This window comes from Micromonospora sp. NPDC050695 (assembly GCF_040654415.1).
GTDB lineage: Bacteria > Actinomycetota > Actinomycetes > Mycobacteriales > Micromonosporaceae > Micromonospora.
Genome location: NZ_JBFAHZ010000034.1, coordinates 1 through 55472 on the forward strand (window position 1 = coordinate 1; position 55472 = coordinate 55472).

Consider the following 55472-nt stretch of genomic DNA (forward strand, 5'->3'; position numbering starts at 1 on the left):
CTGAACGCCTTCCAGATCGCCTTCGAGGGCCGGCTCACCCCGGCCAACGACTGACCACCTCAACAACCAAGATCAGCCGTTAACTTGACACTCCCTTGCCCCGCGCCGGGTTGGTGCTCACCCGGCGAGGATGATGTTGTGGAGGTTGGCGATGCCGGAAGCGGCGTCGGCCAATGTGTGGGCGGCGCGGCGGTAGTCGCGCAGGATCTTGAAGCATTTCATCCTGGCCAGGGCGAGTTCGACCCCGGCGCGGACGGTGCGGTGCTCGACGTTGAGGGCTTGCTTCCAGGCGGGCAGTTCGCTGCCGTCAGACGGTTTGCGGTACGGCATGATCACCTCGGGGTTGCCGCGGTAGCCGCCGTCGGCCATCACCGGCCGCCCGTCCAGCGTCTCGGCGATGCCGGAGGTGCGGTAGACGATGGTGTCGTTGCGGTTGCCGGGCTGCGGGTCACCGACGGCGGTGACCAGGCGGGTGCTGGCGTCGATAGCGACCTGCAGGTTCGTCGAGTACCGGTAGTTCTTGCTCCGGGCGGCCAGGCGATGATCGCGGGTCGGGACCAGAGTCCCGTCAACGATCGCGATCTGCTCGACCGGCCGTTTGCGCACCGGCGCCAAGGCCAGCAGCGGCGCGAGGGTGTCGATGACCCGATGCGCCGCGGAGTGCGACACCCCGAACAACGGGCCGATCTGCCGCATCGTCAAGTTCGTACGCCAGTACGCGGCCACCAGCAACACCCGATCCGGCAGGTCGAGGGCCCACTGCCGGCCCGGCCGGCCGTCGGCGATGCCGTCACCGCCGCGCTCGGCGACCAGCCGGACCAGCTTGCGGAACTGGGCGGGCTGCAACCCGGTGAACGGGAAGATCCACTCCGGGCGGGCTGCGGTGATCACCTGCACACCGGGCATCCTGCCCGATCGTCCTCAACGGACAAACGCCAGGGTTACGAGACGTCCCTTAGTGACACGCCATGTCACCGGTCCAACCGGCGTTTGCCCAGCCCACAACCCAGATTCGCGGACTATATCGACGCGAAGCTGTGGAACGCAGGTTGGGAAACCACCGTGAAGAGTCCGGCCCGTTCGGGCCGGTACGGGACCGTTCCGGACACGCCGCGGAGGACGCCGAACAGAGCAGACGGGGCCGGAGCGTGTGCGCTCCGGCCCCGCCGTCGTACGTGCTGTCGTTACTGCTTGAGCATGTTGTCCAGCAGCAGGGCGCAGCGGATCAGCCCGAGGTGGCTGTACGCCTGCGGGTGGTTGCCCAACCCGCGCTCGGCGAGCGGGTCGTACTGCTCGGGGAGCAGCCCGGTCGGGCCGGCCGTGAGCACCATCTGCGCGAACAGCTCCTCGGCGTCGGTGCGGCGGCCGGTGCGCAGGTACGCCTCGATCAGCCACGCCGTGCAGATGTGGAAGCCGCCCTCGCGGCCGGGCAGGCCGTCGTCCCAGTGGTAGCGGTAGACGACCGGGCCGCTGCGCAGGTCCGCCTCGATCCTCAGAACGGTGGACAGGAAGCGCGGGTCGTCGCCGGCGAGCAGCCCGGAGAGGCCGATCCAGAGCGACGACGCGTCCATGTCCTCATCGCCGTACGCGACGCTGTACGCCTCGACCGCCTCGTGCCAGCCGTGCTCCAGCACGTTGGCGCCGATCCGGTCGCGCAGATCCTTCCACTCCGAGCGGTCCTCGCCGCCGTGCTGGCGCATCACGTGCAGCGCCCGGTCGACGGTCATCCAGCACATCACCTTGGAGAACACGTGGTGCCGTGGTGGCAGCCGGGCCTCCCAGATGCCGTGGTCGGGCTCGTGCCAGCGGCGGCGGACCGCCTCGACCATGTTCTCCAGCACCCGCCACTCGTCGTCGCGGACCGAGCCGCGGGCGTCGGCGACGGCCGCGATCAGGTCGGCGATCGGGCCGAAGACGTCCAGCTGAAGCTGGTGGTTCGCCAGGTTGCCGACCCGTACCGGCCGGGAGCCGGCGTACCCGGGCAGCGTGTCGATGACCGCCTCGGCGCCCAGCTCGTAGCCGTCGATGGTGTACAGCGGATGCAGCCGCTCCGGGTGGCCGCCGGTGCGCTCGATGCAGCCGTCCACCCAGCGCAGGAACGCCTCGGCCTCCTCGATGGAGCCGAGGTCGACCAGCGCGCGGGCGGTCAGCGCGGCGTCGCGCAGCCAGCAGTAGCGGTAGTCCCAGTTGCGGACGCCGCCCAGCTCCTCGGGGAGCGAGGTGGTGGCCGCCGCCAGGATCGAACCGGTGGCCTCGTGGCAGAGACCGCGCAGGGTGAGCGCGCTGCGGGCGACCAGCTCGCGGGAGGTGGAGGGCAGCCGCAGCGAGGCCACCCAGTCCTTCCACGGCTGCTCGGCCGCCGCCTGCCGCTCGTGGATCGGCACCCGGTGGTGCTCCAGGCTGTGCGTGCCGAAGCGCAGCTCCAGCACGACCTGCCCACCGGCGGCGGAGAGGTCGACGATGGCCTTGGCCGTCTCGTACCCGCCGTCGTTGTCGACCTGCCACTGCACGCCGGGGGAGTAGAGGGCCACCGGCTCGTTGGAGCCGAGCACCAGCAGGCCGTCGCCGAGCGGCTGCAGCTGCACGGCGACCTGGCCGAACTCGGGGCGGGGCGCGAACTCCACCCGGACCCGCCCGCTGCCGGTGAGCACCCGGACCAGTGTCGAGTCGCCGGTGATGACCGCCGGGCTGTCGTCCGGAGTGGTCTCGTGGGCCGGCTTGTCCAGCCAGTCGGTGACGGTGAGCCCGGACCACCGGGTCTCCACGGTCATCGTGCCCGAGCGGTAGCGCTGACCCAGCGGGATGCCACCGCGTTCCGGGGTGACGCTGAAGTGACCGGCCGGGCTCCCACCGACCAGGTCGGCGAAGATCGCCGCGGAGTCGGCCTTGGGGTGGCAGAGCCAGCTGACCTTGGCCTCGGGGGTGAGCAGAGCGACGGTACGGCCGTTGGCCAGCATGGAGTGCCGCTCGATGGGCACCGCCCGCTCGCCGAACAGCCAGTGTCGGCGGGTCTCCAGCAGCAGCCCGAGTGCGCGGGCCGCCTCGATCGGCTCGGCCACCCGGTAGCTGGCCTGGGTGTCGCCGGGGCCGATCTTGATGCCGAGGTCCGGGCCGTGCAGGTTGCCGAACGCGTTCTCGTCGGTGACGTCGTCACCGATGAAGAGCACCGCGCTGGCCGAGAGTTGGGTGCGCAGCTGGTCGACGGCGGTGCCCTTGTGGGTGGCCACCACGGAGAGTTCGATGACCTCTTTGCCCTGGGTGACCGTGACACCGTCGAAGGCGGCCGGGCCGTTGCGCACCGCCTCGATGGCGGCGGCGGCGACCTGCGGGTCGACGCCCCGGGTGTGCACGGCGACACTGGCCGGCTTACGTTCCAGCCGGATGCCGGGGTGTTCGGCGGCGATCTCGCGCAGCGCGTTGCGCACCTGGGTGCGCACCGCCACCAGTTCGGGGGAGAGCCGCTCGACGAAGCCGATGTCGAACTCGGAGCCGTGGCTGCCGACGAGGTGCACCTCGCTGGGCAGCCGGGAGAGCGCGGCCAGGTCGCGCAGCGCCCGGCCGGAGACGACCGCCACGCTGGTCTGCGGCAGCGCGGCGAGGGCGCGGATCGCGGCCACCGACTCGGGCAGTGGTACGGCTGTGCTCGGATCTTCCACGATCGGCGCCAGCGTGCCGTCGTAGTCGCAGGCGATCAGGAGCTGGGGGACCCGGGCGATCCGGCCGATGGCGGATCGCAGCTCGGGGTCCATCACCCCGGTGGCGGTCGCCGCTCCGTCGTTGACGGACGTGTTCACGCGGCCTCCGCCTCGGAGACTCCCAGTTCGGAGAGGAACGACTTGGCCCAGTGGCCCACGTCGTGGGTACGCAGGTGACGTTGCATTGTCCGCATCCGGCGGCGTGCCTCGGTTTTCTCCACGTGCACGGCCCGGAGCAGGGCGTCCTTGACCGCGTCCGGGTCGTGCGGGTTACACAGGAAAGCTTGACGCAGCTCGGTGGCGGCGCCAGCGAATTCACTGAGCACGAGCGCACCGCCCTGGTCGGCACGTGATGCTACGTACTCCTTGGCTACCAGGTTCATTCCGTCTCGCAGCGGGGTCACCATCATCACGTCGGCAGCAACGTACATCGCGGCCAGTTCACTGCGACTGTACGACTGATGCAGATAATGCACCGCCGGCACGCCGACCCTGCCGAATTCGCCATTGATCCGACCAACCTCGCGCTCCACCTTGACCCGTAGTGCCTGGTAGTGCTCGACGCGCTCGCGGCTCGGCGTGGCGACCTGCACCATAACCGCGTCCGGGACTGTCAACTTTCCGTCAGCGAGCAGTTCGCGGAAGGCCTTGAGCCGCAACTCGATGCCCTTGGTGTAATCCAGCCGGTCCACACCCAGGATGATCGTCTTCGGGTCGCCCAGCTCGGCGCGGATCTGCTTGGCGCGGGCCTGGACCGCCGAATCGGCAGCCATCCGCTCCATCTCCTGCGTGTCGATCGAGATGGGGAAGGCGCCCGCCTTCACCTGCCGCCCGTCGACCTGGATCATCTGCCCCTCGTAGCGCAGCCCGAGCAGGTGCCGGGCCAGCCGGACGAAGTTCTGCGCGGCCAGCCGCTGCTGGAAGCCGACCAGGTCGGCGCCGAGCAGGCCGCGCAGGATCTCGGTGCGGAACGGCATCTGCATGAACAGCTCGATCGGCGGGAACGGGATGTGCAGGAAGAAGCCGATGCGTAGGTCGGGTCGGAGCTCCCGCAGCATCGCCGGGACCAGCTGGAGCTGGTAGTCCTGCACCCAGACCGTCGCGCCTTCGGCCGCCACGTCCGCCGCGGCCTCCGCGAACCGCGCGTTGACCAGGCGGTACGCCTCCCGCCAGCGCCGCTTGTAGGCCGGCGTCTCCACGGCGTCGTGGTACAGCGGCCAGATCGTCGCGTTGGACTGGCCCTCGTAGTAGCGCTCCAGCTCTTCGGCGCTCAACGGGACCGGGTGCAGGCGGATCCCCTCCAGGTCGAACGGCTCGGGCGCGGCACCGGTGCCGCCAGCCCAGCCGACCCAGGTGCCCTGATGTTCGGCGAGCACGGGATGCAGCGCGGTGACCAGCCCTCCGGGGCTGCGTCGCCACTGTCGTCCCTCGGGTGTGCTCACCTCGTCGACCGGCAGACGGTTCGCCACTACGACAAAGGAGCTACGGACGGTCACGATCGGCCACCTCCGGGTACTGACGGGTCCACCGCGATGAGCGTACTGAGCGTAGCTGCGGCGTCTTGTGCCTCGTGCCGGAGTCTCCTACCCGCCCCGCACGTGCCGAAATCCGTCGGTGATCTTGTCGACAGCGCGTGGGTCAGAGGTCGATGATCGGCCATTCCTTCGGCAGTACCTCACCGAGCAGCTCCCGCCGGTCCGTCATGATCGGCACGACCGCTCGGGCTGCTGCTTCGATCGCAACCTGGGCGAGATCGATGCTGCCCAGTAGGCGGGACCAGCCGCCCAGGATGGGGCACATGTTGTGATCTACCGGCGTGACGAGTACAGCTTCGAGATCGGCGATGCTGTCCAGCAGTGGCCAGCCGTCGTTGGACACCCGGCGATACGCCGCTGTGAGGCACATGGCCGGAATGATCACCGACTCCCGGCGGTAGGCGACTTTGGCGATCTGGATGCCAACGGCCGGCACTCCTTCGGAGTAGGCCAGCAATGCGGTCGTGTCGAGCACGAGTCCTGCGTCAGTCACAGACCTGCATCCGTCCTCGGGACGCCTCGTTGAGCAGCGCTGCGGCCTTGGCGCGCAACTCGGGAGTTATCGCCTGGCGTGCCTGATCCAACGTGCGCCCGGCCTCCTCAAGGCCCTCGTCAGTGATCTTGAAGCCGAGCTGCTCCAGGGTCCGTCGTGTTCGTTCACCGACCATGCGTTGGCGGATGCTCTCCGTCACGAATGCGGACACGTTGGGCTCGGTGGCCAGCCGCTCCGCCACGTCATCCGGCACGCTGATAGCGATTTTCTTGGTCATACCAAGGACGCTAGTGGGTGATACCACGGCCGGCAACGCGGCGCGCCCGCGTACTCCTGGGGCGGGGTGATGTGGGCGAAGCGCGCCGTACCTGTCAGGATTGACGATGGCGTGCGCGCGGCCGGCTCCCGGCCGGCGGCAGCGGGCGGTCCTCGCAGCCCGCGCCCGCGCCCCGATCAGGCGACAGCAATCCGACGGAGGTAGCCCGCACCGTGGCCCAGTACATCTACGTCCTGGAAAAGGCGCGCAAGGCGCACGGCGACAAGGTCGTGCTCGACAACGTGACGCTGAGCTTCCTGCCGGGGGCCAAGATCGGTGTGGTCGGTCCGAACGGCGCCGGTAAGTCCAGCCTCCTCAAGATCATGGCAGGGCTGGACAAGCCGAGCAACGGCGAGGCCCGGCTGATGCCCGGCTACACCGTCGGCATGCTCGCCCAGGAGCCCCCGCTCAACGACGCCAAGACGGTGCTCGGCAACGTCGAGGAGGCGGTCGCCGAGACCAAGGCCAAGCTGGAGCGGTTCAACAAGATCGCCGAGCAGATGGCGACCGACTACTCCGACGAGCTGATGGAGGAGATGGGCAAGCTCCAGGAGGAGCTGGACCACGCCGACGCGTGGGACATCGACTCCAAGCTCGAGCTGGCCATGGACGCGCTGCGCTGCCCGCCGCCGGACGCCGACGTGACCCAGCTCTCCGGTGGTGAGCGCCGCCGCGTCGCGCTCTGCAAGCTGCTGCTGGAGGCGCCCGACCTGCTGCTGCTCGACGAGCCCACCAACCACCTGGACGCGGAGAGCGTCTCCTGGCTGGAGCAGCACCTGGCCAAGTACGCCGGCACCGTCATGGCGATCACCCACGACCGGTACTTCCTGGACAAGGTCGCCGGCTGGATCCTGGAGCTGGACCGCGGCCGGGCCATCGGCTACGAGGGCAACTACTCCACCTACCTGGAGAAGAAGGCCGCCCGGCTGGCCGTCGAGGGCCGCCGCGACGCGAAGATGAAGAAGCGCCTCACCGAGGAGCTGGAGTGGGTCCGCTCCAACGCCAAGGCCCGGCAGACCAAGTCCAAGGCCCGTCTGGACCGGTACGACGAGATGGCCACCGAGGCGGAGAAGACCCGCAAGCTGGACTTCGAGGAGATCCAGATCCCGCCGGGCCCGCGCCTGGGCAGCACCGTCATCGAGGCGAACGGTCTCAGCAAGGGCTTCGGTGACCGGTTGCTGATCGACAACCTGTCGTTCTCGCTGCCGCGTAACGGCATCGTCGGCATCATCGGCCCCAACGGCGTCGGCAAGACCACGCTGTTCAAGACCATCGTCGGGCTGGAGGAGCCGACCGGCGGCGAGGTCCGGGTCGGCCCGACGGTCTCGCTGTCGTACGTCGACCAGAACCGGCAGGGCCTCGACGGTGACAAGACCGTCTGGGAGGTCGTCTCCGACGGGCTGGACTACCTGATGGTGGGCAAGGTCGAGATGCCGTCGCGGGCGTACATCGCCGCGTTCGGCTTCAAGGGCCCGGACCAGCAGAAGCCGACCAAGGTGCTCTCCGGCGGCGAGCGCAACCGGCTCAACCTGGCGCTGACCCTGAAGATCGGCGGCAACGTCATCCTGCTCGACGAGCCGACGAACGACCTGGACGTGGAGACCCTCTCCAGCCTGGAGAACGCGCTGCTGGAGTTCCCCGGCTGCGCCGTGGTCATCTCCCACGACCGGATGTTCCTGGACCGGGTCGCCACGCACATCCTGGCCTGGGAGGGCGACGACCAGGACCCGGCCAGGTGGTTCTGGTTCGAGGGCAACTTCGAGGCGTACGAGAAGAACAAGATCGACCGCCTCGGCGCGGAGGCCGCCCGGCCGCACCGGGTGACCTACCGCAAGCTGACCCGCGACTGACCGGCCGACACGGTGTCTGACCGGTTCGTCTACCACTGCACACTGCGCTGGTCCGACCTGGACGCGTACGGCCACATCAACAACTCGCGCTTCCTCACCCTGTACGAGGAGGCGCGGGTGGCGTTGATGTTCGCCGGTGGCCGCGCCTGGGGGGTCGGCTCGTTCGCCGACGGGGTGGTGATCCGCCGGCACGAGGTCGACTATCTCCGGCCGGTGGACTACGCGCTGGGTCGGGCCACCGCCCAGGCCGCGCCCACGGTCCGGATCGAGCTGTGGGTGGAGGAGATCAGGGCCTCCCGGTTCACCGTCGCCTACGAGCTGTACGACGGTGACGTGCTCGCCAGTCGGGCCCGTTCGGTGCTGGTCCCGTTCGACCTGACCCGTCAGGTGCCCCGGCGGATCACCGCCGAGGAGCGGGAGTTCCTGCTGACCTACGCCCCGCAGGGCGGCGTGGCGTGACCCGGCCCGGTGCGACCGGAGCGGGTGGGGTGACAGCGTCGACGCACGACCTCGCCGGGTCGGCCGACGCGGGGGCGTTCCTGGCCCGCCTGGTCCGGCTGGAGCCGGGTGCGCCGGTCCGGCTGCGGCCGGCCGGCGCGCCCGGCCGCGTCGCTCTCTGGGCGCGGCTGCCGTGGCAGGTGCTGGTGGTGCGCACGGTGGCCGGTGGGCCGGTCGACGGCACCCCCGACGACGTCACGGTGGCCGCCGCGGAGCTGCTCGCCGAGCTGGAGCGTGGCGGCACGACGTTACCGACCCGTCGGGACGCGCAGTGGCGGTGGCCGCTGCCGCCGGCGCGCAGCCGACCGGTGGAGGTGCTGCCCGCCGCCGAGCTACGTCGGATCGCGGACGCCGCCGCCGGCACCCTCCGCACCGCGAGCCAGGAGGGTGTGGCCGGCCGGGCGGTCGGTCAGCGTGCCCTGCGGGACGCGCTGCTCGATCACGTGGCGGTGGTGGTCACGCCCGACGGATCGCCGGCAGCGCCGGTGGAGGTGCCGCAGCGGCTGGTGCAGGGGCTGGTTCGGATGGGTTTCCTCGGTGCCGCCGCCGGCCCGGTCGCCGGCGCGGACGAGCCGACCGTGCAGGTACGGGTGGCCGGCCGATGGGTTGGCCTGGTGGGACCATACGGAGCGGCCTGGTTGCAGAAGGCCACCGACCTCGCCTTAACACCCCTCGGGACTCATCCGAACGGATGACCCATGGTCATTCTTCTGGGCTGGGGCGGTCGTTGGGGGGATGCTTCAACCCGGCTGTCCGGGTACCGTCCATCCTCGGATCCAACGCACCGTAGGCGACTGGATCCGCTGGGGAGTGAGGTGCGCGAGCGATGCCGTGGTGGTCATGGCGCCCCGGTCCCGCCGACGGCGGCGATCCGGAAACCCGAAGCGGGATCACAGTGGAGAGCGCGGTCCGGGTCGGACCGCCCAGCCCCCGCCAGCCGGGGGACGACTGCCCGTCCAACGATCGACCCGTCCTGACGGAGATGCCCGCAACCGTCGAGCCGGTCAGTCTGCGCAGAGTCTGTGACGCGCTCGACCTGCTCGACGTGCGTTACCTGGCCGACGGCGACGGCAACCTGCTGGCCATGTGGGAGCGGCACGCCGTGCTGGTCGCCCTCGAAGGGCCGGAGGACGAGATTCTGGTGATGCGGGCACGCCCGCACGCCACCGTCCCGCCGGACTGGGCCGACCGGGCCTACCGGGTGGTCAACGAGTGGAACCACACCCGCCGGTTCTGCAAGGCGTACATCGGCGATCCGACGGAGCGCGGGCAGCTGCCGATCTACGCCGAGCTGCAGGTGCCGCTCGGCGCCGGCACGCACGACGCGCTGCTGGTCGAGATGCTCGACTGCGGCGCGGCGGTGGCCACCAGCTTCGTGGACTGGCTGCACGACGAGGGCGCGCTGCTCTGAGGCCGCCCCGGGTCGGGCGGGTCAGACGCCGTGGGCCGGATCTTCCTCGACGTTGACCATGAAGTACGCGGCACGCTCCAGGTAGTCCCAGAGCGTGCCGGCGATCTCCGGCTCGAGGTCGAGGCGGTCCACGGCGCGGCGCATGTTGCGCAGCCAGGCGTCCCGCTCGGCCGCGCCGATCCGGAAGGGCGCGTGCCGCATCCGCAGCCGTGGGTGCCCGCGCTGGGCGGAGTACGTGTTCGGCCCACCCCAGTACTGCATCAGGAACAGGGTCATCCGGTCCGCGGCCGGGCCCAGGTCCTCCTCCGGGTACATGGGCCGCAGCAGGGGATCGGTGGCGACGCCGGCGTAGAACTCGTCGACCAGCTTGCGGAAGGTGGGCTCGCCGCCGACCGCCTCGAAGAGGGTCGACGCGCCGGGACGGTCGGATTCACCTGCGGGGTTCACCGTTCCATCCTGCCAGGTGCGTCCCGAGCCGGCCCGACCCGTACACCGTGGGTCGGGTCACGCCCGAGCCGCGGACGGGACGTCGGGTCAGGTCACCGCGTGCCGGCGGTGGCCCTTGCCGGCCTGGGGTTCGTCCACCGGCTTGCCGCCGGTAAGTCGGCCACCCGGGGTGGCCGTCTGCGCCGCGCTGGCCGCCTGCGCGGCGTTGGCCGTGACGGCCGCCGCGATGGCGTTGTCCACCGTCTGCTGGTCCGGCCAGCGCAGCGCGGCCACCAGCATCAGCAGCACCCCGGCCGCGCTCCACACCCCCACCACCACCGGGATCGAGAACCGGTCGGCGAGCAGCCCGGTGGCCAGCACCGCCACCCCCTGGATGACCTGGACCCCGGTGGCCATCACACCGAACGCGCGGGCCCGGAACTCGGCGCGCAGGGCCTGGACGAACAGGCCGTTGGCCATCGGCAGCATGCCGGCGACCGCGAACCCGCAGAGCGCGGCGAGTAGCGCCACCACCGGTGGGGCGGGGTTGAACAGTGCCGGCACCAGCGCCAGCGGCGCGAGCACGGCCAGGGGCCGCATCAGGGCCAGTCGGCGGGACGGAGCGAACAGTCGGCTCACGAGCAGCCCGCCGAGGATGAATCCCAGCGGATTCGCCACCATGATCAACGCTTGCGCCAGGCCCGCGTCCATCCTGCCGCCGTCCCGGTTGGCCCAGCCCGCGGCCAGCCCCTCCGGGACGATCGAGAAGAGCATCGCGCTGAACACCAGCACCGCGATGGCCCGCAGCACCGGCGTCCGGAACACGATCTGGAAACCCTGGGTGGTCTCCCGGAGCAGGTGGCTGCGGTGGGCGCTGGTCATCACCGGGAGCCGATCCTGGACGCCGAAACGCACCAGTAGCGCCGAGACGGCGAACGTCGCCGCGTTGATCAGCAGCGCGGCGGCCGGGTTGATCGCGGCGACGGCGGTGCCGAGCAGGTAGCCGACGACCTGCGCGGCCTGCCCGACGCTGCTGTTCAACGACAGGCCGACCACCAGCCGGTCGCCGGCGAGGATCTGCGGCAGCAGGGCGGACTTCGCCGCCTGGCTCGGCGGGTTGGCCAGCGTGGCCGCGAAGATGAGCACCAGCACCGCCTGGACCGGCAGGTTCGGGATGGCGATGAGCAGCATCAGCGCCATCCGGATCACGTCACACGTGACCATCACCCGCCGGTACGGGTATCGCTCCGCCAGCGCGGCGAGCAGTGGGCCACCGAGCAGCCAGGGCAGGAAGCTGACGGCGAACGCGGCGGCGGAGAGCGCGACGGACCTGGTCTGCTGGTAGACGAGGAGGGTGACGGCGGCCTTCGCCAGGTAGTCACCGACCCACGAGAGGGCCCCGGCCGTGAAGACAGCACGGAACTCGCGCTGGGCGAACACTTCGCGAAAAGTGGCCGGGCCTTCCGCGGAAGGTCGCTCGTCGGGCACCGTCGCCTCCATCGGCTCCCGGGGCACCGCTCGTGGCAGCCCGGCCGGGAACACTCGTCAGATCTACGGATCAGCGAGGATGTGACCACGCTCCGGCGGGAACGCGTGCACCGGATTCTGCCCGATAGTCTGACAACTAGCTAGGGCGAACGGCTCGTTCGTCGCATCCCCGACTGAACGAACGGACGATACCTGAGGGGCCGGCCGGCCCGCGACCCCTGGATCGCCGGACAGGTTGCCCGGGTCAGGTGGCACCACCCTGACCGGTCTCCCCCTCGCGCAACGGGCGGCTCGACGCGCCCGGATAGATGCGGGCCGCGGCGATCTGGGCGGTGATCCCCGAGTTCTCCAGCGCCTCCGCGAGCCGTCGACGCAGCTCACGGCCCACCGCGAACTGCCCGTCGGCGGTCGTCTTCACCACCGTCCGGATCACCGCGCCGTCCACCGTCATCTGCTCGACGCCCAACACCTCCGGCGCCTCCACGATCTCCGGCGACAACTCCGGGTCCATCGCGATCGAGGCGGCCGCGGTCCGCAGGACGGCGGTCGCCTCCTCGGTGCTGCTGAACCCGATCGGCAGGTCGACCACCACCAGGGCCCAACCCTGGCTCTTGTTGCCCACCCGGATGATCTCGCCGTTGCGGATGTACCAGAGCACCCCGCGACCGTCACGCACGGTGGTGACCCGCAGGCCGACCGACTCCACCACGCCCGTCGCCTCGCCCAGGTCGACGTTGTCGCCCACCCCGTACTGGTCCTCGATGAGCATGAACAGGCCGGCGATCAGGTCCTTGACCAGACTCTGCGCACCGAAGCCCAGCGCGACGCCGGCGATACCGGCGCTGGCCAGCAGCGGCGCCAGATCGAAGCTGAACTCCCGCAGGATCATCAGCAGCGCGATTCCGAAGACGAACGCGGTGGTCAGGCTGCGCAGTACCGAACCGATCGCCTCGGCGCGCTGCCGTCGTCGTTCCGGCACGAACTCGGCCGGGTCGACCGCGGCGGTGGGCACCCGCTCGCGCAACGGCCGGAGCATCGTCGGCACCGCGCCGTCGGTGGTGGTCCGGACCAGCCGGTTGATCGTGCGGTGCAGCGCCCAGCGGGCCACCATCGCCAACGCCACGATCAGCAGCACCCGCAGCGGTTTGAGCAGGATCCAGTAGCTGCCCTCGGCGAACCAGGACGACCTGGTGATGTTGTAGATCCATTCGCAGGAGGTACTGCCCTGACAGTTCACCGACCCGGCGGTGGACAGGGCGAGGGGCGTCACGCTGGCGGCACTCACCCTGTCTTCGTACCGCAACGGGCCCGAGCGCCCGCCGCCGACCCACCGGCCGGGTGACCTGCTGCCGAGGGCGGGGCCGGAACGGGGCGAACCGGCCATCGTGACAGGTGCGGGAAAGAGCTTCCTGTCCGGCCCCGGATTAGTGCGTGCAATCTTGGATTGGCCGGTAGAGAACGCCCTGAACTGCAAGAACGCTCAGAAAAGATCATCCGGCACAACCAGGGCACAACCTAGTGTCGATCTTGGGCCGGTGGAACAGTTGCCCGACTGCTCCCGGTCGGGCGAAGGAGTTGCCCCACGAGGCCGCGCCGCCGGTCCTGCTTCGGCAGCCAATGCACGTAGGTGTCAAGCGTGATTCGCAGGCTGGCATGGCGTAAGGCCTTCTGCACCTCCTGCGGCTCGACGCCGTTGCTCATCAGCGTGGTGGCAAAGAAGTGACGCAGGGAGTGAAAGGTGCCACCTTTGGGCCAGCCCGCAGCAGCCCGCCAGTTGTCCCACAGCTCGGACCAGTAGAAATCAGTGATGAGCTTTCCGCGCGGAGTGGTGAATAGCAGAGCCGCCGAGCGAGTCACCCGCTTCCCGTCAGTGATGTCCGGAAGCTCGAATTCGACAGCGCCAACCTCTGCAGCGTGCGCCGCCAATTCCTCAGCAACTACGGCATCCAAATCGACCGTTCCCGCCGATCCACTTTTCGGCGGGGCGAGGTAGAAACCATCAAAGTGCTCAACGGAGCGCCGCAACTGCTGAACCACGTGCAACTCTGCGCGAGCAATGTCCAGACACTTTGAACCGTCCTCCATGCCCAGTACTTCCCCGATACGCAAACCCTCGCCAGCTCCCAGCCATATAGCCGCGCGAAAGCGTCGGGGAACAACCTCGATAAGCTTGAGCACCTGGTCCTCGGTTGGTACCCACTTCGGTGCCCTTGACACTCCGCGCAGGAGTTGCGAGAGGTTCACGTCGTTGCAGGGGTTTTCGGACAAAACTTTATCGATAACGGCAGCGTTGAGAATGGTCTTTAGAACCCCGAAGTACAGACCAATAGACGACTTGGCAACGCGCTCATCGAGCAGCTCGCCAATCCAGGCCATTACGTCAGTCAGGTTAATTGACCGAATGGTCTGGTCCCCGAATGTCGGTAGAAGACGCTTTCGAAGGTTCTGTGGGACACGCCGCCGCGTCTCGATGCTCCATCCCGACTCACGTGATTCCTTCCAACGCTGCGCGTATTCGGCGAAGGTGAGCCGGTCCATCTCGCGCTTGGCCTTCACTTCGACAGCGACGCCCGAACGACATTCAACGTCGAAGGCTTCCGCGTCGGTCTTGCGCTCGAATAGCTTTTCTCGGGACTCGCCGGCGGCATCGGCGTAGCGGACCCGCCAGCGTTTGCCCCTGCCGTGCCGTTTGGATGGGAGTCGTTTCTTGTCTGGTCCGCGTTTGGTGAGATACCAGAGGTCATCGATGGGCATGTCAGGCCGCCTTGTTGTTGAACCAGGCCCGCACATCGGCGGGGTCGTAGCGGAGGTGTCGGCCGACGCGGGAGGCGCGGGGGCCGGTTCGGCGGTGTCGCCATTGGTAGAGGGTGCCGACGGGAATGCCGAGGAACGCCGAGACGTCGGTGACGCTCCACAGGCGTTCGGTGGTTGAGGTGGTCATCGGAGTTCCTTTCTGGCTTGCTGTCGTGCGGTTCGGATGCGGTCTCCGATGGCGGTGGCGAGTTCGAGTTGTTCGGGGGTGTCGTAGCCGATGCCGAGGATCTGCCAGTCGTTGACGACCAGGACGTCGGTGTCTTCGGGGAGTCCGGCGTCGGTGAGCGCGGTGTGGATTTGGTGTGTTCGGCGTTCGGCGCGGAGGTTTTTGAAGGTGGTGGAGTAGATGCGGGATTTGGTGAGGAAGTGGCCTCGGAAGCCGAGCATGTGCGCCCAGTGGCGCAGTTTGAGGTCGGCGTATTGGTCGAGGCCGCCGAGGTCCCACGCGGTTTGGATCATCGCCCGGTGGTGCGCGGAGACCTGTAGCCGGTCGATGTGGGTCTGTGAGCGGATGCGCCGGTCTCCGGTCTCGGTGGCGCCGGTGCCTTTGGTGGCGTACTTGGCGATGTAGCCGGCGAGCCGGGTGTCGGCTACGGCCTGGTCGCCGTCGTCGTCCGCGTCGTTGATGTCGATGTCGGTGGTGGTGATGTCCTTGACGTCGACCTGCTCACCCCAGCCAAGGAGCAGCGCCGCTCCGTCCGGTCGGGTGGTGTCGAGCTCGACGGAGGAAGCCGCGGAACGCACCGCGTCGGCCAGGACGTCGGCGGTGAGCCACACCGGGGGCGACGAGTCCGGGCCGGTGGGGCCGTCGGCGCGGATGACCGCGTGGAAGTGGACCAGGCCGCGCCGCTGGTACTCGGCGACCTTGGCGTACGAGATGCGCAGGTGTGCGCCGGATGCGCGGACGGTGAGTCCGCCGGCGGCGGCGACGGCGCGGCGTAGCGCGATGGTGAACCGGTGCCAGAGTTGGCCGCTGTGTGCCTGCCACAGCACCGCCCCGGTGTAGTCGTAGGTTGCCGGGTCGAGCGGGCTCCCCAGCAGCGGATGGCCTTCGGGGTGCCAGCGTCCGCAGGAACACGGTCGTTTGCCGGGCCGGTTGTGCACCGGGCCGAACGAGGGGGCGGTGAGGGTGACGAACAGCCGCGTCGACCGGGCGACGGTGGTGGGGACGCCTTTGCCGCCGGCTATGCCCGCGTGGATGAGGTGCCAGGCGTCGGCGGCGTACCGGTCGGCGCAGGTGGGGCAGACGGCGGCGCGTCGGGTGCCGCAGGACGCCCAGACTTTGCCGTGTCGGGAGGCGATTAGGTCACCTGTGCCGGTGTGGCGGACCTCGAACTTGCCGACCAGCCGGACCGGTTGCAGGCAGCCCTTGACGCTCTCGACGCCGGCCCGCCATTCCTTGTAGGCGGGGGTGCGCATCCATTGCGTCAACGCCGCTTCGGCGTCGTAGGTTGAGCGTGGGGGTAGCGCCATCGGGTTTCTCCTTTCGGAGACGGACCTGCCGTGCTCTCAGCGCGAGAAGCACGGCAGATCGGGGCGAGAGGTGAATCAGTGCGCGTCGCGGGTGACCGCGCGTCGGGCCGGGAACTCGTCGAGAACCTGTTGCGTCTGTTCGGCGCTCATCTCGTGGCGTCGGGCGTACATGTCGAGAAGTCGGCGGGCCTCGTCGCGGTTGGTGACGCCGAGGTGTCGAAGCGCGTCGCTGGCCGTGGCGCTGGTGGTGTGGTCGGGGGGCATGGTCAGTCCGCCTGGTGGGTGAGTGCGAGCAGGAAAAACGGGGGCCTGCCGTGCGAGCAGGAGCACGGCAGGCCCGAGCCGGACGGTGAGTTAGTGGGCGTGGCCGTTGAGCGCGGGGGCGAACCGTTCGGCAACCCGTGTCGCGATCGGGAGAGGAAGCCGGGTAGCTCGCTGGATGTCAGCGGCCGTGACCGGCGCGTCCAGCTCCGCCACGAGCTGGTGAATCTGGGCTTGCATCCCGGTCGGGATTCCGAGCCCGTCCAGTGCCGCAGGTTGCAGTACCACGGCGGGAGCGGGTGCCACGGTGACCGGGTTCGCCACGGCCGGCACGCTCGCCGGAGCCGGAGCCGGAGCCGGAGCCGGAGCCGAGGCCGTTGCTGGGGTGAGAGTGACGGCCCGGCGTGCTTGGGTGCAGCGTGCTTGCACGATCGGCATGACTTCGGCGAGGAAGAACACGAGGATCGGGACCATGAAGTGCGCGGCGAGCATGCCGGCGCTGATGCCGCCTTCGCGGGGAAACACCGCCGGGATGACGTTCATGACGAGGGTGGAGCCGAGCAAGAACCGCTTGAGCCAGTCCACGGCCCGAGAATCGATGTCGATGCTCCGGGCGATCATCGCGGCTTCCCAACGCAGGATCGTGATGAGAATGCCGACAAGGCAGGGTTCGACGCCCCAGCAGCCCCACCAGACCGGATCGGCCGGGTTGAGGTGACCGGCGAGGAAGTCTTGAACGCCGGTTGTGGTGAACGCCGATCCGATGGCGAGGAACAGCCACAGGCAGCGGGTGACGCTCTGGCGTAGCCGTTCGATGTCCACGATGTCCAGCGCGGAATCCTTTTCCAGCTCGTGGAGCTGACGAGCGACGTCGAGGCGTTTGGTCAGCTTCCGAACCGGACGCGGAGCACGGCTGTTTTCGTTGCTGGGCAAGGGATTCACCCCGCCGCCGTGGTGCTCAGTTCGGTGTGGGGCCAGCCGGCGACCCGCACGAGCTCGGCGATGTCGGCGTCGTCGCAGTACGCCGCCCGCACCCGCATCGGGGTCCGAGAGCGCTGCTTCACGACGAACCCGATACCGGCCGACGCGGCCTCGTTGGGGATCTCGTCGGCCAGAGCGCCCCGGCGGCGCATGTCCTCACCGAGGACCATGTCGACGTGCCCGGCCGAGGTGGCCCGCAGGCACACCCGCAGGGAGAACAAGTCCCGTTGCGGGATCACGTCTTTGGTGGGTTCCTGAAGCGCGCCGATGACGCTGCCGCCCAGGGCGCGAGCCTGGGACAGGATCAGCGGGAACACCGCCTGGACGCCCTTGGTGAGTGACCGGTCGCCGTACCCGGTAACCGCGCCCAGTTCGTCAATGATCAGCAGGTCCAGGGGTGTTTCGCGGGACATCTCGAACGTGCGCCGTCCCTGCTCGGCCAGCACGCGCTTGCGGTCCTGCATCACCGTCCAGAACCCGGACACCACGTCCACGATGTCGGCGTCGGCTTCGGCGTACCGGTACGACACCGACCGCAGGGCGTTGAGCTCGGTGCCTTTGGGGTTGACCACGTGCAGCCGGACCAGGCCGTCACGGATCAGCGGCGCGCAGGCCCGCAACGCCATCCACGTCACCGAGTTCTTACCCGAACCCGTGGCCCCGGAGATCAGCCAGTGCTGACCGATCAGCGGCGCGTGCCAGTCGTTGCCGTACTCCGTCTCACCCAGATACACCCGCCCGAGGCTCGCCGCGTCCGCGTCTCCCGGCAGGTCCGGCGGAACGATCACCTGCCCGAACGGCTCCGAGCGCTGCACGATCAACGCGATCACCTGCGGACGGACCTTCTCGATACCGACCCGCTCTGCCTTGAGCGCCACCGCCAGGGCCTCTGCCGCCTCTTCCCACAGCTTCGGGGTCTGGCCCAGCAGCAGCCGCACGTACACCGTCTCCGTGGACGGCGAGTGCGACCGGATGCGAATGATGCGCGGAGTGCTGATCACGCCGGTGACCCGGTGCACCGTGACCAGGCCGCACGCCTCGGTCACCCGCCCCCACGCCGGACCCACGTACACCCGCGACAGCCACCGCCGCCGCCACGCCCGCAACCTCGGTGCCGCCACCCTCGCCCACGAGTCCGGGTGGCCCCGGTACCAGCCCACACCCGCCGCGAGCACACCCGCCGCCACACCACCAGTCGTGGTCGGCCCGAAGTGCGCGACGCCAGCGGTCACCGCCGCCGGAGCGGCCACGAAACCCGGATGCCGTGCGGCCCAACCCGCGACCCGCCATTCCCACCCCTGATTACGCTGCTTCCCCACTACCACACACCGCCTCAAAAATTCAGAAACTCATATCGAACCTGGACACGGAAAAGGCCCAGACCAGACAACCGATCCGGGCCTTTTCCGTCGAACAACTACCGGTCAGCGCACCGCCGCAAACAACTTCCTCGCCCGCGTAGTGGCCTGCTTCGCCTTGTCCGTCTCCTCCATCCACGGAGCCGCTTCCTCCAGGAGGATCAGCAGCACCGCCACCGCCCGACGCAGATCGTCGTAATGCTTCATGTACCGGTACCGCTCAGGCATTCCCTTCATCGACCCGCGAAGCAACCGCATCGCCTGATCAATACCGTCATAGGTGTCACTGACCCGGTAGGACATCAATTCACCTTCCACGGCTTCGCGATCAAATCCGCCTCGTACGTCTTCACCCGCGTCATGAACGCCCGCAGAACGTCAACGGTCTGCTTGTGCGCATCCTCCAAATCCTCAACCCGAGCCGCGAACTGGTACACCGCCCCCGCAGGCGGCTCACACGCCTTGATCAGGCTGCTCACCCCATCCAGCAGCAACGCCAAACCCTGCGCGTTGCCGACCAGCGCCTCATAGCGAGACCGGCCCGTCCACGACTTCACGATCTCCGGCACCACATCCACACGCCGCCCCTTTCCGATCGGGAACCCCACACATTCGGTGGGCACCACCCGCCCCCGAAAACGTGCTCCAAGGGCGGATAGAAACCACCGACCAGGCGACTACTCCCGACCGGACAGACGCCACACCCGACGCCAACGCCGCGTCTCACGACGAATCAAACCAACATTCACCAACACCGACACCAACAACAGGCCGATAAGGATCAACTCGAAATCAGACATCAAAACCTCCCTCCCGAAAAATCTATTCAAAGAATTGTTTAATGAACGATTTTAGGCAAGAATCTAGCCACTGTGGAATTCTCAAATAGCAAGCTCGTCCAGGATGCGACCCAGTCAGGGCCGTATTGCCTTGACAAGAAGTGCCCCGACCCGACTCGAACGGGTCACCCACCAGGAAAGGGGCGGGGCGAAAAGCTCTACTTGGCAGCCGGCTTGGTGACCGGCTTGAGGCCCTGCGCCTTCCACGACAGCCCCGAACGGCCCTCGTTCTCCCAGTGCGACACCGTCGGGCCGATCAGCTCCACCACCGCACCCTCATCGATCTGCCCCGGATCAGCCGCCAACGTCACCTTGAACTCATCACCCTTGCCCCGGTAGCCGTCCTCGGTAGCAAGCGGCTTGGCGAACACCCCCACCACGTACAGCGGATCAGTCGTGCCGTACGCCATCTTCACCTTCCCGTCCTGATCCACCTTGATCGACGGCTCCTCCACCACCCGCAACTTGAAGCCAGCCAGGTTCACCGGAATGTTTCGCATCTCTTTGTCTCCTTCGTCAGCCTGCTTGCCGCATCGTTCCGTTCGGCACGAGACCAATGTACCTGACCACCTGGTACCTGTCCACCCGGTGGTCGGGGGATTTCGGTTGACCCCCTACGTGGGTTACTCTCAGTGCATGGCGAAAAAACCGGAGTACGTCTCGATTGCCGAGACATTGAGAGATGAACTGCTGAAGGGCCTGTACGACGAGAAGGAGCTGCCTAGCAACTCCGCGCTTGCCGAACGGTTCGATGTGAACCTGAAGACGGCAGGGAGGGCTGTTCAGCAGCTTGTCGCCGAGGGCATCCTGATCGCGCGTCCCGGGATGCGAGCTGTCCCCGCGCCCCGGGACCTACGGACGAGCACGCAGTGGCCGATGACGGGCCGCTACGCGCGGGCGCGTGCCGCACAGGGTCTGGTCTTCGGGGGCGATGTGACGGGCAGTATCCGTAAAGAAACCGTGCTCCGAGAGTGGGTGGAGGCGTCGATCCAGGTCGCCCGGCTCTTGAAAGTTGCTGTCGGAACACGCGTTTTCCAGCGTCAGAGCCGCACGTACGTCGACTTCATGCCGGCGGAGGAGACCACGATGTACTTCCCTGCCGAGGTGGTCGCGGCGGCCCCATCTCTAGAGCAGGATGAGAACATCCGAGTAGTGCCGCTCATCGAGTCGGCAGGATTCGTGGTGACACGGACGGCCAATGAGATTCGCGCGCGCCTTGCCGACGTCACAGAGCAAGCAGTATTCGACGTGGGTGCTCAGGCCGTTGTCTTTGAACACGCCCACGGCACGTACGGCGCACAGGGTGAAGCTTTGGAGGCGGTGATTAACGTTCGGCCTGCTCGCAACACCGTTATCACCTTCGATACCTACGAGGGACCTATTCCAGAGAACGACTAGATGCGGAACGGTCGAATTGTCTGTTTCTGCCGATGCCCACCGGACAGCCCTGCCGGTGGGCATCTTTACGTCGTCGCAGCCGATGCCTATGGCCGAAGCATGGTGTGTGTTCAGACTTTCTTTACTTGGTCAAGGGCGGGCCTTCGGCCCGCCGCCGTGTCGCGCCGGGGCGCGCGTGCGGCCTAGCGGCCGGTCACGCCCCGGCGCACACGGCGCGGTGGTGGAGGGCTGTAGGCATGGCTACGCGGCAAGGCGGGCCGGCGGCGATGGCCGCCAGGAGCACGGCAGTTCTGGCGCTGGCCTCGACCGGATGCGCGCGGCAGTGGATACGACGGGTGCGTCGGGCTCCGAGCTGCCAGGGCGGTTGCGCGTTCCGGGGTCGTGCGGCTGGTCGGGTAGTGTCCGGGTGGGGTGTATAGCAGGGCTATTGCGTAGTCCGTTTGCGCAGGTCAGCTCCAGCGCGGCCCCCGTCGTGGCGGTCCCGGTCCATTGGCCTGCGGAGCTGCGGGCCTTCGGTCGCACCACTTCTGCTTCGGTGCCCAGCCGAGCCGACCACCTGCACCGGACGTTGACCGCGAGTTTACGCAGGTCAGTGGGCGCTCAGGCGACTATGCAGTAGCCCTGTGGTGTATCAGGGCAGGCGTGAGCTTCGTGATCCTTGTGGTGTCTTGCATGAACCGTTGCCCCCCCGAGTTGCGTTATACGGATGGGACGGCACGTAAGCGTGCCCGCAGATATCGTTAATCGCGGCAAGGAGCGAAAGATGCCACCCAAGGAACAACAGATGCCAGTCAACCCCAGATATCTAGTTCTTGGTAGATATGTCGCCAATGCGAATGATTTTGCCATGAGGCTCGAGGCCGAGCCACTCATGAGTCCGCAAGCCATGGAAAGGTGGGCGGAAAGCTATGGCTTTTCTGACGAGAATGACCTTCTGGGAATGATGGAGGCCGTTAGCGCTGGCGACGTGTATGGTGTACCACCGCGGACTGTGGATATCTTTGCCTGGCGCCTCAATGCAACCGCTCGCGCGAAGCTAGTTTCACAATTTTTCGCAGAGCGCGAGAGATCTCCTGGCCTGACCGAAGGCCAATTCGTTCAAGGCAGAAGTCAAAGGGTTCGTCACATTGCGGGCACGCAGCCAGACGCTTTTGGCGCACTGCTTCGCACTCCTGACATGAACGCGCAGCTCTTGCCAAGATATCGGGATGCGCATAGGAATTATCTGATTTCCCAAGCAGCCCTCTCGGCGAGCCTGAATGCCTCTCATCTTCAAAGCGCGGCTAGCTCATCGGCGGCTAATCAATATCAATATCAAGGACACGGGCGGGGGCAGGGAGCCGGGCGCGGATACGGACAGGGTCACTGAGGTAATCTCGGCAGCGCATAGCGGTTGATTGGGGCGACACGGACGAAGGCGGCGAGTCCGGCGGCGGTGGAGTCAGGCGTGGAGCCATCGCCTGCGTTCCGCAGCAACTGACCGGTCCTACGACACGAAAGCGGCCCCTGACCTGCGTGGACACGGTCTCATATGGGCGGCAGGGCGTGTCACTAGGCGGTTGCGTTTCCGCAGGTCAACACGGGTGGCCGTGTCACCAGGCCAGGGACTCAAAGCAGTCGAGATGTAGGGTACGAATCGACCCATCCGGCGTGTCGTTGTCTCGATGGTCGCTGGCCGGGTGGTAAGCGGGACAGGGTGTATAGCAGGGCAGGCACGAGCTTCGTGTTCATTGTGGTGTCTAAGCCTCGATGATCGTTAGGTGGCTCGTGTCTGCCGTTGCATCCTCTCCTGTCCCTGCGGTGTTGCTGGTGATACTGGGTCCGCTGGGCAGTGGCCGGATCGCTGGCCTGCGTCCCTGCACTCACGGAACTTGATCAGGCCCTGCCGGGCTGCTGGGCGGGTTTCCGGCTGCGTCTGTGGCTCAGCTTTCAAGACCGAGATGCGTGGTCACCCGGTTGCCGACTCGTGGTGACCGCTCACTCTGGCAGGGATGCCGCAGCGCCGTCGTGGTCGTCATTCGGCGGCTGGGCTATCGTGCGCCGGGTGATCTTGGGGAAGGAACCGCGACGCCGTCGGCCGTGTCGTTGGGTGATCTATCTGGCGATCGGGCTAGCTCTGTGTGTGGGCGGTCCGGCTGTTGCTGGTGTGAGCTGGTTCGCCGTGAAGACAGCGGAAGCCGACAGGGGGCAGATAGCACCAGATGCCGCCGCGAACGTCTTCATGCTGGCCCTGTCATCCGGGGGGGAACTCGGGCTACGGGCGGTGCTGGCACCGCAGCAGCGAGACGAGCTGCTCGATGAGTGGCGCGATCTCCGGCGCGACATCACTCGGACCGACCCGCAGCCGTCGAAGGTCAGCGCGGGCGTGTTCGACGTTGAGGGCCGGGGCGACGACCGCGCCCAGGTGGTAACTCCCGTTCAAGCGGTGTGGTGGGGCGATGACGGCCTGGCGATGACCGGCACCCCGCGTCCGTGGCAGTTCGAGACGCGCCGTGACGGTGGAGGGTGGCGGGTCTGGAGCGTCGACCCGTACCCGTGGTGTGGTGGCCACGTTCGCGCCGACGCCTGCCGATGAGCCGCGGAGTTATCCGAGTATTGACCCGACGCAGACTGAAGGGCCGGCCCCTGACCAGGGAATCCGGCCCTTCGACGTCAGAGCGTGCCTCCGGCGGGGGCCTCGGGCTCCGGGATGGTGAAGGGTGACCAGGAGTCGCGGTGAGGGAGTGGTTGAGGGGGCCATCCCGTCACCGTCGTCCCAGGCAGAGCCGAGCAGATCCGCCTTCCTGGACCAAGGTCGTTCAGTCGTGGAGTGCTCCACCTTGGTCCAGGAGGGCAGACCCGCTCCACGATGTGTGGGACGACGGTGACGGGATGGCAAAGCCAGTACAGGGGCGCTACGTCGTTCGCCCGGCGGGGTGCAGGCCGGCTAGCTGAACGAAGATCTCTCGCTTGTCGACGGCGTTGCCCCGGTCGTCAAGCTGGTAGCCCGTCAGCCACGCCCAGCCCCGATAGGTCGGCTTCGGGCACACCGAGATCACCCGGAACATGAACCGCTGCCCCACGAACTGCACCGAAGCTTCGCGGTCAATCCACAGCTCATCGCCAGGCTTGGGCGAGCGGGGCTGCGGCCTGGCCCACGTATGGACGTGCGACTCGACAGGCACGGGCATCCCTTCCTGCTCGAAGGTTGCCCCTGCCCGGCCGAGTCGAAGGAGCCCAGCCGGGCAGGGGTACCGCCGCACCAGGGCGAGTTCGGATCCTCTACGACCAGCACAGCGGGTAGTCGCACCGTACCAATCGTGGTCTGCGTACGTCTAGCTACGTAGAAGGTCGAAGTCGCAAGTCCGGAGACTTCTAGCGTCGGACGCATGGAGTTCGACCCGGACACGCACATCGATCACGGCGCACCGCTGCCGCCCTATCGCCAACTGGCCGGCATCCTCGCGGCCCGGGTCCAGCGCGGAGACTGGCAACCTAACCGGGCGATCCCGTCCGAGGCGCACCTCGTGCAGGAGTACGGCGTCGCTCGCGCAACCGTGCGACGCGCGATCGGCGTCCTGGTTGATCAGGGTGTGCTGTTCGTAGTCCCGCAACGAGGCACGTTCGTCAAGCCCGGCGGTCAATGATCTTCGATTCCCGTGCATGATCATCAGGCACAGATTCGGCACAACTGACACCGGCAAGGGCTGTCAGACACTGTCAAGCATCGGAAGCACCCGCCCAGGTCGGGGCGGCGATGTGCCCCAATAGGAGTGATCCCCTTACCAGAAGCAACATTAGTGCGTGCAATCCGGGGTCCGATCAGGGACTATTGGCGCAACGGACGTCGGTGATCGGCCCGGCGTCGACCGTGTGGGTCGTCATGCCCGGCCCCGGTCGACGGCGGTACGCAGCAGCCGCTGAACCGGGAGGGTGAGCGCGATGCCTGACATACGACCCACGGTGGGCTCCGGCGCGTTGGTCCTCAACGCCACCTACGAGCCGCTGTGTGTCGTGTCGGTGCGCCGAGCCGCGATCCTCGTCCTGTCCGCGAAGGCGGTCTGTGTCGCCGACGGCGACGGCATCCTGCACAGTGCCCGGGACGCGCTCCCGGTGCCGTCGGTGGTGCGGCTGACCCGCTTCGTGCGCGTGCCGTACCGCACGCACGTCGGGCTGTCCCGGCGGGCGATCTTCGCTCGGGACGGCTGGCGGTGCGCCTACTGCCGGGGCCCGGCCGAGACCATCGACCACGTGTTCCCCCGCAGCCGGGGTGGCCGGCACGCCTGGGAGAACGTGGTCGCCGCGTGCGCCCGCTGCAACCACACCAAGGGCGACAAGACGCCGGCCGAGCTGGGCTGGCGGCTGCACGCGCTGCCGGCCGCGCCGAAGGGCACGGCCTGGCGGGTCCTCGGGCACCGCGCGCCCGATCCCCGCTGGGCCGACTGGCTCGACCTGCGGGAGCCCGAAGCCGCCGCCTGACGCTCCGGCCGCTATCGGTCGCCGTAGTGGTACCGGCAGGCCACGATCTCGACGTCTTCCTTGGTGATCCGATACACGAGCCGGTGTTCGCGATCGATCCGGCGGGACCAGAAACCGGACAGCTCGCCCCGAAGATGCTCCGGCTTTCCGATGCCCTCGTACCCGTTGCGGATCACGTCGGCGATGAGATCGTTGATGCGCTTGACCAGCTTTCGGTCCGTGTGGCTGAGGTGCTGGCTCCACGCCGTGGCGGTGAAGACCAGCCTCATGCGACGTCTCGTACGGTGGCCGGGTCGATGAGATCCCGCTCGGCCGCGTCGCCCGCCTCCAGTTCCGCTATCGATCGACGCAGCGCGGCGGCGTTGCTCGGACTGCGCAGGAGGTATTCGGTCTCCTTCATCGACTCGTACTCCGCAAGCGGCACGATCACCACGGGCTCGTGGCCGGAACGGGTCACCACCACTTCCTCGGCGTCGTTGATGACGCTGTCGAGCTCGGCGGCCAGGTTCTGCCGTAGCTGGGTGAAGTTCACGGTCCGCATGACCACCTCCGAATAGGTACAGAAAACTGTACCTCGCGACCGGCGCGACTCAACGACCCGCACGGGCCTTCACCAGGGACGCGAAGACCACGACATTGTCCGAGTAGCCGGTCTCGCCGCCGACCCAGCGACCTCCGCAGGTGATCAGTCGCAGGCTCGGGCGGCTGAAGTCGCCGTACACCTCGTCGACCGGCAGCCGACCCTTGTCGAATCGTTCCACCGAGTCCACCTCGAAGACCGCCACGCTGTGGTCGGTGCGGGTCACCTCGATCTGGTCGCCGTTGCGCAACTCGCGGAGCTGGTGGAAGACCGCCGGACCGCTGGTGGTGTCGACGTGGCCGACGATCACCGCCGGGCCGTACTGGCCGGGTGTGGGGCCCTGGTCGTACCAGCCGGCCTCCTGGGCGCGGGTGGCGTCCGGCACGGCGATGGTGCCGTCCGCGGCGATGCCCACGTCATGCACCGGTGCCTGAAGGTCGATCTCACCGATGGCCAGGCTCGTCGGGCGGCTGGCCGGCAGCACCGGGAACTTCTTCGGCGGCGGCCGCAGGCCGGCGCTGAGCCGGTCGGGCAGGAGGCTGACCCCGGTCACCTGCTCGACGCCGAGCATCGCCACGATCAGCACCATCAGTGCGGCGATGGCCAGCACGGGCACTCCCGGCCCGGTGCCGAAGCGGCGGCGGGTCAGCGATCCGGCCGTCCCGCTCGACGGCAGCGGACGGGTGGCCGGATCGGTGGTGGCGACACCGGCCGACGCGGCCTGGCCGGCGACCACGCGCAACCGACCGGAGGCGCGGGCCACCAGCCGGCCGGAGGCGCGCAGTGCCGGCCCGGCGCGGAAGCGGGCGCGGCGATCCGGCCGCGCACGCGCGGATCTGCGGGTCATGGTTGGTCCGGCTCAGGAGCCGGCTCCGGTCCGGCGCCGTCCGCCCGCCATGCCGAGCGCGACCGCGGTCGCCACCAGGGCCACGCCGCCGAGCACCAGCAGGGAGCCGGTGCCCCGGCCCCCGGCGGTCCCGCCGCCCCCGGTCGCCGGTCCCTTGCTGGGCGAGGCCATGTTCAGCACGTTCAGCGTCGTCGACGCCGTCTGGCCGTTCTGGCAGCGCAGGTCGACCGCGTAGTCACCGGGTTCCTTGGTGCCCGGAACGGTGACCTCCCCCTTGAGGAAGCCGTTGTCCGGTCTGAGCGCCACGTGCCCGAACGCGTCGGAGTGCACGTTGGCCTGCCGATCGTTGTTGTTGTCGCAGCTCGCGCGGATCGTGACCCGGCTGCCGGCCGGGACGCTGTTCGGGGTCACCTCGACGAACGTGTTCTCGCCGGCACGGGCCGGCGAGACCGTCATCAGGACGAACGCCGCGACCAGCCCGACCAGTGTCAGTGCGGACGAGAGCGCGCGGTTGATCGTGCGGATTCCCTGCATGATTTCCCCCCAACCGGCGACGACCGCCGGAACCCTCCCCTGGGCACGCGCTGCTTTCCCCCTGACGCAGGGGCAAACCACGGGTCGGGGTGGGTCAGCGGTGGCGGAGGGTGTCGCCGGGTGGGACCGGGGTGATCGGCTGCCAGTCCAGCGGGGACGACAGGACCATCGTGCTCGACGGCTGGCCGTACGGGGCGAGTCGGTCGATGACGCCCTCGAACTCGCCGATCGAGCCGGCGGCCACCTTCAGCATGCTGCACGCGTCCCCGGTGATGCGGTGGATCTCCAGGATCTCCGGCCAGCCGGCCACCGCCGGGTCGTGCAGGATGCAGCGCGCCCCGTAGCAGGACATCCGGATCAACGCGACCACGGTGCGGCCGGCCCGGGTCAGATCGACGTGGGCGTGGTAGCCGGTGATCACACCGGCTTCCTCGAGCCGGCGGACCCGCTCCGCGACCGCTGGTGGGGACAGGTGCACGCGCCGGGACAGCTCACTGAAGGAGAGCCGCGCGTCGGCCTGCAACTCGCGCAGCAGCGCCCAGTCCATGTCATCCACGCTCAGACCTTACTTTCGTGAACCCGACTCGCCTAGCTGCCTTCGGTTTGCGAGCCACAGCCGAGAAGAGCCGTTGATCCGGCATTCCGTAGGCCGATCCGACCGCGGGATCATGACGTCGGCCAGTCCGGGGGAGGGAGTCCAATGGTGGATCAGACGGAGCGGCGGGTGCCGAACCGCCCCGCCACGGTGCGACCGGTGACCCCGCGGCAGCGGGCCGCCCGCGCCGCCCGCAACGGCGGTGAACCGACGCTGGAGTTCGCCGAGCGCGTGCCGTACGACGCGTACGTGCAGGCCAGCACCCTGCACCAGTTGCAGCAGCCGCTCAGTACCGACCCGGGCGAGATGTCGTTCCTCATGGTCAGTCAGATCATGGAGTTGTACTTCGGGCTGACCTGCCACGAGTTGCGCGAGACCCAGCGGCTGCTCCGCGCCGACCAGGTGTGGGACGCGCTCGCCCCGCTGCGCCGCGCGGCCCTGCACCTGGAGGGGCTCAACGCCGCCTGGCAGGGCCTGCGCTGGATGACCCCGGCCGATTTCAACCGGTTCCGCAACCTGCTCGGCGAGGGCTCCGGCTTCCAGTCGGCCATGTACCGGCACCTGGAATTCCGGCTCGGGCTGCGCGACCCGGCGCTGATCCGGCCGTTCCGCCGGCAGACCGAGGTGCACGCCGCGCTGAGCGCCGAGCTGGCCGCCCCCAGCCTGTGGGACGACGTGGTCGCGCTGCTCGCGCGGCGTGGCTTCGACCTCCCCGCCGACCTGCTCGCCCGGGACGTGGCCGTGGAGCACGACCCGCACCCGTCCGTCGAGGCGGCCTGGGTACGCGTCTACGCCGACGCCGGCCCCGACAACCACCTGCGGCTGCTCGGCGAGGCGCTCAGCGGCGTCGCCGAGGAGTTCGGCGACTGGCGGTGGAACCACGTCAAGGCGGTGCAGCGAACAATGGGCGCCAAGGTCGGCAGCGGCGGCTCCGCCGGGCTGGCGTGGTTGCAGCGCAGCATGTCCCGGGTCGTCTTCCCGGAGCTGTGGTCGGCCCGTACCGCGATGTGACCGGAGAGCGAGACATGCACACCCCAGAACGAGAGGCGCACCGCCTCGACGAGGCCGACCCGGGCCACCGGCACCTGTTCCTCGTGCCGCCGGCCGACGGCGGCGACCACCCCGAGTCGGCGTACCTGGCCGGCAACTCGCTCGGCCTGCAACCCCGGGCCACCCGCGACGAACTCCTCGCCGACCTGGACGCGTGGGGGCGGCTCGGCGTCGAGGGGCACCTGGAGGCGCAACGCCCCTGGCTGCCGTACCACGAGCTGTTGACGGCGCCGGCCGCCCGACTGGTCGGCGCCCGGCCCGCGGAGACCGTGGTGATGAACTCGCTCACGGTCAACCTGCACCTGCTGATGGTGAGTTTCTACCGCCCGGCGGGTGCCCGCACCCGCATCGTCATCGAGGACGCCGCGTTCCCCTCGGACAGTTACGCGGTGCGCAGCCAGGCCCGGTTCCACGGCCTGGACCCGGACGACACGGTCATCCGGCTGCGCCCGCGCCCCGGCGAGGACGCCCTGCGCACCGAGGACGTCACCGACTGCCTGGCCGCCGAGGGTGACCGGGTGGCGTTGGTGCTGCTCGGCGGGGTCAACTACCTGACCGGTGAGTTGCTGGACATCCCCGCGATCACGGCAGCCGGCCGCGCGGCCGGCGCGGTCGTCGGCTGGGATCTCGCGCACGCGGTGGGCAACGTGCCCCTCGCGCTGCACGACTGGGACGTCGACTTCGCGGCCTGGTGCTCCTACAAGTACCTGAACTCCGGGCCGGGTGCCCTCGCCGGTGTGTTCGTGCACGAGCGGCACCTCGGCGACGCGGACCTGCCCCGCTTCGAGGGCTGGTGGAGCACCGCGGCGGCGACCCGGTTCGAGATGACGCCGGTGTCCCGGCCACCGGCCACGGTGGAGGCCTGGCAGATCTCCAACCCGCCGATCTTCGCGATGGGTCCGGTGCGTACCTCGCTGGAGCTGTTCGACGCGGTCGGGATGCCCGCGCTGCGGGCACGCAGCCAGCGGCTCACCGGCTGGCTGGAGTCGCTGCTCGACGAGGTCACCGCCGACCGGCCGCTGCGCGTGGTCACCCCGCGCGACCCGGCCCGGCGGGGCTGCCAGCTCTCGGTCCGCATCGGCGCCGGCAGCGCCGCCGAGCTGACCAAACGCCTGCGGTACGAACACGGCGTCATCGCCGACGCCCGCGAGCCGGACGTCGTCCGGTTCGCCCCGGTGCCGCTCTACTCCACGTACCTCGACTGCTGGCGGGCCGCCGCCGCCCTGGCGGCGACCGTGGGGCAGGTGAACCCGTGACGGCGCGACGCGACGAGATCGCGATCATCGGCGCCGGCCTGGCCGGCTGCCTGGCCGCCTGCTTCCTGGCCCGGCGCGGCTACCCGGTGGCCCTCTACGAGCGACGGCCCGACCCGCGCAACGGCACGGCCGAGCGCGGCCGGTCGATCAACCTGGCGCTGTCCGAGCGTGGGCTGGACGCGTTGCGTCGGATCGCCCTGGCCGAACAGGTGATGACCGACGCGCTGCCGATGCGCGGCCGGATGATCCACCCGGTGGAGGGGGAGCCGCAGTTCCAGTCGTACAGCGCGGCCGGTGACCGGGCGATCAACTCGATCAGCCGGGGCGCGCTGAACAACGCGCTGCTGGACGCCGCCGCGGCACTGCCCGGGGTCCGGATCGTCTTCGACCACCGGCTGGTCGGGCTCGACCCGACCGACGGCGCCCTGAGCTTCGACACCCCGCAGGGCACGGTCGCCGCGAAGGCGTCGGTGGTGCTGGGCGCCGACGGCGCCGGGTCCGCGGTCCGTGGACAACTGCTGGCGTACGGGCTGCTGAGCGAGAGTGTGGACTTCCTCGACTACGGCTACAAGGAGCTGACGATTCCGCCGCTGGGCGGGGACTTCGCGCTCGATCCGGACGCGCTGCACATCTGGCCGCGCGGCACCTCGATGATGATCGCGCTGCCGAACCCGGACCGCTCCTTCACCTGCACGCTGTTCTGGCCCAACGAGGGTGCCGGCAGCTTCGCCTCGCTCGACGACCCGGCCGCGATCGTCGCGCACTTCGCGCAGCACTACCCGGACGTGGTGCCGTTGGCGCCGACCCTGGTCGACGACTACCAGCACAACCCGGTGGGTGTGCTCGGCACCGTCCGCAGCACCCCCTGGCAGGTCAACGGCACCGTCGGCCTGCTCGGCGACGCGGCCCACGCCATCGTGCCGTTCTACGGCCAGGGCGCCAACTGCGCCTTCGAGGACGTGGTGGAACTGGACCGCTGCCTCGACGAGTGCGCCGACGACTGGGCGGCGGCGCTGCCGTTGTTCCAGCGACGCCGGCAGGAGAACGCCGAGGCCATCGCCCAGATGGCGCTGACGAACTTCGTGGAGATGCGGGACAAGGTCGCCTCCCCGGTCTTCCAGCTGCGCCGCGAGGTCGAGCACGCACTGGAACGGGCACTGCCCGGCCGGTACGTTTCCCAGTACGAGCTGGTGTCCTTCTCCACCACCCCGTACGCCGAGGTGCGCCGCCGCGTCCGTCGGCAGCACCGCGTGCTCGGCGCGGTCGTTGGCGGAGCGGCGCTGCTGCTGGCCGGCGCGGTCGCGGCGGCGCTCAGCCGAGGGAGGCGCGCGTGACGACACTCTGGGACTCCGCACTGATGACCGGCCGCGCGCCGGCCGGGCCGCCGCGCCTGCGTAACTTCGTGGGCGGCGAGTTCGTCGACGGTGGGCCGACGTTCACCAAGGCCAGCCCGGTCACCGGTGAGCCGGTGTTCGAGGTCGTCGAGGCGTCGCGGTCCACGGTGGACGACTCGGTGGCCGCCGCCCGGGCCGCGCTGCGCGGTCCGTGGGGCCGGATGGGCGAGCGGGAACGCGCCGAGGTGCTGCGCCGGGTCGCCGACGAGCTGGAGCGCCGCTTCGACGACCTGGTCACCGCCGAGGTCGCCGACACCGGCAAGTCCATCGCCCAGGCCCGCACGCTGGACATCCCGCGTGGGGCGGCGAACTTCCGGGCGTTCGCGGAGATCGTGGCGACCGCACCGACCGAGTCGTTCACCACCGTCACCCCGACCGGCGGCCGGGCGCTCAACTACGCCCTGCGCAAACCGGTCGGCGTGGTCGCGGTCATCGTGCCGTGGAACCTGCCGCTGCTGCTGCTCACCTGGAAGGTCGCACCGGCGCTGGCCTGCGGCAACGCCGTCGTGGTCAAGCCCAGCGAGGAGACTCCCGCCTCGGCGACGCTACTCGCCGAGGTGATGGCCGCCGCCGGCGTACCGGACGGGGTATTCAACCTCGTGCACGGGTTCGGACCGGACTCGGCCGGCGAGTTCCTCACCCGCCACCCCGGCGTCGACGCGATCACCTTCACCGGCGAGTCGGCCACCGGCGGCGCGATCATGCGGGCCGCCGCCGACGGCGTGAAGGCGGTCAGCTTCGAGCTGGGCGGCAAGAACGCCGGCCTGGTCTTCGCCGACGCCGACCTGGACGCCGCGGTGGCCGGGTCGGTGCGCTCCAGCTTCACCAACGGCGGGCAGGTGTGCCTCTGCACCGAACGCATCTACGTGCAGCGGCCGGTCTTCGAGGAGTTCACCGCCCGGCTGGCGAAGCGGGCCGGGGAACTGGCGTACGGCTGGCCGACCGACGAGGCCACCGCCACCATGCCGCTGATCTCCCACCAGCACCGGGCGAAGGTGCTCGGCGCGTACGAGCTGGCCCGCACCGAGGGCGCCGAGGTGCTCACCGGGGGCGGCACGCCCACCTTCGGTGACGCCCGAGACGGCGGGTCGTACGTGCAGCCGACGGTGCTCACCGGCCTCGGGCCGGACGCCCGCACCAACCGGGAGGAGATCTTCGGCCCGGTGGTGCACGTCGCGCCGTTCGACACCGAGGACGAGGCGTACGCCCTGGCCAACGGCACCGAGTACGGCCTCGCCGCGACCGTGTGGACCCGGGACGTGGGTGTCGCGCACCGCGCCGGCGCCCGGCTGGACGCCGGCATCGTCTGGGTCAACACCTGGTTCCTGCGCGACCTGCGCACCCCGTTCGGCGGGGTGAAGGCGTCCGGCATCGGCCGGGAGGGCGGCGTGCACTCGCTGAACTTCTACTCCGAACTCACCAACGTCTGCGTGGACCTGTCGTGAGCCGTAGCGAGGGAGCGAGCGTGGACGCTGACATCGAGGCCGCCAACCGGGAGCTGGCCGACGCCCGCAGCACCGGCAAGCCGTGCCCGCCGCTGCGCGGTCGGTTGCTGCCGGAGGGCGACGTCGAGTCCGCGTACCGTGTGCAGCAGCTCCAGGCGCGGGCCTGGCAGGGCCGCGGCGAACGCCGGGTCGGCGCGAAGATCGGGCTGACGTCCCGGGCGGTGCAGGAGACCTTCGGGGTGTTCCAGCCCGACTTCGGGATGCTGACCGACGCGATGGCCGTCGGCGACGGGGTCGAGGTGGCCATCGACCGGCTGCTCCAGCCGCGGGTCGAGGCGGAGATCGCGTTCGTGCTCGACCGGGACCTCGCGGACCCGCAGATCACCACGGTCGACCTGATCCGCGCGGTCGACCACGTGCTGCCGGCGATCGAGATCGTCGACTCGCGGATCGCCGCCTGGGACATCTCCATCGTGGACACCATCGCCGACAACGCCTCCAGCGGGCTGTTCGTGCTCGGTACCACCCCGCGCCGGCTCGCCGACGTCGACCTGCGGCTGTGCGGGATGGTGCTGGAGCACGCCGGTGAGCCGGTCTCGGTCGGCGCGGGCGCGGCCTGCCTCGGCAACCCGCTGCACGCCCTGCAGTGGCTGGCGAGCACCCTCGCCCGCGCCGGTGACCCGCTGCGCGCCGGCGACGTGGTGCTCTCCGGGGCGCTCGGCCCGATGGTGCCGGTCACCCCGGGCGCCGCGTACGAGGCGCGGATCTCCGGGCTCGGTTCGGTACGCACCGCCTTCACCCGAGGAGAGACAGCATGAGCGTCGGCGTGGCGGTGCTGGGATCGGGAAACATCGGCACCGACCTGATGATCAAGGTGCTGCGGCTGAGCGACAGCCTGCGGATGGTGGCGATGGCCGGCATCGACCCGGCCTCCGACGGCCTGGCGCGGGCTCGCCGCCTCGGCGTGGCCACCACCGCCGAGGGCGTGGACGGCCTGGTCGCGATGCCCGAGTTCGCCGACGTGGAGCTGGTCTTCGACGCCACCTCGGCCGGCGCGCACCGACGCCACGACGAGGTGCTGCGCGCGCACGGCCGCACCGTGGTCGACCTGACCCCGGCCGCGCTCGGCCCGTACGTGGTGCCGCCGGTCAACCTCGACGAGCACCTGCACGAACGCAACGTCAACATGGTGACCTGCGGCGGCCAGGCGACCGTGCCGATCGTCGCCGCCGTGCGCCGGGTCACCCCGGTGGTGTACGGGGAGATCGTCGCGTCGATCGCGTCGAAGTCGGCGGGGCCGGGCACCCGGGCCAACATCGACGAGTTCACCGAGACCACGGCCCGCGCCATCGAGGTGGTCGGCGGGGCCGAACGGGGCAAGGCGATCATCGTGCTGAACCCGGCGGACCCGCCGCTGCTGATGCGCGACACCGTCTACTGCCTCTGCCCGGACGTGGACGCCGACACCGACGCGATCGCCGCCTCGGTGGCGGACATGGTGGCGACGGTCCAGGAGTACGTGCCCGGCTACCGCCTCAAGCAGGACGTGCAGTTCGACCGGGTGCGGGCGTACCTGCCGACGCTCGGGCGGCAGCTCACCGCGTTGCAGGTGTCGGTCTACCTGGAGGTCTCCGGCGCGGGCCACTACCTGCCGGCGTACGCCGGGAACCTGGACATCATGACCTCCGCCGCGCTGCGCACCGCGGAGCGGCTGGTCGCCCTGCGTTCCTCGGAGGTGGCCGCGCCATGACCGACCTGTACATCCAGGACGTGACGCTGCGCGACGGCATGCACGCCATCGCCCACCGGTACACCGTCGAGCAGGTGCGCACCATCGCCGCCGCGCTGGACGCCGCCGGGGTGGCCGCCATCGAGGTGGCGCACGGCGACGGCCTCGCCGGCTCCAGCGTCAACTACGGCCACGGCGCGGCCAGCGACGCCGAGTGGATCTCGGCCGCCGCCGAGGTGCTGACCACGGCGAGGCTGACCACGCTGCTGTTGCCGGGCATCGGCACCATCGCCGACCTGAAGGCGGCCAAGGCGCTCGGGGTGACAAGCGTTCGGATCGCCACCCACTGCACGGAGGCGGACATCTCCGCCCAGCACATCTCCTGGGCCCGGGAGAACGGCATGGACGTGGCCGGGTTCCTGATGATGTCGCACATGAACGATGCGGCCGGGCTGGCCGGGCAGGCCAAGCTCATGGAGTCGTACGGGGCGCACTGCGTCTACGTCACCGACTCCGGTGGCCGGCTGCTGATGTCCGACGTGGCGCAGCGGGTCGACGCGTACCGGCAGGTGCTCGCACCGGAGACGCAGATCGGCATCCACGCCCACCACAACCTGTCGCTCGGGGTGGCCAACAGCGTGCTCGCCGTCGAGCACGGCCGGATCACCGGGTCCGCGCCGGCCGGCCCCGACGCGGTGCACGGCCGGACAGTCCGCGTCGACGCGTCCCTCGCCGGCATGGGCGCGGGTGCCGGCAACGCGCCGCTGGAGGTCTTCGTGGCGGTCGCCGAGCTGCACGGCTGGAAGCACGGCTGCGACGTGTTCGCCCTGATGGACGCCGCCGACGACATCGTCCGCCCGTTGCAGGACCGGCCGGTCCAGGTGGACCGGGAGACGCTCTCCCTGGGGTACGCGGGGGTCTACTCCAGCTTCCTGCGGCACGCCGAGCGGGCCTCCGCGAAGTACGGCGTGGACGTCCGGTCGATCCTCGTCGAGCTGGGTCGACGCCGGATGGTCGGCGGCCAGGAGGACATGATCGTGGACGTGGCACTGGACCTGACCGGCAAGGGTGACGCAGCATGATCGGACCAGACATCGCGGGGATCGCCGAGAAGCTGGCCGCGGCCGCCGACACGGCCACCGCCACCCCGCAGCTCGCCGCCGAGACGGGCCTCGACGTGGACGGCGCGTACGCCGTGCAGGCCGCGTTGCTCCAGCGTCGCCTCGACTCCGGTGAGCGGCTGGTCGGGCTGAAGATGGGGCTCACCAGCAGGGCGAAGATGGCCCAGGTCGGCGTGGACGAGGTGATCTGGGGGCGGCTCACCAACGCGATGCGGGTGCCCGACGGCGGCGGGGTGGATCCGGCCGCGTACATCCATCCCCGCGTCGAGCCGGAGGTGGCGTTCCTGCTGGACCGGCTGCCCGAGCCGGGTGAGCCGGTCGGCGACTTCGCCACGGCCGTCCGCGCGGTCGCCCCGGCCATCGAGCTGATCGACTCCCGGTACGCGGACTTCCGCTTCTCGTTGCCGGACGTCATCGCCGACAACACCTCGGCCGCCGCCTTCGTGATCGGGCCGTGGTCGCCGGTGCCGGCCGGGCTGGACAACCTGGGCGTGCTGCTGGAGGTCGACGGGCGGGTGGCGCAGGTCGGCTCGACGGCGGCGATCCTCGGCGATCCGCGCCGGGCACTCGACGAGGGCATCCGGCTGGCCGGCCGGCACGGGGTGCGGCTGGAGTCCGGCTGGGTCTTCCTGGCCGGCGCCGCCACCGCGGCGGTGCCGTTGCGTCCCGGGGCCCATGTCCGTGCCGTCGTCGAGAAGCTCGGCACGGCATCGCTGCGGGCCTCGTCGTGACCGCGCGGGTGGTGGCCGGCAAGGCCGTGCCGCGGGGAGCGTTTCCGCACGTCAAGGTCGCGGGTGGGTTCGTCTTCGTCTCCGGTACGTCGTCGCGGCGGCCGGACAACACGTTCGCCGGGGTGTCGGTGGACGAGTTCGGCACCACCGACCTCGACATCCGGGTGCAGACGCGAGCCGTGATCGAGAACATCGGCGACCTGCTGCGTTCGGTCGGCGCCGACCTCAGCGACCTCGTCCAGGTGACGACGTACCTGGTCACCATGAACGACTTCGGTGGTTACAACGAGGTCTGGGCGGAGTTCTTCGACGCGTCCGGTCCGACCCGTACGACGGTGGCGGTGCACCAGTTGCCGCACCCGCACCTGCTCATCGAGATCCAGGCCGTGGCCCTTCTTCCCTCGGGAGGTCAGTCGTGAGTGAGATCGCCGAGCCGTTCAGCTTTCCGGGCTGGATCGCGGACAACCAGCACCTGTTGAAGCCGCCGGTGGGCAACAAGGAGATGTTCCCCGGCGGGGACGACTTCATCGTGATGGTGGTGGGCGGTCCCAACCAGCGCACCGACTTCCACGTGGACCCGTACGAGGAGTTCTTCTACCAGGTCAAGGGCAACATGCACATCAACCTGATGACCCCGGAGGGGCCGCGTACGGTGCACGTCCGCGAGGGTCAGATGTGGATGCTGCCACGGAACACCCCACACTCGCCGCAGCGGCCGGAGGCCGGCTCGATCGGTGTGGTCGTCGAGCGGGTCCGTGAGGAGGGCACGCTGGAGACGTTCCAGTGGTACTGCCCTGAGTGCGGGCACAAGGTGCACGAGGTGGAGTTGCAGGTCCGCGACATCGCGGCCGACCTGCCCCCGGTGTTCCAGGCGTTCTACGCCGACGAGGCGGCGCGTACCTGCGCCAACTGCGGCACCCTGCATCCGGGCAAGGGCTGATGCCCGCAGGTGCGGTCGACGTGCACACGCACGTCGTACCCAAGGGGTGGCCGGACCTCGCCGGCGCGTGCGGCGGGTCCGGTTGGCCCTGGTTGCGGGTCGACTCCGAGCGCGCCGCCATGATCATGGTGGGGGAGACGGAGTTCCGCCCGGTCGGCGCCGAGTGCTGGGACGCCGAGCGCCGGCTGGCCGACATGGACGCCGACGGCGTGGACGTGCAGGTGGTGTCGCCGACCCCGGTCTTCTTCAGCTACGACCGCCCGGCCGACCAGGCGGTGAAGGTCGCCCGGATCTTCAACGACCTGACCCTGGAGGTCACCGCGGCCGGTGGCGACCGGCTGGTGCCGTTCTGCCAGGTGCCGTTGCAGGATCCGGATGCCGCCTGCGCCGAGCTGGACCGCAGCCTGGCCGCCGGGCACGTCGGCGTGGAGATCGGCAACCACGTCGGCGACCGGGACCTAGACGACGCGGGCGTGGTCACCTTCCTGCAGCACTGCGCCGAGGTGGGCGCGCCGGTCTTCGTCCACCCGTGGGACATGCCGGGCGGTCCCCGGCTGGACCGGTGGATGGCCCGCTGGCTCACCGGGATGCCCGCCGAGACGCACCTGTCGGTGCTGGCGATGATCCTGGGCGGCGTCTTCGACCGGGTGCCGGACACGCTGCGGATCTGCTTCGCGCACGGCGGCGGCAGCTTCCCGTTCTGGCTGGGCCGCGCCGACAACGCCTGGCACCGCCGCGGTGACCTGGTCCGGGGCGCGTCCGCCGGCCCGCCCAGCAGCTACCTCGACCGGTTCAGCGTCGACTCGGTGGTCTTCGCGGCACCCGCGCTGCGGCTGCTGGTCGACACGATGGGGGAGGACCGGGTGCTGGTGGGCAGCGACTACCCGTACCCGCTGGGCGAACGGCCGGCCGGCGCGGTGGTCCGTGCGGCCGACTTCCTCACCGACGCCCAGCGCGACAAGCTCCTGTCCGCCAACGCCCGGCGCTTCCTTGGCCGATCGGAGCCGTAGCGGCTGGATCGGCCACCGACAGCTCTACGAGCGTGATGCCGGTGAGTCATCTTGATGACTCACCGGCATCACGCTCGTCAGTACAAGGCCGGTGGGCTGTCCAGGCGACGTCGTGTCGAACGACAAAGGCCGGTCGCAGCGGGCAGGATGACGGCATGGCCGAGCCGCACGACCTGACCGCGTTGGAGCAGGCCGCCGCGATTACCCGCGGCGAGCTGTCCAGCGTCGAGCTGGTCGAGCACAGTCTGCGCCGGGTCACCGCGCTCGGCGACACCGTGGGCGCGTTCGTGACGGTCACACCCGAGCTGGCCCGCGAGGCCGCGCGCGCCGCCGACGCCGCACCCGTCGACCGGCGCGGCCCGCTGCACGGCGTCCCGACCGCGATCAAGGACCTGACCCTCACCGCCGGGGTCCGTACCACCTTCGGCTCGGCCGCCTTCGCCGACTTCGTCCCGCCGGTCGACGCCGACGTGGTCCGGTTCATCAAGGCCGCCGGCCTGGTCAGCCTCGGCAAGACGACCACCTCCGAGCTGGGCTGCTCGCTCTACTCGGAGGGCCGCGTCGCGCCGCCGGCCCGCAATCCGTGGCAGCTGGCGTACACCGCCGGCGGTTCCAGCGGCGGCGCGGCGGCGGCGGTCGCGGCCGGGTTGGTCCCGGTCGCCCAGGGCTCCGACGGCGGCGGGTCGCTGCGCATCCCGGCGTCGCTCTGCGGCCTGGTCGGCTACAAGCCCAGCCGTGGCCTCGTCTCCGGCGGGCCGATCGGCTCCGGCGCGTTCGGCCTACCCACCAGCGGACCGCTCGGGCGGACCGTCACCGACGTCGCCGCGCTCCTCGACGTCATGGCCGTGCCGGTGCCCGGCGAGCCCTACCTGCCGCCGTCCGCGCCGCCCGGCGGCTACCTCGCCGCCGCCCGTCGGGCCGCGCCCGGCCGGCTGCGGATCGGCCGTTTCACCACCCCGATGCTCGCCGACGAGCCGGTGCACCCCGACTGCGTCGCCGCCGTGGACCGGGCCGCCGCGCTGCTCACCGCCGCGGGCCACGAGGTGGTCGAGGTGCCGCCGCCGCTCGGGCCGGACGCGTGGCCGCTGTTCGAAATCATCTGGTACGTGTTGGCGCTCACCCCGGTGCCCCCACACCGGGAGGCGGAGCTGCTGCCGTTGACCCGGCTGTTGCGGGCCCGCGGCGCCGACATCTCCGCCGGCACGCTGGCCGCCACCCTCGGTGAGCTGCAGGCGCAGGTCCGTCTCGGTGCCCGCCGCACCGCCGGTTGCGACCTGCTGCTCTGTCCCACCCTGGCCGCCCCGCAGGCACCCGTCGGCTGGTTCACCGCGGACGGTGACCCGGCGGCGGACTTCGACCGACAACGCCGGTTCTCGCCCTACTGCGCCATTTTCAACGTCACCGGTGATCCCTCCGTCTCCCTGCCGTTGGGCACCACCACGACCGACGGGCTGCCCGTTGGGGTGCTGCTCACCGGCCGCTACGGCGACGACGCCCGTCTCATCGCGACCGCTGCGCAACTGGAGAACTCCAGTGGCGGATGGGATCGGCACCCCGCAATCTGGCGGGCCGTCGACTCCGCTAACGTGAATGGAGACGGAGTCGGCCGGTCGACGTCATGATCGTCCATCCGACCCGATTGTTCGAGGTCCTTCTTCCGCCTGGGGGCGTTGGGATTGTCTGTTACCGAGACGTTGCTGGTCTTCGTCGGCATCCCGGCGGCCGCGGTGCTGGTCATCGCCGGCCTGGCGTACGCCGGTAGCCGTGGTGGTGCCACCGGCGGTGGCGGCGGCGCGAAGCGCTACCGGCCCGGCCGACCCTTCGACTTCACACCGGTGTGGTTCCTGGGCCGCCCGGAGCAGCTGGCCGACTCGGCCGGCACCGCGCTGACGGCGGGTGCGCAGGCGCCCGCGCTGACCAGCCACAAGCTTGAGCAGGCCAGCGTCGAGGCGCCGGCCGGGGGAACCGGAGGCGCAAGTGACCGTTGGTGAGAAGCAGACCGGGTCGGAAAATCCGCCCGAGGTGCTCGACGGGCCGTTCTCGACCCGCCAGCTGCTGCGCATCGACGAGGCCCTGCGACTGGCCGACCAGGGCACCGGCCTGGTGTTCTCGGTGTTCGTCGGCGGCCTCGACGAGCCGATCCGCGAGCACGCCCAGCGGCTGCACCGCCAGCTCGCCGACCCCGACAAGTCGGTGCTGATCGTGGTGTCGCCCAACCAGCGCCAGTTGGAGATCGTCACCGGACGGCACGCCCGCAAGCGCATCCCCGACACGTACGCCAAGCTGGCCGCCCTCTCGATGGCCGGTGCGTTCAGCGGCGGCGACCTGGCCGGCGGCATCATCAACGGTCTCGACCAGCTCGCCAGCCACGCCGGCAAGGGCTGAGCCCTTCCCGGTACGGCGAAGCGGGCACGCGAGATCGTGCTCGATCCACGAAACAGGGGCCTCGGCTGCGGCTGAGGCCCCTGTTTCCGTGTTCGAGCGCGACCGTCAAGCCTGAACGGCCGGGGCCAGCGCGGGCTCGCACCCACGCCGGCCCCGGGCCGGTGACAGCTGCTCAGGCGCTCTGGGCGTCCTTCGCGCGGGCCTTGAGCGCGCGGACCACGCCGTCACGGCCCTCGGCGACGAGCCGCCGCAGCGGGGCCGGGTGCCCGTCACCGGCCAGGAACGCGTCGGTGGCCGCCACCGTGTCGTCCTCGACCAGGTACGTCGGGTACGCCAACTGGGCGAACTCCTGCGCCGGCTCGCTGTCCCGGGTGGCCCACACCTGGCCGACGGCCGCGAAGTACCGCTCCCGGTACGGGGCGACCAGATCCACCTGGGTCGGGTGCGCGAAGCCCTGCAGCAGCGCCCGGTGCCGCCAGTTCGGCAGCGCGTCGGGACCGGTCAGCAGCGCCCAGACGGCAGCCTTGTTCTCCGCCGTCGGCACCAGCGCGTGCGCGTACGCGGCCTCCCGCTCGCCACTGGCGGTGCGGTCGCCGGCCAGTTCCGCCTCGATCTCGGCCGGTTCGGCCGCGCCGTTGGCCACCAGTGCGGCGAGCACCGTCCACCGCAGCTCCGTGTCCACGGTCAGACCGGCCGGCGCGCCGGACCCGTCCAGCCAGCCGCGCAGCGTCGCCAGGTCGTCCTCGGAGCGGGCCGCCGAGGTGAACGCGCGGGCCCAGGCCAGCTGGAACCCGCTGCCCGGCTCGGCGGCGGCCAGCGCGTCGCGGGCCGTACGGGCCAGCTCGGCCCAGCCGGTCGGTGCCCACGCCGGGTCGGCGTACAGGGTGAGCGCGGTGGTCGCCTGCCGCAGGGTGGCGGTGACCAGGTTGATCTCGGTCTCCGCGGGCAGCCCGCTCAGCGTCAGCGCCACGTAGTCGCGGGCGGACAGCTCGGCGTCGCGGATCATGTCCCACGCCGCGGTCCAGCAGAGCGCGCGGGCCAGCGACGACTCGAAGCCACCGATGTGCTGCACCACGGTGGACATCGACCGGTCGTCGAGGCGCAGCTTGGTGTAGCTCAGGTCATCGTCGTTGAGCAGCAGCACGTCGGCGGCGCGGACACCGCGCAGCTCGGCGAGGTCGGTCCGCTCGCCGGTCACGTCCACCTCGTAGCGCTCGCGGCGGACCAGCCGCCCGTCGGTGAGGTCGTACAGGCCCACGCCGATCCGGTGCGTCCGCAGCGTCGGGTACGCGGTCGGCGCCTCCTGCCGGACCGCCACCTGCTCGTACGTGCCGTCGGCGCCGATGGTCACCTCCGGGCGCAGCGTGTTGACCTGTGCGGTCTCCAGCCACTGCGCGGCGAACTTGCGCAGCTCCCGGCCGGAGGCCGCCTCCAGCTCGGTGAGCAGGTCGTCGAAGGTGGCGTTGCCCCAGGCGTGCTTGCCGAAGTACGCCCGCAGGCCGGCGACGAACGGCTCCTCACCCACGTACGAGACGAGCTGCTTGAGCACGCTCGCGCCCTTGGCGTAGGTGATGCCGTCGAAGTTGACCTCGACGGCCTCCATGTCCGGCATCTCGGTGTAGACCGGGTGGGTGGAGGACAGCTGGTCCTGCCGGTAGCCCCAGTTCTTCCGGATGGACAGGAACGTCGTCCACGCCTCGGTGAACCGGGTGGCGTTGGTGTTGCACCAGTGGCTGGCCCACTCGGCGAACGACTCGTTCAGCCACAGGTCGTTCCACCAGCGCATGGTGACCAGGTCACCGAACCACATGTGGGCCAGCTCGTGCAGGATCGTGTTGGCGCGCTGCTCGTACTCGAAGTCAGTGACCTGCGAGCGGAACAGGTAGTGCGACTCGGCGTGCGTGACGCAGCCGAAGTTCTCCATCGCGCCGGCGTTGAAGTCGGGCACCCAGAGCTGGTCGTACTTCGGCAGCGGGTAGCGCACGCCGAACTTCTCGTGGAAGAAGTCGAAGCCCTGCTTGGTGATCAGGAACAGGTCGTCGGAGTCCAGGTAGCGGGCCATCGACGCGCGGCAGAACACCCCCAGGTCGATGCCGTCGTGGGTGTCGCGCACCTCGTGGTACGGCCCGGCGCAGAGCGCCGTGATGTAGGTGCTCATCCGGGGCGACTCGGCGAAGTGCAGGGTCTTGAGCCCCTCACCGACCGCCTCCTCGGCCCGTACCGGCATGTTGGACACCACCCGCCAGTGCGCCGGCACCGTCGCGTGCCAGGTGTAGACGCTCTTCAGGTCGGGCTGGTCGAAGCAGGCGAACACCCGCTGCGCGTCGGCCGTCTCGAACTGGCTGTAGAGGTACGTCTCGCCGTCCACCGGGTCGACGGTGCGGTGCAGACCCTGCCCGCTGTTGGAGTAGCCGAAGTCCGCGTCGACCACCAGGGTGTTGTCGCTGTCCAGCCCGGACAGGGTGAGGCCCTTCTCGGCCGACCAGTCGGCGAGGTCGACCGGGGCGCCGTTCAGTGTGGCGGAGCGCACCGTCTCGGCGGCCAGCTCGATGAACGTGCTCGCGCCCGGCTCGGCGCAGCGGAACCGGACCTCGGTCGTCGACCGGAAGGTGCGGCCGTCGGCGGCCAGCACGGCGGTCGACAGGTCCAGACTGATGTCGTACCCGGTCACGTCGAGCAGGCGTGCCCGCTCGGTAGCCTCGACCTGCGTCAGGTTGCGCACTCCCGGCACTGTTTGTCTCCATCCCACATCTCGCCGTACGCCCGGCGGCGCCCGTCTGCCGGCCGCTCGTGGCGGCGGTTCGGATCCGAGTCTTCCATGGACGTGCATCCGGCGGTGGTCGAGGTCACGGTCCGATTCGGGTGCCGGTGGACCGGACGCGGGGTGAAGATTCCCCAAGACGCCGGATCGCCGGCGCAACTCCGCCGCGAAGGGATCGCACCGTGACCGATCGCGTCACCGCCGACATGTGGTTCGACCCGGCCTGCCCGTGGGCGTGGATCACGTCCCGCTGGCTGCTCGAGGTCGAGCAGGCCCGGCCCGTGGACATCCGCTTCCACGTGATGAGCCTGGCCGTGCTGAACGAGGGCCGGGACGAGCTGCCCGAGGATTACAAGACGTTCCTGAGCACCGCCTGGGGGCCGGTGCGGATCTGCATCGCCGCCGAGCAGCGGTACGGCAGTGACGTCCTGCGCCCGCTCTACACCGCGCTGGGCACCCGGATCCACCTCGACAAGCAGGAGCGGGGCCCGGAGCTCTACGTGGCCGCGTTGACCGAGGCCGGCCTGGACCCGGCGCTGGCCGCGGCCGCCGACAGCACCGAGTACGACGAGGCGTTGCGGGCCAGCCACGAGGCGGGTATGCGCCCGGTCGGGCAGGACGTCGGCACCCCGGTCGTGCACGCGCCCGGCCCGGACGGCAGCCCGGTCGCGTTCTTCGGCCCGGTGATCACGCCCGCCCCGAAGGGGGAGGCCGCCGGTCGACTCTGGGACGGTGTCCTGCTGGTCGCCGGCACCCCGGGCTTCTACGAGCTGAAGCGCACCCGGGAGCAGGGCCCGATCTTCGACTGAGCGCCGCCCGCCACGCGCCCCCGTCCGGACACCGTCGGTCGTCCGGGTGGGGGCGCGTCGTGTCGGACGCCGGGTGCGGCTGCGAGGCCGGACGCGGTTGCGGCGTCACCGGTGGGCGGGCGGCGTCGTTTCCCTCGGTGTCCGCCGCAGCGACCCGCAGGGCCGCACCCCGCAGCTCGTGGAGGCATTCCCGATGGCCAAGCACCGTGCGTCCGGTGACGATCAGCTGACCCGGCAGGGGGTGATCGAGACTCCCGGCGCGGCCTACTGGTCGGTCGACGACTCCCGCTGGCCGACGGTCCGCCCCGACCTCCCCGCCCACGTGGTGGACCTGCTCGCCCCGCCCATCGTGGTCGGCGTGGCCCGGGTGCCGGTGACCTCCCGCCTGACCCCGCCCGCCGAGGACACGCCCGCCGACCTGTCGGCATCGCTCCTGGCTCCCACGCCGCCCGCGGCACCGGTCCTCACGTTCGTACCGCCGGCTGCGGACCTTCCGTCGGTGGCCGTACCGCCGGCTCCGGTCCTCCCGTCGGCGGCCGCGCCGGCCGAGCCGGCGCCGCCCCCGCCCGCGCCGACGACGCCGCGACCGGTGCCGACACCGCCGCTGAACCCGCGGCCGGTGCCGGCGCCGCCCCCGGAGCGTCCGGTGCCCGGGCCGCCCGCGTCGCCCCGCCGTAACGCGGGCACCGGACCGGCCACGACCGGCCGCAGGGGCAACGGCGGGCCCGCCGTCGCCGGTCGGCACCGCCGGGGCACCTCGGGCCGGGCCGGCTGACCGGCGCGCCGCCGTCGCGGCGCTTTCATCTGGTGGACGCTGCGCGGGTCCCCGTCGTCGGCGCGGCCGTCGCCGGTAGCGTCAGCGGGCATGACGGTCGTGCACCCGATCACCCGGGCCTGGATCACCACTGGCGGCACCGGCGCGCAGAACTACGACGAGTTCGCCGACGACGCGGAGATCACCGCGATCATCGAGGCGAACCCGCACAGTGCCCTCGGCATCGAGATGCCGCACCGGGCACCGGAGAGCGCGGGGAAGTCCTTCCTCGACGCGCTGCCGGACGCGGTGGCCCGCCTCGCCGAGGCCAAGGCCGACGGCAGCTACACCCCCGCCGAGCAGGTGGTGGTGCTCTACCGGATCAGCGCCCCGGGCGAGTCGCCGGCGTACGGGCTGTTCGCGATGGTGGACACCGACCAGATCTCCACCCGGGCCGACGAGCCGGGCCTGGTCATCCGCAACGAAGACGTGTTCATCGCCAAGGTGCGGGAGCGGGTGGCGCTCGCCGAGGCGCTCGGTCACCTGCTGTCCCCCGTACTCCTGCTGCAGACCGGATGTGGCGACGAGCTGCACGCCGCGCTGGCGGCGGCGACCGACGCGGGCGGCGCGCCCGCCGCCACGGACACCGACCAGGCGGGGCGCACGCACGCCATCTGGCTGCTCGGCCCCGGCCCGGAGCAGGAGGCGCTGACCGCCCTGGCCGGTGGCGGTGAGCTGGTCGTCGCCGACGGCAACCACCGCAGCCTGGCCGCCCAGACCGGCGGGCTGCCGCGCTTCCTGGCCGTGGTGACCACGCCCGCGTCGGTGGCCATCCAGCCGTACAACCGGCTGGTCAGCGAGCTGACCACCACCCCGGACGAGCTGTTGGACCGGTTGCGCGCGGCGGGCACCGAGGTCGAGCCGATCGACGGCCCGGTCGAGGTCCCGACCAGCGGCGGCGCCGTCCACCTCCGGCTGGCCGGCCAGGGGTACGCGGTGCGCCTGCCCGCCACCGCCGCCGGCCGCCTGGAGAACCTGGACCACGCCCTCGTCGAGCGGCTGCTGCTGCGTGACGCGCTGGGCCTGGACCCGGGCGACAAGCGGATCACGTACGTCGGCGGGGACTACCCGGCGAGCTGGCTCACCGGTGAGGTCGACGCCGGGCGGGCCGAGCTGGCCATCCTGATCGCGCCGGTGACCGTGGAGGACTTCGTCGCGGTGAACCTGGCCCGGGAGAAGATGCCCCGCAAGAGCACCTGGTTCACCCCGAAGGCGCGCGGCGGCCTGGTGGTCGCCGAACTGCCCCGCTGAGTGACCGCCGACCCGACCGTGTGACGAACCCGGCTCTCCGACGCCGCCCCCGCGACGTCGGAGAGCGGGGCCTGACAGACTGCCCGGTATGCGCGTCTACCTGGGATCCGATCACGCCGGTTTCGAGTTGAAGGTGCACCTGGCCAACCACCTGGCCAAGCAGGGGTACGACGTCGTCGACGTCGGCCCGCACAGCTACGACCCGGACGACGACTACCCGACGTTCTGCCTGCACACCGGCGACCGGGTGGTGGCCGACGAGACCGGCCTCGGTGTGGTCATCGGTGGCTCCGGCAACGGTGAGCAGATCGCCGCGAACAAGGTCGCCGGGGTTCGTGCCGCGCTGGCCTGGAGCGTCGAGACCGCCCAGCTGGCCCGGCAGCACAACGACGCGAACGTGGTCGCGGTCGGCGCCCGCCAGCACACCCTGGACGAGGCCACCGGCATCGTCGAGGCGTTCCTGAGCACGCCGTTCTCCGGCAACGACCGGCATGCCCGGCGGATCAACCAGGTGGCCGAGTACGAGCGGACCCGGCAGCTGCCCGACCTGCCCTGACCGGGACGGCTCAGCGCGGCGAGCGGGGCAGGTCCTCACGGGGCACCCAGTTGCGCCGGACGACCGCCACCCGGGCATCCGCCTCGGCCAGGTCGTCGTCGGTGGGGCGTGCCGCGTCGCGGGCCCGCAGCGCGGCGCTCAGCCCCACCTGCGACGAGCCGGAGCCGACCAGCCCGCGCAGTCCCCGTTCGCCGTCGCGCTCGTCGCCGCCGTGACCTCGGCGGCGGGGCGGCGGCTCGTCACCGTCGTGCACTCCGGCCGTGCTGGCCGTCGAGCCGTCGGCACCCCGCCCGCCCGGGTCGGCGTCGGAATGGTGGCGTAGCCGCCGTCGTCGTCGGTCCGAGTCACCCATCAGCCGACCGTACCCCGCCGGCGGGGATCCGGCGCCGTCGTGCCGGGTCGGCGGCCGGTGTGGGGTCTGGCTACCCTCGGATTCAGGCGGTGGTGGTGCCGTCGGTCAGGGGGAGGACGAGATGGCAGACCAGACGCAGCCGTGGGCGGAGCGGACCGTGGAGGTGCCACCGCAGGCCGGCGTCGGGGTGCCGCCGCAGCGCGACGGTTTCCGGCGGGGGGTGGCCCCGGTGGGTCAGCCGCGCACGCGCACCGAACCGTTCCCGGTGGTCGAGCAGGAGCCGACCGGCACCGGCTGGCCGGGTGAGCCGGCGCCGCGCCGCCCGTTGGGCTGGCGGATGGCGCAGCTGCGACGCGGCGGTGAGTGGAGTACGGCGGCCGGGCTCTTCGCGTTCGTGTGCTGGGGGATCTGGGCGCTCTCCGGCGGGGGTGACCTGTCCGGCCCGCTGCTGGTGCTCGTGTTGAGCCTGCTGGTCGCGGTCGGCCTGTTCGCGTTGTCGCGGCTGGTCGGCCGGGTGGTGCTGGAGCGTCAGATGGGGCGGGTCCGGCGCGGTGCGCGCGGCGCGCACCTGGCGACCGCCGTCTTCCTCGTCGGCCTCGGCGTGGCGTGGCTCCAGCAGACCGAGTGGGTCGTCTCCGCCTGGAACTGGATCTCCTCGAACTGACCGGCGCGCGCACGGGCGGGTCGGCTCTGGGGCCGCCCGCCCGTGCACCCGGTCGTTTCCCCACCAGGCAAGGCCGCTGCTTACCCGGCTGGCCGCGATTCATCCGTGGCCAGCCGGTCCGTCTGCGGTACGACCTCAGCCCGCGGGGGGCTGCGCGGCGGCGTAGTCGCGGGCCACCCGGACCAGTTCGACGAGCCCGCCGGCGTACTCCTGGGACTCGGCGTGCGCCTCGTCGTAGGGCGGCTGGAACCCGACGCTCTCCCACTCCTCGGTGGCCGGGTTCCACCGGTCGTTGCCGACCTCGAAGTCCCAGGCGAAGATGCCCAGCTCGTAGTAGAGCTGGTCGGCCGAGTTCCCGGCGGCGGAGTAGAGCACGTCGGCGACCGGCCCGGTCTGTGACGGCCAGGTGACGGTGCCGCGCTCCTGCGCGATGGCGCCGACGATCCGCCGGGCGCTGCTCAGGAACAGCGTCGACTCGTCGATCGACGGCCGGGGCAGGGTGATCCGCCCGTCGGCCCGGTACGCCCCCGGCGGCCACATGAAGTACCCGCCGTAGGAGTGCACGTTCATCGCGAACTCGATGTTCGGGTGGTTCTGGGCGAGCGCGACCACGTTGCGGCTCTCCGCCTCGGACAGCTCTCCGGTGCCCGCGTAGGTGCCGGACAGGCAGTTGGCACTGGCGCCCACGTAGCCGTCGAAGGAGGAACCGACGGTGTAGTTGCGGTTGACGTCGACGCCCCACGAGGTGCGGTAGCGCGGGTCGCGGGCCGGCCCGGTGCAGTGGTTGACCATGTTCTTGCGCTGCATGGGGAAGTCGTTGAACGAGTAGTTCGCCCCGTCCGGGTTGACCGTCGGGATGACGAAGACGTCGACCTGCTCCAGCAGCTCACGGGTGGCCGGGTCGGTGCGGGCGTTGGCCAGCATCCGCTCGGCGAACTCCAGCGTCACCAGTGGCGTGGCCCACTCCCGGGCGTGTTCCTGGGAGTACGCGAGCACGCCGACCCGGGAGCCGTCGCGGTGTACGCCGAGGCGCAGCGCCTGCACCGTCCACGGCCGTGCCGGCACCTCGGTGCCCTGCAGGCCGTCATCGAGCCGGGCCGGCCCGGTGACCGGCATCGGCAGGCCGGCGGAGCCGTCCTCGACGGTGGCCCGGAAGCGGCTCGCCTGCCGGGCGTTGATGGCCGCCGCCACGTCGTCGGTGGTGCTCACCGTCTTGCCGGCGGCGTCGGTGGCCAGCGTCACGGTGAGGACGCGGTCGCGGTAGCCGACGGTCAGCGGCCGGTCGGGTCGGCCGGGGTCGACCGTGCGCACCTGCACACCGTTCATGCCCTGGTCACCGAAGCGCACCGACTCGACCAAAACGGCGGCGACCGCCGGGTCACCCAGGTACGCGACGGCGGTGCGCCGGTACCCCTGGGTCTTGTTCGGCAGGTCGATCACGTCCACCAGGTCCCGGTACTGCCGGGCGAGCCGTTTGATCCGCGCCTGGATGTCGATCGGCGTCAGGTACGCGTCGATGAAGTCCCGCTGGTACCCGGTGGGCAGCGGCGGCGGGGTGGCGTTCGGCCAGAGCGCCGGTGTGACCACGCGGCTGACCCCGCCGAGGCTGGAGGTGGCGGTCAGCTGGACCGGCCGGCTCGGCACCGGTTGGGGGAGCGCGTAGTGGTACTGGTACTCGCCGGAGTCCTCGAACCGGTACAGCGGGAACGAACCGGTGGCACCGTCGGCGGTTCGCCAGCTGACGGTGATCTCGACGTCCGGGTCGTCGGTGGCGGTGGTGGCCACCTGGGCCTGGAGGAAGGTCTGCCCGCCGGTGGTCCACCAGTACGCCTGCTGCACCTGGAGCGTGTCGACCGCCGCGGCGGTGGTCGTCCGCTGCCCGGCGGCCGGCGCGCGCAGCCCGGCGGCGGTACGGGCCTGTGCCGCGCGGATGCTCTCGGCGTAGTGCCGGCTGCCGTCCCCGGCGCGCTGCACGATCCGCACGGCCGTCGCGCCCTGGGCGGTCAGGTCGGCGAGTTGGGCGCCGGTCAGCACGAGGTCGGCGACGATCCGGCCGTCCCGTGCCCGGGGCCGGTTGGCCAGATCGGCGCCGGTGGCGACGAGCCGGTCGAGTTGGGCCTGGTCGCGCAGCCGCACCTGGACCAGCGCGGTCTCGGTGGCGGTCAGGGTGATCGGTGTGGCCGGATTGGCGGGTGCCGCCGCTGCGGGACCGGGATGGGGCAGCACCGCGCTGATCAGGATCGCTGTGGTGGCGGCAGCCGTCCACCGTCGTCGGACGATCATGTGCCCTCCTGTGACGGACGTCGATGTGCTTGGTTCTTACACCAGTGCACAGATCGACACCTGTCAAGGGACGTGATCGCGGTCAGCACGGGTTGGGGCACAACCGACGTCCGGTGCGCGGAGTTCTTCCTTCTGCGATGCAACCCGCCGGGCCGGACCCGGCGTGACTATCTCGAATCGGGGATGGGAGGTCTGGATGAGCGATCGCGACGCGGCGTTCGCCGACTACTTCGCGGCGAGGTCGGACGCGATGCGCGGCACGGCGTACCTGCTGTGCGGCGACTGGCACCGTGCGGAGGACCTGGTCCAGACCGCGTTCGTGAAGCTCTACCTGGTCTGGCACCGGGTCTCCCGCCATGAGGTGCTCGACACCTACGTGCGGCAGATCCTGATCCGGACGTTTCTCGACGAGCGGCGCCGCGGCTGGTGGCGGCGTGAACGGGTGGGCGGCACCACCCGACTCGCCGGAGAACCGTCTGGTGCTGCTGCGGGCGTTGGCCTCCGTGGCACCGCGCCAGCGGGCGGTGCTGGTTCTCCGCTACTGGGAGGACCTGTCCGTCGAGGACACGGCGGCACTGTTGGAGTGCTCGGCCGGGACGGTGAAGAGCCAGGCGGCACGCGGACTGGACACGCTGCGCGGCCTCCTGGCATCCACACACAGCGGGATCGAGTTGGGGGAACGATGAACGGAGAAGACCTGCGCGAGGCGCTGCGCCGCGAGATGGCGGACGCCACCTCGCCACCACCACTGAGTACGGCAGCCGTACTCGGAGCGGGCCGCCGGGTGCTCGCCCGCCGTCGTACCGCCTGGGTGTGCGCCGGTTCGGCGGCGGTGGTCCTGGCGGTCGCCGGCTTCGCGGCCGTGGGCGCCCCCGACGGTGAGGTCTACCAGCCGGCGGCCGGCGGCCCACAGGCCGTCCCGACCCACTCCAAGCAGGCGTGGCCGACCGGTCCGGACGGTCGACCGCAGGAGGACCGGACCGCGCGGGCCGGCTCGAAGTACGACCAGGGGGTACGGCTGCTCGACGAGGTCGTCGGGGTCGTGCCCGCCGGCTGGACCGCGCCCGAGGATCCGGTGAACCAGCCCGCCGACCAGCGGACACTACGGACCCACCAGGCGCAGTTCGAGGACACGGTGAACGGCGTCGACCTGTGGAGCTACCTGACCTCGGTCGCCGTGGCCCAGAAGGAGGGCACCGGGCGCCTGGTCGTCGAGGTGCACGACGGCGGCAACCAGCTACCCGACGACGCGTGCGCGTTGGCCCGGCAGTTCTGGGGCATGCAGGGCGAGTGTCAGGTCGAGACGGTCGGGGCGGCGAAGGTCGGCGTGGTGGTCCGGCCGGACGGTGACGACCGGCTCGACCAGTGGTCGGCGTACCGGCACCCGGACGGTGTGGTGGTGTTCGTTGCGCAGGGCGCGAAGCTCGACGAGACCCGGCCGGGGTTGACGACGCTGCCGTTCTCCGTGCCGCAGTTGGCGGCCCTCGCGGTCGACGAACGGTTCCACCTGAAGTGACTGGCCGCGTCCCTCCGCTCACCTCGGCGGCATGATTCACTGTCCGGGGCCGCTACGGCACCGAGCGCGATGACGGACCTGTTGTTGGCCATGGTCTACCTGGGATCCGACGGCCAGGTGTACTGGGCGCAGCGCCTCGAAGGCTGGGCAGCGGATCCGTGCGACAGTTCAGCGCGCTGATGCTGGACATAGGGAGTGTGGACATGAGCCTCGACATCTCCGTGTGGGTACCGGACGACGACGCCTACGCCGGTCGCGATGTCGTCGCGGATCCGCCGGGCACCAGCACCGGGGTGGGGGCTGAACGCTTTCGTCACGACCTGTGGGGTTCCGCGGCCGTTCGGCGTCTCGGCGCGAGGTTCCTGCCGCAACTCGCTGACATCACGGTCGAGAACCGGGGGAATCTCCAGGTCCTGCCCGGCCAGCTCGACGCCTTCGAGCAGGAGTGCGTCCTCCTGGCCGAGAACGTCGAGCACCTGGCCGCCGCGACCGGGCTCGACCCGGATCGCGTCCTGCACTACCTGACCAACGTGCGGCACGCCGTGGAGCGCGCCAGGGCGGTGCACGGCGGCGTCATCGTCTGGTAGCGGCATCGGGGAGGCCCGGCCGGTCGTCGGTGACCGGCACGTCCGAGCCACCACACGCCGGAGCCGGGCACGGGCCGGGGAGAAGCGAACGGCCCAGGCGCCGCGATCATGCGGTCCGCCTGGGCCTTCGTGAGTGGAGCGGGCGACGGGAATCGAACCCGCACCGTCAGTTTGGAAGATCGTTCTCGACTGTCGTGAACTGCCTGGATCGCCTGGTCAGAGTCGGTGTCGGGGTGCCCGATCATGACCGCTCTCGACCCCTTCGCACACGGGTTACCGGCACATGGCTGGCACGACCGCGCGGTGGTCCGGGTTACCGCCCCCGGCCATTCTGGCCCGGGGGCAGCTTGCCGTATCGCCGGCTCTCCGCGCGGCTGAGTGCCGGTGGTGCCGGTGCTGACCGTGCGACAATGGTCGGCGGTGTGTGGTGCAGGAGGTGGGTCGTGATGTCGAGCAGCGCCGAGCGGATGCCCGAGTGGCCGACCGCTGAGCATGTGCCCGCAGAGGAGTTGGCCCGCCGGCAGGGTGTGCAGCCGGTCGCCTCCGTCGACGACCTGGCCCGGCCGGGCCTGTTCGAGTCCGACGACGAGTTGGACGAGTTCCTCGCCGACCTGTACGCCTCTCGGCGGGCCAGCGTCGCGTGAGCCTGGTCGTCCTGGATACCGACGTCGCGTCGGCGATCCTGCGTGGTCGCCTGCCTGACCGGCTTCGTGCCCGGCTGGCCGGTAAGACGTTGTGTATCACGTTCGTCACGCTTGGCGAGCTGACCAAGTGGACCGCGCTGCGGAGCTGGGGGCCGCGCAAGCTGGCTGACCTCGCGCAGTGGCGATCCGGCGTGGTCCTGTTGCCCTTCGATGAGGCGGTAGCGACGACCTGGGGGCAGCTTCAGGCGCGGGCACAGCACCGGGGGCGGCCCCGCCCGACGAATGACTCCTGGATCGCGGCCTGCTGCCTGGTCGACCGGCTGCCGCTGGCGACCTTCAACGGCAAGGACTACGCCGACTTCGCCGAGTAAGACGGCCTACGACTGTTCGACGTCTCGTAGCGCCAGGGCTTCGCGTGCGCCGATCCCATCGGCTCCTGGCGGTCATCGACCGGCCGAGCCGGTATCACCGGTGGCAAGCCGCGTAGCGGCGCGGCAGTCGATCGCCCCGACCTCGACGGCGGCCGACCACCCCGCGATCGTCCCTACCGCGCTGGCGAGTGCAGATCAGGACAGCGGTGGCGGCGAGCCTTCGGTACGGTCCGGCGGATGAACCTCGCTGCGAGACACGCCTCCACAATCCGGGTCGTCGGCAACCTGGCTCTGCTCGCCGGACTGCTGGTCTCTGTCATCACGCTGGCGAGCGACCCCGGGTCGGCCGAGCCGCACGTCCTGGCGGGCTTCCTCGTCGCCACCGGGATCGGGCTGCGCATCGAAGCCGCGATCAGTTCACCTCGGGCGTGACGACCTGAACCGGGAACTGCCCGCCGCGCCGGCCGATGCCGGCCGGAGGCCGCCAGCAGGCCGAGTGCGGCGGGCGGGCCGCGCTTGCGCGGCCCCTTGATGGCGGCGAGCAAGGGTCGGCGGCGTTTCGGCAACGTGCGTCGCCTCCCGTCCGGGCGGTACCAGGCGCGCTACGTCGGCCCGGATGGGCTGGAGCGGAAGGCACCGCACACCTTCGAGACCGAGCGTCAGGCGGCGAAGTGGCTGACCGTGACGGAGTCCGAGATCATCAGGGGGAGTGGTCGGCCCCCGAGGCGGGAGAGATCAAGCTCGACGCGTACGGCCGCAAGTGGATCGCCGAACGTAAGCTCCAGCCGCGTAGCCGGGAGAACTACGAAGACCTGTTCCGGCTGCACATCTGCCCGCACCTCGGCGCGCTTGCCCTGGGCGCGATCAAGCCGCAGACCATCCGTACCTGGCGCAGGACGCTGCTCGGCGGCGGCACCACCGAGCCGCAGGCGGTCAAGGCGTACTCACTCCTGCGGGCGATCCTTAACACCGCCACCAAGGAAGACGAGCTGATTCGGCAGAACCCGTGCCGCATCCCCGGCTATGACCGCTATCACACGCCGGAGCGGCCGGTGGCGACCGTCGCCCAGGTGCTCGCGCTCGCCGAACGGATGCCGGCCCGGTTCTCCGCGCTGGTGATCGTCGCCGCGTTCTCCGGGCTGCGCTGGGGTGAGCTGGCGGCGCTGCGGCGCGGCGACGTCGACCTGGCGGCGGGCACGGTGCGGGTGCCGCGCAAGCTGGCGGCGTTGCGTAACCGGATGGAGTTCGGGCCGCCGAAGTCGGAGGCCGGGAACCGGGTGGTGACGCTGCCGGCGGCGGCGCGGACGGTGCTGGCCGAACACCTGGCCGAGTTCGTGGGGGAGGGGCCGGAGGCGTTGGTCTTCACCGGGGACAAGGGGCGGTGCTGCGTTCCGGCAACTTCCGGCGGGCGGTCGGCTGGGCGGCGGCGCTGCGGGCGGCTGGCATGCCGGCGGGGTTCCACTTTCACGACCTGCGGCACACGGGCAACAACCTGGCGGCGGCGACCGGGGCCAGCACCCGGGACCTGATGCACCGGATGGGCCACGCGAGCATGCGCGCGGCGCTGGTCTACCAGCACGCGAACAGCGAGCGGGACCGGGAGATCGCCGACGCGATGGACCGCCGCATCGTCAAGCAGACGAAGCAGGCGGCGACACCGGCCAAGGCGAGCAAGCCCAAGAACAAGGCGGCCAAGGACAAGCCGGCCACGGAGAAGGCGGCCAAGAAGAACGCGCCCAAGCAGAAGCCGGCGGCACGCAAGGCGGCCAAGAAGAACGCGCCCGAGGAGAAGCCGGCGGCTCGCAAGGCAGCCAAGGGCGGGAAGGCCGAGCGACCGGCACGCGATCCCGCCTCGGACGGCACGGCCAGCGCTACTGGCACGCTACTGGCACGCAAGATCAAAGACGACTAAAACGAGAACGGCCCAGGCGCGGCGGTTGTGCCGCTGACCTG

Annotated in this window: 62 protein-coding genes and 1 pseudogene; 36 read left to right on the top strand and 27 right to left on the bottom strand. The window is 70.4% G+C overall.

What is annotated here, in order from left to right; all coding sequences use genetic code 11:
• Positions 1-117: 117 nt before the first annotated feature.
• From AB0H52_RS22375 to AB0H52_RS22395, 5 genes are all read right to left on the bottom strand, one after another.
• The gene (locus tag AB0H52_RS22375; RefSeq protein WP_151492019.1) at positions 118-897 is read right to left on the bottom strand and encodes a transposase family protein; all 780 of its coding nucleotides are present in this window, start codon (positions 895-897) and stop codon (positions 118-120) included.
• Positions 898-1184: 287 nt separating this feature from the next.
• Complete coding sequence (gene otsB / locus AB0H52_RS22380) at positions 1185-3749, bottom strand: trehalose-phosphatase (protein WP_151492018.1); 2565 nt, start codon at positions 3747-3749, stop codon at positions 1185-1187.
• A 41-nt stretch (positions 3750-3790) separates the two neighbouring features.
• Complete coding sequence (locus tag AB0H52_RS22385) at positions 3791-5191, bottom strand: trehalose-6-phosphate synthase (protein ID WP_151492017.1); 1401 nt, start codon at positions 5189-5191, stop codon at positions 3791-3793.
• Positions 5192-5333: 142 nt separating this feature from the next.
• Entirely contained in the window at positions 5334-5705 is a 372-nt protein-coding gene (locus tag AB0H52_RS22390; protein ID WP_151492016.1) for a hypothetical protein, read from the bottom strand.
• A 10-nt stretch (positions 5706-5715) separates the two neighbouring features.
• Positions 5716-6000: a hypothetical protein gene (locus tag AB0H52_RS22395; RefSeq protein WP_151492015.1), complete on the bottom strand. Its 285-nt coding sequence runs from the start codon at positions 5998-6000 to the stop codon at positions 5716-5718.
• A gap of 212 nt (positions 6001-6212) precedes the next feature.
• Here AB0H52_RS22395 and ettA point away from each other — a divergent pair, with 212 nt between their 5' ends.
• The 4 genes from ettA to AB0H52_RS22415 all read left to right on the top strand — a co-directional run bounded on the left by ettA (position 6213) and on the right by AB0H52_RS22415 (position 9798).
• Positions 6213-7889 carry an energy-dependent translational throttle protein EttA gene (gene ettA / locus AB0H52_RS22400; RefSeq protein ID WP_151492014.1) on the top strand — a complete coding sequence of 559 codons (1677 nt, stop codon included), beginning with the start codon at positions 6213-6215 and terminating at the stop codon, positions 7887-7889.
• Positions 7890-7901: 12 nt separating this feature from the next.
• Positions 7902-8348: a thioesterase family protein gene (locus AB0H52_RS22405; RefSeq protein WP_151492013.1), complete on the top strand. Its 447-nt coding sequence runs from the start codon at positions 7902-7904 to the stop codon at positions 8346-8348.
• A 29-nt stretch (positions 8349-8377) separates the two neighbouring features.
• On the top strand, positions 8378-9082 hold the full coding sequence (locus tag AB0H52_RS22410; protein WP_151492012.1) for a hypothetical protein: 705 nt from the start codon (positions 8378-8380) through the stop codon (positions 9080-9082).
• Positions 9083-9213: 131 nt separating this feature from the next.
• Positions 9214-9798 (top strand): YbjN domain-containing protein, encoded by a 585-nt coding sequence (locus tag AB0H52_RS22415; RefSeq protein WP_151492011.1) that lies wholly within the window; start codon positions 9214-9216, stop codon positions 9796-9798.
• 21 nt (positions 9799-9819) lie between these two features.
• On the opposite strand, the gene AB0H52_RS22420 is transcribed toward AB0H52_RS22415, so the two are convergent.
• The 13 genes from AB0H52_RS22420 to AB0H52_RS22480 all read right to left on the bottom strand — a co-directional run bounded on the left by AB0H52_RS22420 (position 9820) and on the right by AB0H52_RS22480 (position 19938).
• The gene (locus AB0H52_RS22420) at positions 9820-10245 is read right to left on the bottom strand and encodes a globin (RefSeq protein WP_151492010.1); all 426 of its coding nucleotides are present in this window, start codon (positions 10243-10245) and stop codon (positions 9820-9822) included.
• Between the two features lie 87 nt (positions 10246-10332).
• Positions 10333-11724 carry an MFS transporter gene (locus AB0H52_RS22425; RefSeq protein WP_151492009.1) on the bottom strand — a complete coding sequence of 464 codons (1392 nt, stop codon included), beginning with the start codon at positions 11722-11724 and terminating at the stop codon, positions 10333-10335.
• Positions 11725-11956: 232 nt separating this feature from the next.
• On the bottom strand, positions 11957-12997 hold the full coding sequence (locus AB0H52_RS22430; RefSeq protein WP_151492008.1) for a mechanosensitive ion channel family protein: 1041 nt from the start codon (positions 12995-12997) through the stop codon (positions 11957-11959).
• Between the two features lie 230 nt (positions 12998-13227).
• Positions 13228-14466, bottom strand: coding sequence for a tyrosine-type recombinase/integrase (locus tag AB0H52_RS22435; RefSeq protein WP_357949716.1), 1239 nt, complete (start codon positions 14464-14466; stop codon positions 13228-13230).
• Position 14467: 1 nt separating this feature from the next.
• On the bottom strand, positions 14468-14653 hold the full coding sequence (locus AB0H52_RS22440; RefSeq protein WP_357949719.1) for a helix-turn-helix domain-containing protein: 186 nt from the start codon (positions 14651-14653) through the stop codon (positions 14468-14470).
• Positions 14650-15945 (bottom strand): replication initiator, encoded by a 1296-nt coding sequence (locus AB0H52_RS22445; RefSeq protein ID WP_357949789.1) that lies wholly within the window; start codon positions 15943-15945, stop codon positions 14650-14652. The genes AB0H52_RS22440 and AB0H52_RS22445 overlap by 4 nt, the downstream gene beginning before the upstream one ends.
• Before the next feature lie 129 nt (positions 15946-16074).
• The gene (locus AB0H52_RS22450) at positions 16075-16263 is read right to left on the bottom strand and encodes a hypothetical protein (RefSeq protein WP_357949721.1); all 189 of its coding nucleotides are present in this window, start codon (positions 16261-16263) and stop codon (positions 16075-16077) included.
• Between the two features lie 90 nt (positions 16264-16353).
• Complete coding sequence (locus tag AB0H52_RS22455; protein WP_357949723.1) at positions 16354-17193, bottom strand: hypothetical protein; 840 nt, start codon at positions 17191-17193, stop codon at positions 16354-16356.
• Positions 17194-17198: 5 nt separating this feature from the next.
• The gene (locus AB0H52_RS22460) at positions 17199-18287 is read right to left on the bottom strand and encodes an FtsK/SpoIIIE domain-containing protein (protein ID WP_357949792.1); all 1089 of its coding nucleotides are present in this window, start codon (positions 18285-18287) and stop codon (positions 17199-17201) included.
• A 378-nt stretch (positions 18288-18665) separates the two neighbouring features.
• Positions 18666-18902, bottom strand: coding sequence for a hypothetical protein (locus tag AB0H52_RS22465; protein WP_151488744.1), 237 nt, complete (start codon positions 18900-18902; stop codon positions 18666-18668).
• Entirely contained in the window at positions 18902-19177 is a 276-nt protein-coding gene (locus tag AB0H52_RS22470; RefSeq protein WP_151488743.1) for a hypothetical protein, read from the bottom strand. The genes AB0H52_RS22465 and AB0H52_RS22470 overlap by 1 nt, the downstream gene beginning before the upstream one ends.
• A gap of 99 nt (positions 19178-19276) precedes the next feature.
• The gene (locus AB0H52_RS22475) at positions 19277-19399 is read right to left on the bottom strand and encodes a hypothetical protein (protein ID WP_255473648.1); all 123 of its coding nucleotides are present in this window, start codon (positions 19397-19399) and stop codon (positions 19277-19279) included.
• Positions 19400-19596: 197 nt separating this feature from the next.
• Positions 19597-19938 carry a hypothetical protein gene (locus AB0H52_RS22480; protein ID WP_151488742.1) on the bottom strand — a complete coding sequence of 114 codons (342 nt, stop codon included), beginning with the start codon at positions 19936-19938 and terminating at the stop codon, positions 19597-19599.
• Positions 19939-20074: 136 nt separating this feature from the next.
• Between AB0H52_RS22480 and AB0H52_RS22485 the strand changes: the two genes are divergently transcribed.
• The 3 genes from AB0H52_RS22485 (at position 20075) to AB0H52_RS22495 (ending at position 23411) form a co-directional block, all read left to right on the top strand.
• Positions 20075-20836, top strand: coding sequence for a GntR family transcriptional regulator (locus tag AB0H52_RS22485; RefSeq protein WP_357949728.1), 762 nt, complete (start codon positions 20075-20077; stop codon positions 20834-20836).
• A gap of 763 nt (positions 20837-21599) precedes the next feature.
• Positions 21600-22205: a hypothetical protein gene (locus AB0H52_RS22490; protein ID WP_357949731.1), complete on the top strand. Its 606-nt coding sequence runs from the start codon at positions 21600-21602 to the stop codon at positions 22203-22205.
• A gap of 720 nt (positions 22206-22925) precedes the next feature.
• Entirely contained in the window at positions 22926-23411 is a 486-nt protein-coding gene (locus AB0H52_RS22495) for a hypothetical protein (protein ID WP_357949734.1), read from the top strand.
• 319 nt (positions 23412-23730) lie between these two features.
• Here the strand turns inward: AB0H52_RS22495 and AB0H52_RS22500 are convergent, their stop codons facing one another.
• On the bottom strand, positions 23731-24006 hold the full coding sequence (locus tag AB0H52_RS22500; protein ID WP_357949737.1) for a hypothetical protein: 276 nt from the start codon (positions 24004-24006) through the stop codon (positions 23731-23733).
• Positions 24007-24204: 198 nt separating this feature from the next.
• Between AB0H52_RS22500 and AB0H52_RS22505 the strand changes: the two genes are divergently transcribed.
• Positions 24205-24462 carry a GntR family transcriptional regulator gene (locus tag AB0H52_RS22505; RefSeq protein ID WP_357949740.1) on the top strand — a complete coding sequence of 86 codons (258 nt, stop codon included), beginning with the start codon at positions 24205-24207 and terminating at the stop codon, positions 24460-24462.
• Positions 24463-24757: 295 nt separating this feature from the next.
• Positions 24758-25294 (top strand): HNH endonuclease, encoded by a 537-nt coding sequence (locus tag AB0H52_RS22510; protein ID WP_074313833.1) that lies wholly within the window; start codon positions 24758-24760, stop codon positions 25292-25294.
• Positions 25295-25305: 11 nt separating this feature from the next.
• Here AB0H52_RS22510 and AB0H52_RS22515 read toward each other — a convergent pair whose 3' ends face one another.
• From AB0H52_RS22515 to AB0H52_RS22535, 5 genes are all read right to left on the bottom strand, one after another.
• The gene (locus AB0H52_RS22515) at positions 25306-25563 is read right to left on the bottom strand and encodes a Txe/YoeB family addiction module toxin (RefSeq protein WP_151492007.1); all 258 of its coding nucleotides are present in this window, start codon (positions 25561-25563) and stop codon (positions 25306-25308) included.
• Complete coding sequence (locus AB0H52_RS22520) at positions 25560-25835, bottom strand: type II toxin-antitoxin system prevent-host-death family antitoxin (protein WP_151492006.1); 276 nt, start codon at positions 25833-25835, stop codon at positions 25560-25562. Before AB0H52_RS22520 ends, AB0H52_RS22515 begins: the two co-directional genes overlap by 4 nt.
• A 49-nt stretch (positions 25836-25884) precedes the next feature.
• Positions 25885-26658 carry a class F sortase gene (locus AB0H52_RS22525; RefSeq protein WP_357949795.1) on the bottom strand — a complete coding sequence of 258 codons (774 nt, stop codon included), beginning with the start codon at positions 26656-26658 and terminating at the stop codon, positions 25885-25887.
• Between the two features lie 75 nt (positions 26659-26733).
• Positions 26734-27207 (bottom strand): hypothetical protein, encoded by a 474-nt coding sequence (locus AB0H52_RS22530; RefSeq protein WP_357949798.1) that lies wholly within the window; start codon positions 27205-27207, stop codon positions 26734-26736.
• A 142-nt stretch (positions 27208-27349) separates the two neighbouring features.
• Positions 27350-27811: an Lrp/AsnC family transcriptional regulator gene (locus AB0H52_RS22535; protein WP_357949744.1), complete on the bottom strand. Its 462-nt coding sequence runs from the start codon at positions 27809-27811 to the stop codon at positions 27350-27352.
• 147 nt (positions 27812-27958) lie between these two features.
• On the opposite strand from AB0H52_RS22535, the gene AB0H52_RS22540 reads away from it, so the two are divergent.
• The 14 genes from AB0H52_RS22540 (at position 27959) to AB0H52_RS22605 (ending at position 40911) form a co-directional block, all read left to right on the top strand.
• A complete protein-coding gene (locus tag AB0H52_RS22540; protein ID WP_151491797.1) occupies positions 27959-28861 on the top strand; it encodes a tryptophan 2,3-dioxygenase family protein in 903 nt (300 codons plus the stop codon).
• Between the two features lie 14 nt (positions 28862-28875).
• Positions 28876-30156, top strand: a complete 1281-nt coding sequence (gene kynU, locus AB0H52_RS22545; protein WP_357949747.1) for a kynureninase — start codon at positions 28876-28878, stop codon at positions 30154-30156.
• Positions 30153-31490, top strand: a complete 1338-nt coding sequence (locus AB0H52_RS22550) for an NAD(P)/FAD-dependent oxidoreductase (protein ID WP_357949750.1) — start codon at positions 30153-30155, stop codon at positions 31488-31490. The genes kynU and AB0H52_RS22550 overlap by 4 nt, the downstream gene beginning before the upstream one ends.
• A gap of 23 nt (positions 31491-31513) precedes the next feature.
• Complete coding sequence (locus AB0H52_RS22555) at positions 31514-32995, top strand: 2-hydroxymuconic semialdehyde dehydrogenase (protein WP_151491811.1); 1482 nt, start codon at positions 31514-31516, stop codon at positions 32993-32995.
• 20 nt (positions 32996-33015) lie between these two features.
• On the top strand, positions 33016-33813 hold the full coding sequence (locus AB0H52_RS22560; RefSeq protein ID WP_278121259.1) for a fumarylacetoacetate hydrolase family protein: 798 nt from the start codon (positions 33016-33018) through the stop codon (positions 33811-33813).
• On the top strand, positions 33810-34745 hold the full coding sequence (locus AB0H52_RS22565; protein ID WP_151491801.1) for an acetaldehyde dehydrogenase (acetylating): 936 nt from the start codon (positions 33810-33812) through the stop codon (positions 34743-34745). Before AB0H52_RS22560 ends, AB0H52_RS22565 begins: the two co-directional genes overlap by 4 nt.
• Positions 34742-35806, top strand: coding sequence for a 4-hydroxy-2-oxovalerate aldolase (dmpG, locus tag AB0H52_RS22570; RefSeq protein WP_151491802.1), 1065 nt, complete (start codon positions 34742-34744; stop codon positions 35804-35806). Before AB0H52_RS22565 ends, dmpG begins: the two co-directional genes overlap by 4 nt.
• Complete coding sequence (locus AB0H52_RS22575) at positions 35803-36576, top strand: fumarylacetoacetate hydrolase family protein (RefSeq protein WP_357949755.1); 774 nt, start codon at positions 35803-35805, stop codon at positions 36574-36576. Before dmpG ends, AB0H52_RS22575 begins: the two co-directional genes overlap by 4 nt.
• A complete protein-coding gene (locus AB0H52_RS22580) occupies positions 36573-36995 on the top strand; it encodes a RidA family protein (protein ID WP_151491804.1) in 423 nt (140 codons plus the stop codon). The genes AB0H52_RS22575 and AB0H52_RS22580 overlap by 4 nt, the downstream gene beginning before the upstream one ends.
• The gene (locus AB0H52_RS22585; RefSeq protein WP_151491805.1) at positions 36992-37516 is read left to right on the top strand and encodes a 3-hydroxyanthranilate 3,4-dioxygenase; all 525 of its coding nucleotides are present in this window, start codon (positions 36992-36994) and stop codon (positions 37514-37516) included. The genes AB0H52_RS22580 and AB0H52_RS22585 overlap by 4 nt, the downstream gene beginning before the upstream one ends.
• Positions 37516-38526 (top strand): amidohydrolase family protein, encoded by a 1011-nt coding sequence (locus tag AB0H52_RS22590; protein ID WP_151491806.1) that lies wholly within the window; start codon positions 37516-37518, stop codon positions 38524-38526. Before AB0H52_RS22585 ends, AB0H52_RS22590 begins: the two co-directional genes overlap by 1 nt.
• A gap of 155 nt (positions 38527-38681) precedes the next feature.
• Positions 38682-40148, top strand: coding sequence for an amidase (locus AB0H52_RS22595; RefSeq protein ID WP_151491807.1), 1467 nt, complete (start codon positions 38682-38684; stop codon positions 40146-40148).
• 72 nt (positions 40149-40220) lie between these two features.
• Positions 40221-40517, top strand: a complete 297-nt coding sequence (locus tag AB0H52_RS22600) for a hypothetical protein (RefSeq protein ID WP_151491812.1) — start codon at positions 40221-40223, stop codon at positions 40515-40517.
• On the top strand, positions 40504-40911 hold the full coding sequence (locus AB0H52_RS22605) for a DUF5130 family protein (RefSeq protein ID WP_151491808.1): 408 nt from the start codon (positions 40504-40506) through the stop codon (positions 40909-40911). The genes AB0H52_RS22600 and AB0H52_RS22605 overlap by 14 nt, the downstream gene beginning before the upstream one ends.
• 172 nt (positions 40912-41083) lie before the next feature.
• Here AB0H52_RS22605 and pepN read toward each other — a convergent pair whose 3' ends face one another.
• Entirely contained in the window at positions 41084-43633 is a 2550-nt protein-coding gene (gene pepN / locus AB0H52_RS22610) for an aminopeptidase N (RefSeq protein WP_357949760.1), read from the bottom strand.
• Between the two features lie 221 nt (positions 43634-43854).
• On the opposite strand from pepN, the gene AB0H52_RS22615 reads away from it, so the two are divergent.
• From AB0H52_RS22615 to AB0H52_RS22630, 4 genes are all read left to right on the top strand, one after another.
• On the top strand, positions 43855-44481 hold the full coding sequence (locus AB0H52_RS22615; RefSeq protein ID WP_151493376.1) for a disulfide bond formation protein DsbA: 627 nt from the start codon (positions 43855-43857) through the stop codon (positions 44479-44481).
• A gap of 193 nt (positions 44482-44674) precedes the next feature.
• Positions 44675-45256, top strand: a complete 582-nt coding sequence (locus tag AB0H52_RS22620) for a hypothetical protein (protein WP_278121273.1) — start codon at positions 44675-44677, stop codon at positions 45254-45256.
• Positions 45257-45346: 90 nt separating this feature from the next.
• Positions 45347-46546: a DUF1015 family protein gene (locus AB0H52_RS22625; RefSeq protein WP_357949765.1), complete on the top strand. Its 1200-nt coding sequence runs from the start codon at positions 45347-45349 to the stop codon at positions 46544-46546.
• A gap of 88 nt (positions 46547-46634) precedes the next feature.
• Complete coding sequence (locus AB0H52_RS22630) at positions 46635-47102, top strand: ribose-5-phosphate isomerase (RefSeq protein WP_151491628.1); 468 nt, start codon at positions 46635-46637, stop codon at positions 47100-47102.
• Between the two features lie 10 nt (positions 47103-47112).
• Here the strand turns inward: AB0H52_RS22630 and AB0H52_RS22635 are convergent, their stop codons facing one another.
• A complete protein-coding gene (locus AB0H52_RS22635) occupies positions 47113-47454 on the bottom strand; it encodes a hypothetical protein (protein ID WP_357949769.1) in 342 nt (113 codons plus the stop codon).
• A gap of 121 nt (positions 47455-47575) precedes the next feature.
• Here AB0H52_RS22635 and AB0H52_RS22640 point away from each other — a divergent pair, with 121 nt between their 5' ends.
• Positions 47576-48118 carry a hypothetical protein gene (locus AB0H52_RS22640; RefSeq protein ID WP_151491626.1) on the top strand — a complete coding sequence of 181 codons (543 nt, stop codon included), beginning with the start codon at positions 47576-47578 and terminating at the stop codon, positions 48116-48118.
• A 135-nt stretch (positions 48119-48253) separates the two neighbouring features.
• Here AB0H52_RS22640 and AB0H52_RS22645 read toward each other — a convergent pair whose 3' ends face one another.
• Positions 48254-50401 carry a M14 family zinc carboxypeptidase gene (locus AB0H52_RS22645; RefSeq protein ID WP_151491625.1) on the bottom strand — a complete coding sequence of 716 codons (2148 nt, stop codon included), beginning with the start codon at positions 50399-50401 and terminating at the stop codon, positions 48254-48256.
• Positions 50402-50597: 196 nt separating this feature from the next.
• On the opposite strand from AB0H52_RS22645, the pseudogene AB0H52_RS22650 reads away from it, so the two are divergent.
• The 8 genes and pseudogenes from AB0H52_RS22650 (at position 50598) to AB0H52_RS22685 (ending at position 55431) form a co-directional block, all read left to right on the top strand.
• Positions 50598-51087, top strand: a pseudogene (locus AB0H52_RS22650) (SigE family RNA polymerase sigma factor).
• Entirely contained in the window at positions 51084-51917 is an 834-nt protein-coding gene (locus tag AB0H52_RS22655) for a hypothetical protein (RefSeq protein ID WP_151491623.1), read from the top strand. Before AB0H52_RS22650 ends, AB0H52_RS22655 begins: the two are co-directional and overlap by 4 nt.
• Positions 51918-52120: 203 nt before the next feature.
• On the top strand, positions 52121-52504 hold the full coding sequence (locus AB0H52_RS22660; protein WP_151491622.1) for a hypothetical protein: 384 nt from the start codon (positions 52121-52123) through the stop codon (positions 52502-52504).
• 446 nt (positions 52505-52950) lie between these two features.
• Entirely contained in the window at positions 52951-53148 is a 198-nt protein-coding gene (locus AB0H52_RS22665; RefSeq protein WP_151491621.1) for a hypothetical protein, read from the top strand.
• Positions 53145-53519 (top strand): type II toxin-antitoxin system VapC family toxin, encoded by a 375-nt coding sequence (locus tag AB0H52_RS22670; RefSeq protein WP_357949774.1) that lies wholly within the window; start codon positions 53145-53147, stop codon positions 53517-53519. The genes AB0H52_RS22665 and AB0H52_RS22670 overlap by 4 nt, the downstream gene beginning before the upstream one ends.
• 237 nt (positions 53520-53756) lie before the next feature.
• Positions 53757-53951, top strand: a complete 195-nt coding sequence (locus tag AB0H52_RS22675; protein WP_151491619.1) for a hypothetical protein — start codon at positions 53757-53759, stop codon at positions 53949-53951.
• 239 nt (positions 53952-54190) lie between these two features.
• Positions 54191-55048 carry a site-specific integrase gene (locus AB0H52_RS22680; RefSeq protein ID WP_225854672.1) on the top strand — a complete coding sequence of 286 codons (858 nt, stop codon included), beginning with the start codon at positions 54191-54193 and terminating at the stop codon, positions 55046-55048.
• 8 nt (positions 55049-55056) lie between these two features.
• Positions 55057-55431 (top strand): hypothetical protein, encoded by a 375-nt coding sequence (locus tag AB0H52_RS22685; protein ID WP_357949777.1) that lies wholly within the window; start codon positions 55057-55059, stop codon positions 55429-55431.
• The last annotated feature ends 41 nt before the right edge of the window (positions 55432-55472 follow it).

Excerpts from the sequence above, each read along its gene's own strand:
- otsB (WP_151492018.1), bottom strand. The coding sequence starts at position 3,749 with ATGGACCCCGAGCTGCGATCCGCCATCGGCCGGATCGCCCGGGTCCCC.
- AB0H52_RS22395 (WP_151492015.1), bottom strand. The coding sequence starts at position 6,000 with ATGACCAAGAAAATCGCTATCAGCGTGCCGGATGACGTGGCGGAGCGG.
- AB0H52_RS22415 (WP_151492011.1), top strand. The coding sequence starts at position 9,214 with ATGCCGTGGTGGTCATGGCGCCCCGGTCCCGCCGACGGCGGCGATCCG.
- AB0H52_RS22425 (WP_151492009.1), bottom strand. The coding sequence starts at position 11,724 with ATGGAGGCGACGGTGCCCGACGAGCGACCTTCCGCGGAAGGCCCGGCC.
- AB0H52_RS22435 (WP_357949716.1), bottom strand. The coding sequence starts at position 14,466 with ATGCCCATCGATGACCTCTGGTATCTCACCAAACGCGGACCAGACAAG.
- AB0H52_RS22440 (WP_357949719.1), bottom strand. The coding sequence starts at position 14,653 with ATGACCACCTCAACCACCGAACGCCTGTGGAGCGTCACCGACGTCTCG.
- AB0H52_RS22445 (WP_357949789.1), bottom strand. The coding sequence starts at position 15,945 with ATGCGCACCCCCGCCTACAAGGAATGGCGGGCCGGCGTCGAGAGCGTC.
- AB0H52_RS22450 (WP_357949721.1), bottom strand. The coding sequence starts at position 16,263 with ATGCCCCCCGACCACACCACCAGCGCCACGGCCAGCGACGCGCTTCGA.
- AB0H52_RS22465 (WP_151488744.1), bottom strand. The coding sequence starts at position 18,902 with ATGTCCTACCGGGTCAGTGACACCTATGACGGTATTGATCAGGCGATG.
- AB0H52_RS22475 (WP_255473648.1), bottom strand. The coding sequence starts at position 19,399 with ATGTCTGATTTCGAGTTGATCCTTATCGGCCTGTTGTTGGTGTCGGTG.
- AB0H52_RS22480 (WP_151488742.1), bottom strand. The coding sequence starts at position 19,938 with ATGCGAAACATTCCGGTGAACCTGGCTGGCTTCAAGTTGCGGGTGGTG.
- AB0H52_RS22485 (WP_357949728.1), top strand. The coding sequence starts at position 20,075 with ATGGCGAAAAAACCGGAGTACGTCTCGATTGCCGAGACATTGAGAGAT.
- AB0H52_RS22490 (WP_357949731.1), top strand. The coding sequence starts at position 21,600 with ATGCCACCCAAGGAACAACAGATGCCAGTCAACCCCAGATATCTAGTT.
- AB0H52_RS22500 (WP_357949737.1), bottom strand. The coding sequence starts at position 24,006 with ATGCCCGTGCCTGTCGAGTCGCACGTCCATACGTGGGCCAGGCCGCAG.
- AB0H52_RS22505 (WP_357949740.1), top strand. The coding sequence starts at position 24,205 with ATGGAGTTCGACCCGGACACGCACATCGATCACGGCGCACCGCTGCCG.
- AB0H52_RS22510 (WP_074313833.1), top strand. The coding sequence starts at position 24,758 with ATGCCTGACATACGACCCACGGTGGGCTCCGGCGCGTTGGTCCTCAAC.
- AB0H52_RS22515 (WP_151492007.1), bottom strand. The coding sequence starts at position 25,563 with ATGAGGCTGGTCTTCACCGCCACGGCGTGGAGCCAGCACCTCAGCCAC.
- AB0H52_RS22520 (WP_151492006.1), bottom strand. The coding sequence starts at position 25,835 with ATGCGGACCGTGAACTTCACCCAGCTACGGCAGAACCTGGCCGCCGAG.
- kynU (WP_357949747.1), top strand. The coding sequence starts at position 28,876 with ATGCACACCCCAGAACGAGAGGCGCACCGCCTCGACGAGGCCGACCCG.
- AB0H52_RS22555 (WP_151491811.1), top strand. The coding sequence starts at position 31,514 with ATGACCGGCCGCGCGCCGGCCGGGCCGCCGCGCCTGCGTAACTTCGTG.
- AB0H52_RS22565 (WP_151491801.1), top strand. The coding sequence starts at position 33,810 with ATGAGCGTCGGCGTGGCGGTGCTGGGATCGGGAAACATCGGCACCGAC.
- dmpG (WP_151491802.1), top strand. The coding sequence starts at position 34,742 with ATGACCGACCTGTACATCCAGGACGTGACGCTGCGCGACGGCATGCAC.
- AB0H52_RS22575 (WP_357949755.1), top strand. The coding sequence starts at position 35,803 with ATGATCGGACCAGACATCGCGGGGATCGCCGAGAAGCTGGCCGCGGCC.
- AB0H52_RS22590 (WP_151491806.1), top strand. The coding sequence starts at position 37,516 with ATGCCCGCAGGTGCGGTCGACGTGCACACGCACGTCGTACCCAAGGGG.
- AB0H52_RS22595 (WP_151491807.1), top strand. The coding sequence starts at position 38,682 with ATGGCCGAGCCGCACGACCTGACCGCGTTGGAGCAGGCCGCCGCGATT.
- AB0H52_RS22620 (WP_278121273.1), top strand. The coding sequence starts at position 44,675 with ATGGCCAAGCACCGTGCGTCCGGTGACGATCAGCTGACCCGGCAGGGG.
- AB0H52_RS22625 (WP_357949765.1), top strand. The coding sequence starts at position 45,347 with ATGACGGTCGTGCACCCGATCACCCGGGCCTGGATCACCACTGGCGGC.
- AB0H52_RS22630 (WP_151491628.1), top strand. The coding sequence starts at position 46,635 with ATGCGCGTCTACCTGGGATCCGATCACGCCGGTTTCGAGTTGAAGGTG.
- AB0H52_RS22635 (WP_357949769.1), bottom strand. The coding sequence starts at position 47,454 with ATGGGTGACTCGGACCGACGACGACGGCGGCTACGCCACCATTCCGAC.
- AB0H52_RS22640 (WP_151491626.1), top strand. The coding sequence starts at position 47,576 with ATGGCAGACCAGACGCAGCCGTGGGCGGAGCGGACCGTGGAGGTGCCA.
- AB0H52_RS22645 (WP_151491625.1), bottom strand. The coding sequence starts at position 50,401 with ATGATCGTCCGACGACGGTGGACGGCTGCCGCCACCACAGCGATCCTG.
- AB0H52_RS22655 (WP_151491623.1), top strand. The coding sequence starts at position 51,084 with ATGAACGGAGAAGACCTGCGCGAGGCGCTGCGCCGCGAGATGGCGGAC.
- AB0H52_RS22660 (WP_151491622.1), top strand. The coding sequence starts at position 52,121 with ATGAGCCTCGACATCTCCGTGTGGGTACCGGACGACGACGCCTACGCC.
- AB0H52_RS22665 (WP_151491621.1), top strand. The coding sequence starts at position 52,951 with ATGTCGAGCAGCGCCGAGCGGATGCCCGAGTGGCCGACCGCTGAGCAT.
- AB0H52_RS22675 (WP_151491619.1), top strand. The coding sequence starts at position 53,757 with ATGAACCTCGCTGCGAGACACGCCTCCACAATCCGGGTCGTCGGCAAC.
- AB0H52_RS22685 (WP_357949777.1), top strand. The coding sequence starts at position 55,057 with ATGGGCCACGCGAGCATGCGCGCGGCGCTGGTCTACCAGCACGCGAAC.